Source organism: Pseudomonas sp. PS01303 (genome assembly GCF_029959385.1).
Lineage (GTDB): Bacteria > Pseudomonadota > Gammaproteobacteria > Pseudomonadales > Pseudomonadaceae > Aquipseudomonas > Aquipseudomonas rustica.
The window spans coordinates 1-52,654 of the sequence record NZ_JASCPK010000030.1 but is presented as its reverse complement, the minus strand read 5'-3'; the positions used below and the strand labels follow the sequence as shown (position 1 = coordinate 52,654).

The 52,654-nt window shown below is 59.3% G+C and carries 46 protein-coding genes; 27 read left to right on the top strand and 19 right to left on the bottom strand.

Annotated features, from left to right (window positions below):
• The first annotated feature begins 304 nt into the window (after window positions 1–304).
• The 5 genes from oscA (at window position 305) to QMX93_RS11770 (ending at window position 4,553) form a co-directional block, all read left to right on the top strand.
• Entirely contained in the window at window positions 305–487 is a 183-nt protein-coding gene (gene oscA / locus QMX93_RS11790) for a sulfur starvation response protein OscA (RefSeq protein ID WP_034151822.1), read from the top strand.
• 149 nt (window positions 488–636) lie between these two features.
• Window positions 637–1,650, top strand: coding sequence for a sulfate ABC transporter substrate-binding protein (locus QMX93_RS11785; protein WP_008080017.1), 1,014 nt, complete (start codon window positions 637–639; stop codon window positions 1,648–1,650).
• 205 nt (window positions 1,651–1,855) lie between these two features.
• Window positions 1,856–2,674, top strand: coding sequence for a sulfate ABC transporter permease subunit CysT (cysT, locus tag QMX93_RS11780; protein ID WP_008080019.1), 819 nt, complete (start codon window positions 1,856–1,858; stop codon window positions 2,672–2,674).
• Between the two features lie 13 nt (window positions 2,675–2,687).
• Window positions 2,688–3,560, top strand: coding sequence for a sulfate ABC transporter permease subunit CysW (gene cysW, locus QMX93_RS11775; RefSeq protein ID WP_034151824.1), 873 nt, complete (start codon window positions 2,688–2,690; stop codon window positions 3,558–3,560).
• Window positions 3,561–3,563: 3 nt separating this feature from the next.
• Window positions 3,564–4,553: a sulfate ABC transporter ATP-binding protein gene (locus tag QMX93_RS11770; protein WP_053116472.1), complete on the top strand. Its 990-nt coding sequence runs from the start codon at window positions 3,564–3,566 to the stop codon at window positions 4,551–4,553.
• Between the two features lie 153 nt (window positions 4,554–4,706).
• On the opposite strand, the gene QMX93_RS11765 is transcribed toward QMX93_RS11770, so the two are convergent.
• On the bottom strand, window positions 4,707–5,231 hold the full coding sequence (locus tag QMX93_RS11765; protein WP_282355936.1) for an Mpo1-like protein: 525 nt from the start codon (window positions 5,229–5,231) through the stop codon (window positions 4,707–4,709).
• 84 nt (window positions 5,232–5,315) lie between these two features.
• Between QMX93_RS11765 and QMX93_RS11760 the strand changes: the two genes are divergently transcribed.
• A complete protein-coding gene (locus QMX93_RS11760; RefSeq protein WP_282355934.1) occupies window positions 5,316–5,993 on the top strand; it encodes a Crp/Fnr family transcriptional regulator in 678 nt (225 codons plus the stop codon).
• Window positions 5,994–6,148: 155 nt separating this feature from the next.
• Here QMX93_RS11760 and uraH read toward each other — a convergent pair whose 3' ends face one another.
• Both uraH and QMX93_RS11750 read right to left on the bottom strand, forming a co-directional pair.
• The gene (gene uraH / locus QMX93_RS11755; protein ID WP_016987599.1) at window positions 6,149–6,559 is read right to left on the bottom strand and encodes a hydroxyisourate hydrolase; all 411 of its coding nucleotides are present in this window, start codon (window positions 6,557–6,559) and stop codon (window positions 6,149–6,151) included.
• A 12-nt stretch (window positions 6,560–6,571) separates the two neighbouring features.
• On the bottom strand, window positions 6,572–7,057 hold the full coding sequence (locus QMX93_RS11750) for a heme-binding protein (protein ID WP_282355926.1): 486 nt from the start codon (window positions 7,055–7,057) through the stop codon (window positions 6,572–6,574).
• A gap of 135 nt (window positions 7,058–7,192) precedes the next feature.
• On the opposite strand from QMX93_RS11750, the gene QMX93_RS11745 reads away from it, so the two are divergent.
• The gene (locus tag QMX93_RS11745; protein ID WP_053116476.1) at window positions 7,193–7,873 is read left to right on the top strand and encodes a heavy metal response regulator transcription factor; all 681 of its coding nucleotides are present in this window, start codon (window positions 7,193–7,195) and stop codon (window positions 7,871–7,873) included.
• The gene (locus tag QMX93_RS11740) at window positions 7,863–9,248 is read left to right on the top strand and encodes a heavy metal sensor histidine kinase (protein WP_282355925.1); all 1,386 of its coding nucleotides are present in this window, start codon (window positions 7,863–7,865) and stop codon (window positions 9,246–9,248) included. Before QMX93_RS11745 ends, QMX93_RS11740 begins: the two co-directional genes overlap by 11 nt.
• A 103-nt stretch (window positions 9,249–9,351) precedes the next feature.
• On the opposite strand, the gene QMX93_RS11735 is transcribed toward QMX93_RS11740, so the two are convergent.
• Window positions 9,352–10,356, bottom strand: a complete 1,005-nt coding sequence (locus QMX93_RS11735; RefSeq protein ID WP_053116479.1) for an AraC family transcriptional regulator — start codon at window positions 10,354–10,356, stop codon at window positions 9,352–9,354.
• Window positions 10,357–10,456: 100 nt separating this feature from the next.
• Between QMX93_RS11735 and QMX93_RS11730 the strand changes: the two genes are divergently transcribed.
• Window positions 10,457–11,530 carry a fatty acid desaturase gene (locus QMX93_RS11730; protein ID WP_282355922.1) on the top strand — a complete coding sequence of 358 codons (1,074 nt, stop codon included), beginning with the start codon at window positions 10,457–10,459 and terminating at the stop codon, window positions 11,528–11,530.
• A gap of 104 nt (window positions 11,531–11,634) precedes the next feature.
• On the opposite strand, the gene QMX93_RS11725 is transcribed toward QMX93_RS11730, so the two are convergent.
• From QMX93_RS11725 to QMX93_RS11715, 3 genes are read right to left on the bottom strand one after another with little or no spacing between them, the layout of a single operon-like run.
• The gene (locus tag QMX93_RS11725; protein ID WP_282355920.1) at window positions 11,635–13,245 is read right to left on the bottom strand and encodes an arylsulfatase; all 1,611 of its coding nucleotides are present in this window, start codon (window positions 13,243–13,245) and stop codon (window positions 11,635–11,637) included.
• A 14-nt stretch (window positions 13,246–13,259) separates the two neighbouring features.
• On the bottom strand, window positions 13,260–14,075 hold the full coding sequence (locus tag QMX93_RS11720; RefSeq protein WP_053116482.1) for an ABC transporter ATP-binding protein: 816 nt from the start codon (window positions 14,073–14,075) through the stop codon (window positions 13,260–13,262).
• Window positions 14,072–15,670 (bottom strand): ABC transporter permease subunit, encoded by a 1,599-nt coding sequence (locus tag QMX93_RS11715; protein WP_053116483.1) that lies wholly within the window; start codon window positions 15,668–15,670, stop codon window positions 14,072–14,074. Before QMX93_RS11715 ends, QMX93_RS11720 begins: the two co-directional genes overlap by 4 nt.
• Before the next feature lie 405 nt (window positions 15,671–16,075).
• Here QMX93_RS11715 and QMX93_RS11710 point away from each other — a divergent pair, with 405 nt between their 5' ends.
• The gene (locus tag QMX93_RS11710) at window positions 16,076–17,089 is read left to right on the top strand and encodes an ABC transporter substrate-binding protein (RefSeq protein ID WP_282355913.1); all 1,014 of its coding nucleotides are present in this window, start codon (window positions 16,076–16,078) and stop codon (window positions 17,087–17,089) included.
• Window positions 17,090–17,241: 152 nt separating this feature from the next.
• Here QMX93_RS11710 and QMX93_RS11705 read toward each other — a convergent pair whose 3' ends face one another.
• On the bottom strand, window positions 17,242–18,162 hold the full coding sequence (locus QMX93_RS11705; RefSeq protein ID WP_053116485.1) for a LysR family transcriptional regulator: 921 nt from the start codon (window positions 18,160–18,162) through the stop codon (window positions 17,242–17,244).
• A gap of 181 nt (window positions 18,163–18,343) precedes the next feature.
• Here QMX93_RS11705 and QMX93_RS11700 point away from each other — a divergent pair, with 181 nt between their 5' ends.
• The gene (locus tag QMX93_RS11700) at window positions 18,344–19,264 is read left to right on the top strand and encodes a TauD/TfdA family dioxygenase (RefSeq protein WP_053116486.1); all 921 of its coding nucleotides are present in this window, start codon (window positions 18,344–18,346) and stop codon (window positions 19,262–19,264) included.
• A gap of 104 nt (window positions 19,265–19,368) precedes the next feature.
• On the opposite strand, the gene QMX93_RS11695 is transcribed toward QMX93_RS11700, so the two are convergent.
• Together QMX93_RS11695 and QMX93_RS11690 are read right to left on the bottom strand one after the other, a co-directional pair.
• The gene (locus QMX93_RS11695) at window positions 19,369–20,985 is read right to left on the bottom strand and encodes an alkaline phosphatase family protein (protein WP_282355907.1); all 1,617 of its coding nucleotides are present in this window, start codon (window positions 20,983–20,985) and stop codon (window positions 19,369–19,371) included.
• Between the two features lie 215 nt (window positions 20,986–21,200).
• Window positions 21,201–22,145: a LysR family transcriptional regulator gene (locus QMX93_RS11690; protein WP_282355905.1), complete on the bottom strand. Its 945-nt coding sequence runs from the start codon at window positions 22,143–22,145 to the stop codon at window positions 21,201–21,203.
• A gap of 165 nt (window positions 22,146–22,310) precedes the next feature.
• Between QMX93_RS11690 and QMX93_RS11685 the strand changes: the two genes are divergently transcribed.
• The 8 genes from QMX93_RS11685 (at window position 22,311) to QMX93_RS11650 (ending at window position 31,200) form a co-directional block, all read left to right on the top strand.
• Window positions 22,311–24,671, top strand: a complete 2,361-nt coding sequence (locus QMX93_RS11685; RefSeq protein ID WP_282355904.1) for a TonB-dependent receptor — start codon at window positions 22,311–22,313, stop codon at window positions 24,669–24,671.
• 23 nt (window positions 24,672–24,694) lie between these two features.
• The gene (locus QMX93_RS11680) at window positions 24,695–26,038 is read left to right on the top strand and encodes an aryl-sulfate sulfotransferase (protein WP_053116490.1); all 1,344 of its coding nucleotides are present in this window, start codon (window positions 24,695–24,697) and stop codon (window positions 26,036–26,038) included.
• Window positions 26,039–26,321: 283 nt separating this feature from the next.
• A complete protein-coding gene (locus QMX93_RS11675; RefSeq protein ID WP_159811974.1) occupies window positions 26,322–27,131 on the top strand; it encodes an energy transducer TonB in 810 nt (269 codons plus the stop codon).
• A gap of 45 nt (window positions 27,132–27,176) precedes the next feature.
• A complete protein-coding gene (locus QMX93_RS11670) occupies window positions 27,177–27,902 on the top strand; it encodes a MotA/TolQ/ExbB proton channel family protein (RefSeq protein WP_053116492.1) in 726 nt (241 codons plus the stop codon).
• 1 nt (window position 27,903) lies between these two features.
• Window positions 27,904–28,305, top strand: coding sequence for a biopolymer transporter ExbD (locus QMX93_RS11665; RefSeq protein WP_003220570.1), 402 nt, complete (start codon window positions 27,904–27,906; stop codon window positions 28,303–28,305).
• 362 nt (window positions 28,306–28,667) lie between these two features.
• The gene (locus tag QMX93_RS11660; protein ID WP_053116493.1) at window positions 28,668–29,249 is read left to right on the top strand and encodes an alpha/beta hydrolase; all 582 of its coding nucleotides are present in this window, start codon (window positions 28,668–28,670) and stop codon (window positions 29,247–29,249) included.
• Window positions 29,250–29,304: 55 nt separating this feature from the next.
• Window positions 29,305–30,237: a sigma 54-interacting transcriptional regulator gene (locus QMX93_RS11655; protein WP_282355896.1), complete on the top strand. Its 933-nt coding sequence runs from the start codon at window positions 29,305–29,307 to the stop codon at window positions 30,235–30,237.
• Between the two features lie 165 nt (window positions 30,238–30,402).
• Entirely contained in the window at window positions 30,403–31,200 is a 798-nt protein-coding gene (locus QMX93_RS11650; protein WP_007918708.1) for a MetQ/NlpA family ABC transporter substrate-binding protein, read from the top strand.
• A gap of 565 nt (window positions 31,201–31,765) precedes the next feature.
• Here QMX93_RS11650 and QMX93_RS11645 read toward each other — a convergent pair.
• Window positions 31,766–31,933 (bottom strand): hypothetical protein, encoded by a 168-nt coding sequence (locus QMX93_RS11645; RefSeq protein WP_156316120.1) that lies wholly within the window; start codon window positions 31,931–31,933, stop codon window positions 31,766–31,768.
• Between the two features lie 208 nt (window positions 31,934–32,141).
• On the opposite strand from QMX93_RS11645, the gene QMX93_RS11640 reads away from it, so the two are divergent.
• From QMX93_RS11640 to QMX93_RS11625, 4 genes are read left to right on the top strand one after another with little or no spacing between them, the layout of a single operon-like run.
• Entirely contained in the window at window positions 32,142–32,807 is a 666-nt protein-coding gene (locus tag QMX93_RS11640) for an amino acid ABC transporter permease (RefSeq protein ID WP_053116495.1), read from the top strand.
• On the top strand, window positions 32,788–33,447 hold the full coding sequence (locus tag QMX93_RS11635; protein ID WP_007918714.1) for an amino acid ABC transporter permease: 660 nt from the start codon (window positions 32,788–32,790) through the stop codon (window positions 33,445–33,447). The genes QMX93_RS11640 and QMX93_RS11635 overlap by 20 nt, the downstream gene beginning before the upstream one ends.
• Window positions 33,444–34,226: an amino acid ABC transporter ATP-binding protein gene (locus QMX93_RS11630; RefSeq protein ID WP_212550004.1), complete on the top strand. Its 783-nt coding sequence runs from the start codon at window positions 33,444–33,446 to the stop codon at window positions 34,224–34,226. The genes QMX93_RS11635 and QMX93_RS11630 overlap by 4 nt, the downstream gene beginning before the upstream one ends.
• Window positions 34,223–35,095, top strand: coding sequence for a transporter substrate-binding domain-containing protein (locus tag QMX93_RS11625; protein ID WP_053116498.1), 873 nt, complete (start codon window positions 34,223–34,225; stop codon window positions 35,093–35,095). Before QMX93_RS11630 ends, QMX93_RS11625 begins: the two co-directional genes overlap by 4 nt.
• 222 nt (window positions 35,096–35,317) lie before the next feature.
• On the opposite strand, the gene QMX93_RS11620 is transcribed toward QMX93_RS11625, so the two are convergent.
• Window positions 35,318–36,514 (bottom strand): AAA family ATPase, encoded by a 1,197-nt coding sequence (locus QMX93_RS11620; protein ID WP_282355885.1) that lies wholly within the window; start codon window positions 36,512–36,514, stop codon window positions 35,318–35,320.
• A gap of 212 nt (window positions 36,515–36,726) precedes the next feature.
• Here QMX93_RS11620 and QMX93_RS11615 point away from each other — a divergent pair, with 212 nt between their 5' ends.
• Genes QMX93_RS11615 through QMX93_RS11605 form a run of 3 tightly spaced genes read left to right on the top strand, consistent with a single transcriptional unit; the run spans window position 36,727 to window position 41,998 of the window.
• On the top strand, window positions 36,727–37,830 hold the full coding sequence (locus QMX93_RS11615) for an efflux RND transporter periplasmic adaptor subunit (protein WP_053116500.1): 1,104 nt from the start codon (window positions 36,727–36,729) through the stop codon (window positions 37,828–37,830).
• Window positions 37,827–38,891, top strand: coding sequence for an efflux RND transporter periplasmic adaptor subunit (locus tag QMX93_RS11610; protein WP_159811981.1), 1,065 nt, complete (start codon window positions 37,827–37,829; stop codon window positions 38,889–38,891). The genes QMX93_RS11615 and QMX93_RS11610 overlap by 4 nt, the downstream gene beginning before the upstream one ends.
• Window positions 38,888–41,998: an efflux RND transporter permease subunit gene (locus tag QMX93_RS11605; RefSeq protein WP_212546431.1), complete on the top strand. Its 3,111-nt coding sequence runs from the start codon at window positions 38,888–38,890 to the stop codon at window positions 41,996–41,998. Before QMX93_RS11610 ends, QMX93_RS11605 begins: the two co-directional genes overlap by 4 nt.
• Before the next feature lie 141 nt (window positions 41,999–42,139).
• On the opposite strand, the gene QMX93_RS11600 is transcribed toward QMX93_RS11605, so the two are convergent.
• A complete protein-coding gene (locus tag QMX93_RS11600; protein WP_282355877.1) occupies window positions 42,140–42,766 on the bottom strand; it encodes a class I SAM-dependent methyltransferase in 627 nt (208 codons plus the stop codon).
• A gap of 225 nt (window positions 42,767–42,991) precedes the next feature.
• On the opposite strand from QMX93_RS11600, the gene QMX93_RS11595 reads away from it, so the two are divergent.
• Window positions 42,992–45,730, top strand: coding sequence for an RHS repeat-associated core domain-containing protein (locus QMX93_RS11595; RefSeq protein ID WP_282355875.1), 2,739 nt, complete (start codon window positions 42,992–42,994; stop codon window positions 45,728–45,730).
• A gap of 65 nt (window positions 45,731–45,795) precedes the next feature.
• Here the strand turns inward: QMX93_RS11595 and QMX93_RS11590 are convergent, their stop codons facing one another.
• The 6 genes from QMX93_RS11590 to QMX93_RS11565 all read right to left on the bottom strand — a co-directional run bounded on the left by QMX93_RS11590 (window position 45,796) and on the right by QMX93_RS11565 (window position 52,311).
• Window positions 45,796–46,440, bottom strand: a complete 645-nt coding sequence (locus QMX93_RS11590) for a methionine ABC transporter permease (RefSeq protein ID WP_282355873.1) — start codon at window positions 46,438–46,440, stop codon at window positions 45,796–45,798.
• Entirely contained in the window at window positions 46,430–47,551 is a 1,122-nt protein-coding gene (locus tag QMX93_RS11585; protein WP_282355870.1) for an ATP-binding cassette domain-containing protein, read from the bottom strand. The genes QMX93_RS11590 and QMX93_RS11585 overlap by 11 nt, the downstream gene beginning before the upstream one ends.
• 2 nt (window positions 47,552–47,553) lie before the next feature.
• On the bottom strand, window positions 47,554–48,363 hold the full coding sequence (locus tag QMX93_RS11580; RefSeq protein WP_159811987.1) for a MetQ/NlpA family ABC transporter substrate-binding protein: 810 nt from the start codon (window positions 48,361–48,363) through the stop codon (window positions 47,554–47,556).
• Window positions 48,364–48,481: 118 nt separating this feature from the next.
• Window positions 48,482–49,840: an LLM class flavin-dependent oxidoreductase gene (locus QMX93_RS11575; protein WP_282355863.1), complete on the bottom strand. Its 1,359-nt coding sequence runs from the start codon at window positions 49,838–49,840 to the stop codon at window positions 48,482–48,484.
• Window positions 49,840–51,033 (bottom strand): SfnB family sulfur acquisition oxidoreductase, encoded by a 1,194-nt coding sequence (locus QMX93_RS11570; protein WP_159811989.1) that lies wholly within the window; start codon window positions 51,031–51,033, stop codon window positions 49,840–49,842. Before QMX93_RS11570 ends, QMX93_RS11575 begins: the two co-directional genes overlap by 1 nt.
• 36 nt (window positions 51,034–51,069) lie before the next feature.
• Complete coding sequence (locus QMX93_RS11565) at window positions 51,070–52,311, bottom strand: SfnB family sulfur acquisition oxidoreductase (protein ID WP_282355860.1); 1,242 nt, start codon at window positions 52,309–52,311, stop codon at window positions 51,070–51,072.
• Between the last annotated feature and the right edge of the window lie 343 nt (window positions 52,312–52,654).

Genomic DNA, 52,654 nt, shown 5'->3' with positions numbered 1-52,654 from the left:
GTGCACACAAACACTGCGGTGTGAACAAAACCTGTGGCGAGGGGATTTATCCCCGTTGGACTGCGCAGCAGTCCCCAAATTTTCAGGGTCGCTTCGCAACCCAACGGGGATAAATCCCCTCGCCACAGGGTTATCTGTCGCTCACAGATCGGCGCAAACCCTTGCCCCGCCACATAATGTTTTTCAGTTATATAAACATTCTTAAATAGTCTTTTTAAGAATATCCGCGCCTCTCTTATATTGCTCCCACGCCGAACGCAGTGCCGCCCACTGCCAGGCATATCCCATTCAAAGGAGCAGCACCATGAGCGCATCCCTTCGCAGCGTTGACGGTCAGGACGAAACCACCATTTTGCGTGAAATCCAGAGCGCTCTGCGCGATCTGCGATTTGGCGCGGTGGAGATCACTGTGCACAACGCGCAAGTCGTGCAGATCGAACGCAAAGAGAAATTCCGTTTGCAGCAACCGGGTAAGCAACCGGGCTGAGTGAAGATCAAAAGATCGCAGCCTGCGGCAGCTCCTACAGGGGGCTGTGTGTGTAGGAGCTGCCGAAGGCTGCGATCTTTGAACCGGCACCACGATTTGCGAAATACATAAGAAAAAAGCCACCACCCAGAATTCCAGGAGCTTTCACCATGTCGTCGATTCGCCGTTACGCTTTGGCCGCCCTGGCCAGTGCTGTGTTTGCCGGTTCTGCCGTTGCCAAGGATTACGAGCTGCTCAACGTGTCGTATGACCCGACGCGCGAGCTGTATCAGGACTACAACGCTGAGTTCATCAAGTTCTGGCAAAAAGATCATGCCGGCGACACCGTGAAAATCCAGCAATCCCACGGTGGTTCGGGCAAGCAGGGTCGTGCGGTGATCGACGGTCTGCGCGCTGACGTGGTGACCCTGGCTCTGGCCGGCGACATCGACGAAATCGCCAAACTCGGCAAGACCCTGCCGGCCGATTGGCAGAAGCGTCTGCCGGAAGCGAGCACGCCGTACACCTCGACCATCGTCTTCCTGGTACGTAAGGGCAACCCGAAAGGCATCAAGGACTGGGGCGATCTGGTCAAGAACGACGTCTCGGTGATCACCCCGAACCCGAAAACCTCCGGCGGCGCACGCTGGAACTTCCTCGCCGCGTGGGCCTACGGCCTGAAAGCCAATGGCGGTGACGAAGCCAAAGCTAAAGAATACGTACAGACCCTGTTCAAGCACGTGCCGATCCTCGACACCGGTGCGCGCGGTTCGACCATTACTTTCGTCAACAACGGTCAGGGCGACGTGTTGCTGGCCTGGGAAAACGAAGCGTTTCTGGCCCTGAAAGAAGATGGCGGCGCCGACAAGTTCGACATCGTCGTGCCTTCGCTGTCGATCCTCGCCGAGCCACCAGTGGCCGTGGTCGACAAGAATGCCGAGAAAAAAGGCAACGAGCAGATCGCCGAAGCGTATCTGAAACACCTGTACAGCCCGGCCGGTCAGGAAATCGCCGCGAAAAACTTCTACCGTCCGCGTGACAAAGAAGTCGCCGCCAAATACGCCCAGCAGTTCCCGAAACTGGATCTGGTGACCATCGACAAAGACTTCGGCGGCTGGAAAACTGCGCAACCGAAATTCTTCAACGACGGTGGCGTGTTCGACCAGATTTATCAGGCGCAGTAATCTGACTACAAAACTGTGGGAGCGGGCTTTTGTGGCGAGGGGATTTATCCCCGTTGGGCTACGCAGTAGCCCCAAAATCGGCAAATGCGGAAAACCAGATACACCGCATGTGATGGTTTTGGGGCAGCTTCGCTGCCCAACGGGGATAAATCCCCTCGCCACAGGGCTCACTCCCACATTGATGCGTTTTTAACCAAGGACTTTTATGTCGCGTCGTATCTCCCCCGTCATACCCGGCTTCGGGCTGACGCTGGGTTACACCTTGGTGTACCTCAGCCTGATTGTGCTTATCCCGCTAGCGGCGATGTTCGTCCACGCCGCTCAACTCACCTGGGATCAGTTCTGGGCGATCATCTCCGCACCGCGCGTGCTGGCGGCATTGAAGCTGAGCTTCGGCACCGCGCTGTGTGCCGCGATCATCAACGGCATCATCGGCACGCTGCTGGCTTGGGTGCTGGTGCGTTACACGTTCCCGGGGCGCAAGGTGATCGACGCGATGATCGATCTGCCGTTCGCGCTGCCGACCGCCGTAGCCGGTATCGCGCTGACCGCGCTGTATGCGCCGGCCGGCCTGGTCGGGCAATTCGCCGCTGACCTCGGTTTCAAAATCGCTTATACCCCGCTCGGTATCACCCTCGCGCTGACCTTCGTCACACTGCCATTCGTGGTGCGCACGGTGCAGCCGGTGCTGGCCGACATCCCTCGTGAAGTCGAAGAAGCCGCCGCGTGCCTCGGTGCGAAACCCTTGCAGGTGTTCCGCCACATCCTCGTCCCCGCGCTGCTGCCCGCCTGGCTCACCGGTTTTGCCTTGGCGTTCGCGCGTGGCGTTGGCGAATACGGTTCGGTGATTTTTATCGCCGGCAACATGCCGATGAAAACCGAGATTCTGCCGCTGCTGATCATGGTCAAACTCGACCAATATGATTACACCGGCGCCACCGCTATCGGCGTGTTGATGCTGGTGGTTTCCTTCGTCCTGTTGCTGCTGATCAACTTGCTGCAGCGGCGCATCGAAACCCCATAAGGAGGCGCGAACAATGTCCCAATCGTCTATTGCGGCCGCCTCTTCGGCCAACGCTGCACGCCGTGGCAGTGCCACTTCGCGCAGAGTCCTGATCGGCCTTGGCTGGCTGGTCTTTTTCCTGTTTCTGCTGTTGCCGTTGTTCATCGTTGTATCGCAGGGTTTGAAGAATGGCCTCGGTGCATTTTTCACCGCGATTTTTGAACCGGATGCACTGTCGGCACTGAAACTCACCGTGTTCGCCGTGCTGATTTCGGTGCCGCTGAACCTGGTGTTCGGCGTCAGCGCCGCATGGTGCGTGAGCAAGTACTCGTTCCGTGGCAAGAGCATGCTGGTGACGCTGATCGACCTGCCGTTCTCGGTGTCGCCGGTGATCGCCGGTCTGGTCTACGTGCTGATGTTCGGCGCGCAGGGACTGTTCGGGCCATGGCTGCAGGATCACGACATCCAGATCGTCTTCGCCTTGCCGGGCATCGTACTGGCGACGATTTTTGTCACCGTGCCGTTCGTGGCCCGTGAGCTGATTCCGCTGATGCAGGAACAAGGCACGCAGGAAGAGGAAGCCGCGCGCCTGCTCGGCGCCAACGGCTGGCAGATGTTCTGGCATGTCACCGTGCCGAACATCAAGTGGGGCCTGATCTATGGCGTGGTGCTGTGTACCGCGCGGGCCATGGGTGAATTCGGTGCGGTGTCGGTGGTTTCCGGGCACATTCGCGGGGTGACCAACACCTTGCCGCTGCACGTCGAGATCCTCTACAACGAATACAACCACGTGGCCGCGTTCGCCGTGGCGAGCCTGTTGCTGATCCTGGCGCTCTTCATCCTGCTGGCCAAGCAGTGGAGCGAAAACCGTATCAACCGCCTGCGCGCCAGCGCCGCGGAGGAATAATTCATGTCGATCGAAGTGCGTAACGTCAGCAAGAATTTCAATGCGTTCAAGGCGCTGGACAACATCAGCCTGGACATTCACAGCGGTGAACTGGTCGCGCTGCTCGGCCCCTCGGGCTGCGGCAAGACCACGCTGCTGCGGATTATCGCCGGTCTGGAAACCCCGGATAACGGCAACATCGTTTTCCACGGTGAAGACGTTTCCGGCCACGACGTGCGTGATCGCAATGTCGGTTTTGTGTTCCAGCATTACGCGTTGTTCCGTCACATGACCGTGTTCGACAACGTCGCGTTCGGTCTGCGCATGAAACCGAAAAACCAGCGCCCGAGCGAAAGCCAGATCGCGGTCAAGGTTCATGAGTTGCTGAACATGGTGCAGCTGGATTGGTTGTCGGATCGTTATCCGGAGCAGTTGTCCGGTGGTCAGCGTCAGCGTATCGCCCTGGCCCGCGCCTTGGCGGTGGAGCCGAAAGTGTTGCTGCTGGATGAGCCGTTCGGCGCCCTTGATGCCAAGGTGCGTAAGGAATTGCGCCGCTGGTTGGCGCGTCTGCACGAAGACATCAACCTGACGTCGGTGTTCGTGACCCACGACCAGGAAGAGGCGATGGAGGTTGCTGACCGTATCGTGGTGATGAACAAGGGTGTGATCGAACAGATCGGCTCACCGGGCGACGTCTACGAAAACCCGGCCAGCGATTTCGTTTATCACTTCCTCGGCGATTCGAACCGCTTGCTGCTGAGCGACGACAATCACGTGCTGTTCCGCCCGCACGAAGTGTCGTTGTCGAGGCATGAGCTGGAGGATCATCACGCGGCAGAGGTGCGCGATATCCGGCCGTTGGGTGCGACCACGCGGGTGACGTTGAAGGTTGAGGGGCAGACGGATTTGATCGAGGCTGAAGTGGTGAAAGACCACGACAGCCTGATCGGCTTGGCCAAGGGTGAAACCCTGTTCTTCAAGCCGAAGGTCTGGCAGAAAGTCGCCAGCCTTTAACTGATCGTTCCCACGCTCTGCGTGGGAACGCATCCCGTGACGCTCCGCGTCACAGTGGACGCGGAGCGTCCATGGCGGCATTCCCACGCAGAGCGTGGGAACGATCGGAACAACCAAAATCCCTGTGGGAGCGAGCTTGCTCGCGAATGCGGTCTAGACAGCCGCACGATTCGGATTAACTCGCACAACCCCCGCCCGCGCCTCGATCTGCTCTTTCAACTCATGCCGCATCCCGAGCATGAACGCGAACTCGGCCACCACAAACAACGGCCCGACAATCAGCCCCGACACGTCATCGACAAACGCCGGTTTGCGCCCTTCATAGTGATGCCCGACAAACTGGATCACCCAGCCCACCACAAACATCGCCAGCCCGCTGCTCAGCCAGACCATGGTGCTCTGCTGCGCCAAGACGTGCCCGGCCCAGACCGACAGGCCCATCAGCGCGGTCATTAATACGCCGAGCTTCACTTCCAGTCTCAGGTAAAACCACGCCGAGGCCAGCGCCACGATAACGGCTGGAGATATCCACAAGCCGCCAAGCGACCATTCCGGCCGCGACAACAAAACCGCCACAGCCACCACAATCAGCGGAATGCCGATAAAGTGGCTGGCGATGTTGCGCGGATCACGGTGGTAGGCGGCGTATTGACTGAGATGGTCGACGAGGCTTTTCATTGTTGTTCCTCCGGTAGGGTTGATCGCATCATCCCTCGGGATCAGGGTTCGCTCTGTCAGGCAGGCGACAATCCAGGAGTGTTTATGCAAATTCGTTCACGGCTGATGAGCGGCCAGTGGTTCAGTCATCTGCCGGTGTCCTTTCAGGATAGCTTGCTGGCGGCGGCCCGGGAGCGGCGGCTGACGGCAGGGCAGCGCTTGTTTCAGCGTGGTGATGCGCCTTGCGGTTTGTACGCGGTGCTTGAGGGCGCGGTGCGCATTGGTGCGGTGAGTGAGCAGGGCAAAGAGGCGCTGTTGAGTCTGGTGGAGGCGCCGCACTGGTTTGGCGAAATCTGCCTGTTCGACGGGCAGCCGCGTACCCATGATGCGTATGCAGTCGGGCCGTGCCTGCTGCTGAATATTCCGCAGGCGACGTTGCTGAAGTTGCTGGATGAGAACCCGGTGAACTGGCGACATCTGGCGCTGTTGATGAGCCACAAACTGCGCCTGACCTTTATCAACCTGGAACAACTGAGCCTGCTGCCGGCCCCGGCGCGTCTGGCGCATCGCTTGCTGATGATTGCCGAAGGTTACGGCGAACTCGACGCGCCGCGCCGAGTGCTGCAGCTGCCGCAGGAGCAACTGGCGTCGATGCTGTCGCTGTCGCGGCAGACCACTAACCAGATCCTCAAGGATTTGCAGGGGCAGGGGATTATCGGTCTTGGATACGGCGAGATCGAAATCCTCGATGCCACGCGATTGCGCACCCTGGCCACGATCTAACGGCGCCACATTATCCGCAGTGGAAACCCATACTTGTGGCGAGGGGATTTATCCCCGCTGGGGCGCGCAGCGGCCCTAAAAATGGGACTGCTGCGCAGTCCATCGGGGATAAATCCCCTCGCCACAGAGGCCTGTTCCGAGGATCTGTGTTTATTTTACGAGCCGCGATAGGTCGAGAAACCGTACGGGCTCAGCAGCAGCGGGATGTGGTAGTGCTGATCGGTCTGCTTCACTTCAAAAATCACCGGAATCTCCGGGAAGAACGTGTCGTGCTTGACCTTCTTGAAGTACTCGCCAGTCTTGAACACCACGCGGTATTCACCCGCCTCAAAAGGCTGCTTGGCCGGGAACAGCTCGGCGATGCGTCCTTGTTCATTGGTGGTGCCCTGAGCCAGCGGCTGCCAGTCCTGACCAACGTGCTTCTCCAAAGTCACGTTGATGCCCGGCGACGGCAGGCCGTTTTCCAGATTGAGCACGTGCACGCTCAACGGGTTGCCAGCGGCCAGCGCCAGGCTTGAGAAAGCGCTCAGGCCGAGCGCTGCGAAAGTCATGCGCAAAGTATTCATCGATGCATCTCCTTATTGGGAACGGGTGGTGGCCAGGCCGGTTTTCTCGGCCGCCTTGATTGCACAGTTTTCGTCTTGCTCACCGCCGCCGGAACCGGCCACGCCCATTGCGCCCACTAGTTCAGTGCCGAGGAACAGCGGAATACCGCCGCCGAGCAACAACAATTCGTCGAGGGTGTTGAGGTTGGCGGTTTCCGGATTGCTGCGAGCGCGCTCGGCGAACAGTCGGGTGGCGGTTTTGGTCGACAGCGCGGTGTACGCCTTGCGCTGGCTGGCGGCGGTGTTATGCGGGCCGACGCCGTCGCCGCGCAAGGTCACCAGCAAGTTGCCGCCGCGATCGAGCACCGACACCGTGCCGGTGCAATTGGTCATGGCGGTGTCGGCGAGCAGACGTGCGGTTTTCAGGTCGAGGTCAGCGTGACGCGGCAGTTCCGGGCTGGCGTAAACCCCGGCGCTGAGGCCGAGGGTCAGGCTGGCGAGCAAGAATTTCAGGGTCATGGACAAGCTCCAGAAGCGAAGGTCGTCACCTTAATCGGCGGTCTTCGTCAGAACCTCGTCAGTTGGATTACAAGTTTGTAATGGGCAACGTCGCCGAAGGCGCCTAGCCTGTGTGCCTATCAATCGAGGTGTGCCATGCGTTTGCTGGTCGTAGAAGATGAAGCCAAAACCGCAAATTTCCTCGCCAAAGGCCTGGGCGAGTCGGGTTTTGCCGTGGACGTGGCGCTCAATGGCCTCGATGGGCGCTACTTTATCGAGCAGCAGGAATATGACCTGATCATCCTCGACGTGATGCTGCCCGGCCTCAACGGCTGGCAATTGCTGCAACTGATTCGCCAGCGCGGCGCCACGCCGGTGCTGTTCCTCACCGCCAAGGACGCCATTGAAGACCGTGTGCGCGGCCTCGAACTGGGCGCCGACGATTACTTGCTGAAACCCTTTGCCTTCGCCGAACTGCTCGCGCGCGTGCGCACCTTGCTGCGCCGCGGGCCGATGCGCGAAGCCGAGTCGTACAGCATCGCCGATCTGGAAATCGATGTGCTGCGCCGCCGCGTCAGCCGCAATGGCCAGCGCATCGCCCTGACCAACAAGGAGTTCGCCCTGCTGCAACTGCTCGCCAGTCGCCAGGGCGAAGTGCTGTCGCGCACGCTGATCGCCTCACAGGTGTGGAACCTGAATTTTGACAGCGACACCAACATGGTCGAAGTCGCCGTGCGGCGTTTGCGTTCGAAAGTCGATGATCCGTACATGCCGAAACTCATCCACACCGTGCGCGGTGTCGGTTATCAACTGGAAGCGCCGGACGATGCGCTCTAAGTCGATCGCCTGGCGACTGGCGCTGGCGTTCGCGATTGTTTGCGCCTTGGTGCTGAGCGCGATTGGCGTGTTTCTCTACCGCTCGCTGGCCTCGGAAATCGCCTACCGCGACGACCTCGCGTTACTCGGTCGACTGGAGCAAGTGCGCGCCTTGCTCGCCGACAGCGACAGCCTCGGCGCTTTGCAGGCGCGGCCTCGGCTGTATCAGAACATGCTCGGCAATCTCGACAGCCTGTTGCTGGTGCGGCGTGCCGACGGATCAAGCGTGATCGCGATCAATCCACGGCAGCGCGAGTTGCCCGCACTGAACGCCATCCCCCGCGAGCAAACGCCGCAGCGTCCCGATGTGCTGACCTGGCAAGCGCCGGACGGTGCTGAACTGGCGCTGTTGTCCGGCGAAGCGCAGGGGCCGAACGGCGAGCCGCTGACGGTCATTGCCGGCAAAGTGCTGAGCGAGCGTGAGCAGATGCTCGGCAGTTATCGCATGCGCTTGTACCTGTCGGTTGGCCTCGGTGCGTTGCTCGCTTTTGCCTTGGGCTTGCTCTTGCTGCGCCGGGGCCTGCAACCGTTGCGGCAGTTGAGCGAAGCGGTGCGCGGCATCGATCTGCGTAGCCTTGATCAACGCCTGCCTGCCAATGGCACGCCGGCAGAATTGCTTGAACCGGTGCAAGCGCTCAACGGCATGCTCGCGCGACTGGACGACAGCGTGCAGCGCCTGTCGCAGTTCTCCGCCGACCTCGCCCACGAAATCCGCACGCCGTTGCACACCTTGCTGGCGAGCAACGGCCAGGCGCTGAATCACCCGCGCAGCACCGAGGAATATCAGGAAGTGCTGGCCTCGAACATGGAAGAGTTCGAACGGCTCAAACGCATGGCGGAAAACCTGATGTTCCTCGCCCGGGCAGAACAGGCCGAACGCGCGCTGAATCTGCAAACCCTGGATTTGCCCAGCGTTGGCGGTGAGCTGTGTGATTACTTTGAAGCCTTGGCGGATGACCGTGACGTGCGGCTCGACAATCAATTGCACGGTGAACTGCTTGCCGATCAGCAATTGTTGCAACGGGCGCTCGGCAATCTGCTGGCCAATGCCGTGCGTCATGCCGATCAAGGATCGGTGATCAGTCTGCGTCGCCGCGACGAGTCGGGTGAATGCTGGTTGCAAGTGCACAACCATGGCCCGGCGATTGCGCAGGCGCATCTGAGCAAACTGTTCGACCGCTTCTACCGCGTCGATCCTTCACGGGCAGAACCGGGGGATTCGGGTGGCTTGGGGCTAGCGATTGTGCAGTCGATCATGCAGTTGCATGGGGGACAGGTGCGGGTGAGTAGTGATGCTGACGGCACTGTTTTTGAGCTGGGTTTTGCGTTGAATTAAAGGACGCTATCGCGAGCAGGCTCACTCCTACAGTTGGAATGCGTTCCTACTGTAGGAGTGAGCCTGCTCGCGATGGCGCCAGATCAGACACCCTGATTCTGGATCAGCGCAACCCATCCCGAAACTGCCCCGGCGTCATCCCCGTCCAGCGCTTGAACGCGCGGCTGAAGCTGCTGGTATCGGCGAACCCGAGCAAATAACTCACCTCACTCAACGAACACTGCGGATCGCGCAGGTGCAGCAGCGCCAGGTTCTCGCGGCTCTCGTTGAGCAGTGTGTCGAAGCGACAACCCTCATCCGCCAGATGCCGTTGCAAGCTGCGCAAACTCAAATGCAACGCTTGAGCAATTCGCTCAGCGCTCGGCTCACCTTCCGGCAATTGTTCTTCGATGGCATCGCGCACCTTGCGCTCCCATGTCAGCGGCTGGAGCTGAGCCATCGTGCGTTTGAGCACCGCTTCATTGTGTTCGGCAAGTTCCGGGTTGGCGTCGTCGAGGTGGCTGTCGAAGTCGACGAGGGCGAACTCCAGACGATCCTCGGCACAACCAAAATGCACCGGGGCGCGGAAGACTTTGTGCCATTGGTGCGCGTCGGTTGGTTCCGGACGGCGCAGGTAAACGGCGAGTGGCGCGTAGTCGCGGCCGAGGCGATTGCGGCAGGTGCGCACGTAGATCGCGGTGAACGCGTCGATGGCTTCGAAGGCTGGCGCCGGATTGCCTGACGGAATTTTCAGACGGAATTGATAGCGGTCGTCGCTGCGGCTCAGTTCCAGTTCCAGCGCATCGCTGACCACCGGGTGATAGCGCACGATGCGTTCAAACACTTCACGCAAACTGCCGCTGGCGACCAGCGCATAACCGAGCGCATGGAACGTGGTCGGGCTGACGAACCGCGACACGCGCAAACCAATCGCCGGGTCGCCGCTGACCTGCACGGCGATTTCCCAGAGGCGCGTGGTGCCGGACAGTGGATAGCGCGCGTTGGGGTCGTCCATCAAATTCGGATCGAGCCCGGCCTGTTGGCACAGGGCAATGCTGTCCAGCCCCAGCGCATCAAGTTGTTTGCGCAAGGCACGGGTCCAACTGGCGAGGGAGGTCGGTTCCTTCATGCTGATTGGCGCTTCCGGTCAACAGGTTGGCGTTCTCGGCTACCGCAATTGAAGCACTGGCGAGGCACGATGCGAACATCATAAACCCGAGGATGGAAGCATGGACGGTACTTCTGCAAGTCCCCAGCGACACAATGCGGCCCAGCGATCAGCACATATTCGCGAAGTGGTGCTGGCCAAAGGCGTCGAATTGCGCGAGCGCTACCCGATTCTCAAGCATCAGGATGCGCTTGGGGCGGGGATTCTGGCCTTTGCCCTGATCGGGATGATCGGCTCGGCGACGCTGTACATCACCGGCCATATGGCGTGGTGGGCATGCCTGTTGCTCAATGCTTTTTTTGCTTCGCTGACCCATGAGCTGGAGCACGACCTGATCCACAGCATGTATTTCCGCAAGCAGCGCGTGCCGCACAATTTGATGATGGGCCTGGTGTGGCTGGCGCGGCCGAGCACGATCAACCCGTGGATTCGTCGGCATCTGCACCTCAATCACCACAAGGTCTCCGGCACTGAAACTGACATGGAGGAGCGCGCGATCACCAACGGCGAGCCGTGGGGTTTTGCGCGTTTGCTGATGGTCGGCGACAACGTGATGTCGGCGTTTATCCGCATGCTGCGAGCCAAGACCTGGGCGCACAAGTTCAGCATCATCAAGCGCACGTTGAAGGTCTACGCGCCGCTGGCGCTGGTGCATTGGGGGGCGTGGTATGTGTTTCTCGGTTTTCATGCGGCCAATGGCATTGCGTATCTGCTGGGTGCGCCGATTGAATGGTCAGCGACGACGTTGTCGGTGATGCAGGTGATCGATATCGCCGCCGTGGTGATCATCGGCCCGAATGTTTTGCGTACGTTTTGCCTGCACTTCATCAGCTCGAACATGCATTACTACGGCGATGTTGAACTGGGTAACGTGCTGCAGCAGTGTCAGGTGCTCAACCCTTGGTGGCTGTGGCCGTTGCAGGCGTTCTGCTTCAACTTTGGCAGCAGTCACGGGATTCATCATTTTGTGGTGAAGGAACCGTTTTATATCCGCCAGATGACCGTGCCGGTGGCGCATAAGGTGATGCGTGAGATGGGGGTGAGGTTTAATGATTTCGGGACGTTTGGGCGGGCGAACCGGTTTGTTCGCAAAGATGCGGTTGCGCAGGAAGAGGTGCGTATCGCTCAGGCATAACGGTTGACTGCAAAGGCCTCTTCGCGAGCAGGCTCGCTCCCACATTTGGAATACGGTTCCCTGTGGGAGCGAGCCTGCTCGCGAATGCGGTATTTCAGGCAGCATCAATCCGGCTGAAACGGCGACTCGCTGAGAATCACCCCGGTCTCCTCGACATACTGCTGCCAATGCCCGATCAACGCGCTGAGCTTCACCGGCTGACTCAACGCCAGATCATGAATCTCCCCCGGATCGCTGCTCAAATCATAAAGCTGCCAGGTCGCCGGCCCCACTGGCCCGGGGATCCACACCGCTTTCCACGATCCCTGCCGAATCGCCCTTCGCCCAAATAATTCCCAACCCGTCACCGTGTGCTCGTCGTGCACCTGCGCGGTCTCGCCCGACAAGAATCCCAGCCACGATTTGCCACGCAATGGCGCCACCGGTTTACCGTGCCACAGCTTGCCCGGATGACGCACGCCGGCCAGATCGAGAATCGTCGGCGTGATGTCCATCACCGTGCCGAAGCCATGGCTGATCTGTCCTTTGATCGCCAGCTGCGGATAGTGCAGCAGCGCCGGCACGCGAATCCCGCCTTCGGTGGTAAACGCTTTGAACAGCCGTGACGGCGCGGTCGCCACCTGCGCCCAGTTCGGCCCGTACCAGACGTAAGAGTTGGCCCGACCAATGTTGTCGAGGCTGTTGTCGTAGTGCTGGCTGAGATACGTCACCAGTTCCGGGCCGAATTTCGGGAACGCTTCGAGCAGTGCGCCTCCGGCACCGTTGTCGGACATGAACAGGATGAACGTGTTGTCGAGTTGCCCCTGCTGGCGCAGGTAATCGACGACCCGGCCAATGTTCCAGTCCATGCGCTCGACCATCGCCGCGTAGACCTCCATCGCCCGCGCGGAAATCTGCTTTTGCTCGTCGCTTAACACGTCCCACTGTTTGGTCAACTGAATCAGTGGATGCGGCTCGACGTCTGGCTCAATCAGGCCGAGGGCTTTGAGTTTTTCCAGCCTTTCAACGCGCAACACTTCCGGGCCGGCGTCATAGCGGCCACGGTATTTCTCGACGATGTCAGCGGGCGCCTGCAACGGCCAGTGCGGTGCGGAGAATGGCAGGTAAGCGAAGAACGGCCGAGTTTGATCACGCTCCTTGAGGTATTGCAGCAACTTGTCGCCGAAGGCATCGGAGGAATAGAAATCCTTCGGCAATTCGTCGAGAAACTGGTCATCTTCGATGTACAGCGCCGGGGTCGATTTCAGCAGGCCCGGCGTTTGCTCATCGTAGGTCGGCTCGAAACCATAGTGGTTGGCCGCGCCCGGTAGTAGCGAAAACGAGCGCTCGAAACCGCGCGCATGCGGCGCCAGTTCAGCTTTCAAACCGAGGTGCCATTTGCCGCTCATCAACGTTTGATAACCGGCCTCGCGCAGCAACTCGGGCAGCGCGACGACGCGGTCGTTGAGGTAACCCTCGTAACCCGGTTTGCCGATCAGATCCGGGGTCAGCGTTTCGGCCATGGTGCCGATGCCGGCGATGTGGTGGTCGGTGCCGGTGAGCAGCATCGAACGGGTCGGCGAGCAGGTCGGTGCGGTATGAAAATCGGTCAGGCGCAGGCCATTGTTGGCCAGGGCATCAAGGTGCGGCGTGGCGATTTCGCCGCCGAACGCACCGATGTCGGAGAAGCCGAGATCGTCGGCCAGAATCACCAAAAAGTTGGGACGTTGCGGCATTGCGAAACTCCTGTTCAGCAGGCAATGAACGTCAGCGGCAGATCGCGGATCTGCACCGGCACGCTCGGTTGGTAATGGTCATCACTGGTCAGTTCGTGCAGCAGTTCTTCACGCAACTGATGGAAGTCGAAACTGCTGCGCTGGCGCGGATGGGGCAGGGCGATGTCGACCACTTGCTTGATCCGCCCCGGACGCGGCTCCATCACCACCACGCGGTCGGCGAGGAAGATCGCTTCTTCGACGTCGTGGGTGACGAGGATGGTGGTGATTTTCGCGCGGTTGCGGATCGCCAACAGCTCGTCCTGCATCTGCTGGCGGGTCAGCGCGTCGAGGGCGCCGAAGGGCTCGTCGAGCAGCAGAATTCGTGGGCTCGCTACGAGGCCACGAGCAATCGCCACGCGCTGCGCCATGCCGCCGGAGAGTTGGTGCGGATAGGCGCGGGTGAAGTCGCGCAGGCCGACCAGATCGATGAAATCGTCGATGCGTTTTTGCTTTTGCGCAGCGCTCAACGGCTCGTTGACCAGGCCGAGGCCGATGTTGTCGGCGACGGTCAGCCACGGGAATAACCGGTGTTCCTGGAAGACAATGCCGCGCTCGCCGCCGATGCCGCTGACGGCTTTGCCATCGACGGTGATCTGCCCGCGAAATTGCGTATCAAGACCCACCAACAAACGCAGCAAGGTGGATTTGCCGCAGCCGCTGGAACCGACGATGGCGACGAATTCGCCCTCGGCGATGTCCAGGTTGAATTCGCGAATCGCCTCCAGTTCGAAACCGTCGACGTCGAAGGATTTGCCTACGTGGGTGAAGCTGACAATGGGTGCGTTCATGCGTGTCTCCAGCGGGTCGCGCGAATTTCCAGGCGTTGGCCAATAAGGTTGAGCAGGGCGCCGGTGAGGCCGACGAAGAGCATGCACGCCATGATCAGATCCATGCGCAGCAGTTGTTGCGCGCCGATCATCTGGCTGCCGATGCCGCCGTTGGACGGCATGAAATATTCGGCGCCGATGGTGCCGAGCCAGGCGTAGATCAGGCTCAGGCGCAGACCGGCGAAAATTCCCGGCGCGGCACCGGGGAGCACCAGTCGACGCAGGCGCTGACCAAGGCTCAGGCGCAGCACTTGTGCGGCTTCGTTGAGTTGCGGCGAAAGGTTGGCGACGCTGCGTTGCGTGGCGATAAACAGCGGAAAGAATGCGGCGAGGGCGACGAACACCCATTTCGCCAGTTCACCCAAACCGAACCACGCGGTGAGCAGCGGCACCCAGGCGAAAATCGCGATCTGGCGCAGCGCGGCGAGTGTCGGGCCGAGCACACGTTCGCTGGTGCGTGACAAGCCCAGCAGCAAGCCGAGGGCCAAACCGAGTCCGCCGCCCAGCAACAAACCGCCGAGGGTGCGACCCAGGCTCAGGGCCATGCCGTTGATCAACGTGCCATCGAGCAGACCGTCCCACGCCGTAATCAGCACGGCCAGCGGGCTCACCAGAATATTCGGATCGACCCACTGTTGATCGTTCGCCAGTTGCCAAAGCGCGAGCAAGCCCAGCGGCAGCAGCCACGGTTGCAAACGCTGCCAGCCTTCATAGCGCGGGCCGCGACGAATTTCCGCAGTGGCCGGGTGCGGCCAGTGCACCAGTTTTTTATCCAGCAGACCGATGCCGCGATCCATCGCCACGCCGATCAAACCGATCACCACGATGCACACGAAAACGATGTCGAGCATAAACAGCTGGCGCGCCCAGACCATGAGGTAACCGATGCCTTCGCTGGAGGCGAGCAACTCGACTGCGAGCAACGATGTCCAGCCAGCGGCCAGCGCCAAACGCACACCGGCCATGAACGCGGGCAGGGCGGCGGGCAGCACCAATCGCCGGATCAGCAGGCGCGGTGGCAATCGCAACACGGCAGCGGCTTCGCGCAGTTTCGGCTGAGCGTCACGCACGCCGACCAGCGTGTGCAAGGTCACCGGGACGACGATAGCTTTGATCAGCACCACCAGTTTCAACACTTCGCCGATGCCGAAAAACACCATGAACAGCGGAATCCACGCCAGCGTCGGCACCTGCGCCAGACCGGCGAACGTCGGGAAAATCAGACGCTCCAGACGGCGGCTGAAACCCAGCGCGGCACCCAGCACTGCACCGGCGGAAATCCCTGCAAGCAATCCCCAGAACAGCCGTTGCAGGCTGATCCACAAATGGCTCCACAGCTCACCCTGCGACAGCTCGACGGCGCTGTTCCACACCAACGATGGCGCCGGCAGGATCTGCTCGCTCATCCATTGATTGCGCGCGGCCAGCCACCATAGAGCGAACAGACTGATGGGCAGCAGCCATGGCAACAGGCGTTGGTTGATGCTGGGCCAGGAGCGTCGGCTTTTCAGCGGTGGCGCTGGCAGCGGCAAACTGAGCAGAGATTGACGGGCCATGGGTGACCTCCGTTGTCGGGTTGCATGGCAAACCACCGCTCTTGTAGGAGCAGAGCTTGCTCGCGAAGGCGTTAAATCAGTCGACTGTTGCGTTGACTGACACGGCCCCTTCGCGAGCAAGCTCTGCTCCTACAAGTTGCGTGGCGCATGCAAAAATGATCTAACAATATTCAAATCAATACTATTTGGAGATAAGCCAGACCATTTAAGGCTTCCAGCCCACACGCATCCAATGCATTCGAAGAATATTTTCGATGCTGTTAATGCATACGCCGCTGCAAGCCCCGGCGTTGTTCGCTTAGCGTTAAAAGCTATAAAAATGTGCTTTTATAGTATTTAAGCGTAGGTGCTGCTTCGGCCTACTTTCGGCTCCTTAACGCCTGTATTGATCAAGGAGCCGCACCCATGAACCTTCCTTTCAAACGTGTCATCAGTCTGTTTGCCGCCCCGGCGCTGGCGGGTTTTCTCACGCTGACGGCGCAGGCCGATGAGCTGAAGGAAATCCGCATCGCCGTGCCCGACCTGAGCGCCGGCACTCAACACAGCGGCGGCGGTGTGGTCGACGTGCTGCGTGATCAGCAGATCTTCGAAAAGGCGTTCGCCGATCAGGGCATCAAGATTCAGTGGAATTTCTTCAAGGGTGCGGGGCCAGTGATCAATGAGGCGTTTGCCAACGGTCAGGTTGATCTGGCGTATCTCGGGGATCTGGCGGCGATCATTGGCAAGTCCAACGGCCTCGATACGCGGCTGCTAAATGCCGGTGCACGTGGGGTGAAGCAGTATCTCGGCGTGGTGCCGGGTTCCGGGATCAAGACCTTGCAGGATCTGAAGGGTAAGCGTGTGGCGATCTTCAAGGGCACCGCGACGCAGTTGTCGTTTGACGCGGCGCTGGCCAGTCAGGGCTTGAGCGAGAAGGATCTGAAGGTCATTAACCTCGACTTCACCGGCGCGACCGCCGCACTGGCGGCGAAGCAAATTGATGCGTCGTGGGGCAGTTCCGGGTTGGCGGCATTGCAAATCAAGGGCTTGGCCGAGTTGCCGTTGAACACCAAGGATTTGGGCGGGGCCGGCAGTGTGCAGTCGGTGTTGGTGGGCAGCGGCAAGTTTGTTGATGGGCATCCGGAGGCGGTGGCGAAGTTGTTAAAGGCGCAGCAGCAGGCCGTGGAATGGCTGACGCAGGACAGCAACAAGGATGCGTACGTGCAGTTGGTGTCAGGACTGGCGAGTTATCCGCCGGTGATCCTCACTGAAGATTTGAAAGATCAGAAACTGAGCGAAGTATTCCCGTCGACGCTGGATCCGGCGTTCCTGGCTAGCTTGCAGGACAAGGTCGATCTGGCAGCGCAGCAGAGACTGATTCGCAAGCCGTTCAAGGTCAATGAATGGGTGGCGCCGGAGTTGGCAGCGGCCAAGCTCTAAAAGCAAAAGATCGCAGCCTGCGGCAGCTCCTACAGGGGTACCGATCGTTCCCACGCTCTGCGTGGGAATGCATCAATGGACGCTCTGCGTCCGCTTTGGGACGCGGAGCGTCCCGGGCTACATTCCCACGCAGAGCGTGGGAACGATCCTCTTTAAACAGCGACGCGATGTTCCTCTCGATCCACCGCCACCAGCGTCTCAATCATCGCCCGCGCCGCCGGTGACAGCCGAAACCCGGTACGGCTGACGATCCCGCAACGCGCATTCATGCTCTCCAGGTTCTGCGGCAAATTACGCCAGTGCAGCAGCACCAGCGAACCCTTGGCAATGTCCTCGACAAACGCCTCTTCCGTACCGACGCCAATCGCATTCGATTGCAGCACCACTTTCACCAGCGCCGGAAAATGCTCGGTCTCGATGGTCGGCGAAAAATCGATCCTGCCGCTGAGATTCGCCAGCAATTTACGAATGCCCGGCGGGATCCGCGTGGTCGCCAGCGGGTAGTCGAACATGTCGTTGGTCGACAGGCTTTCCTTGGCCAATAGCGGATGTCCCGGACGGCAAAAAAACACTCCGCGCTTGGGCGTCAGTGCTTGCGTCTGAAAGTTCGGATCCGCCTCGAAATGACGAATGTCGGCGATGAAGAATTCGATCTCTTCACGGCTCAGCGCGCGGCTGAGTTTTTCCCAGTTATCCACCTGAAAACAGGTGCGCACTTTCGGGTGCGCATTGATGAATTGCGCCACTGCATCCGGCACCAGTTTCACCGCCGGCGCCGGGCCGCAACCGAAGTGCACTTCGCCGGCATCAAGCTTGGTCATCTGCGTCACTTCCGCGCTGAGCATCGCCGCGCCTTGTACCAGGCTCAGGGCGTGTTGCAGCACCACTTGGCCTTCGGGGGTGGGGCGTAAATCCTTGTTGCCGCGATCCACCAGCACGCAGCCGAATTCTTGCTCCAGCCCTTGAATGCTGCGGCTGAACGCCGGTTGAGTGATGCCCATCGCGTCCGCCGCACGGACAAAACTGCGGTGTTCGTTGAGGGCGATGAAGTAGCGCAACTGGCGAAGATCCATATGCTTTTCCGGCATCCTAAAAATAGCTCGAAGGCATTTGCGACGAGGGTTGCTAGAGGTTTTAAATGCAAGCTCTTATTCCGTCAACGAAGCATGTGAATATCTATTAGATGTAAATGGAATATAGATAGAGCAATGTTTCGCTGCCACCCAACCGTAAGCAGTCGATGAGGGTCTACCCATGAGCAATGCCGCACTCGCAGTAAAACCCGCTGTCCACGCGCTGGAAATTCACCCGGTGGCCGGTCGTATCGGCGCCGAGATTCGTGGCGTGCACTTGTCCGGTGAACTGGACGCCGCCACCGTCGAAGCCATTCAACAGGCACTGGTTCAGTACAAAGTCGTGTTCTTCCGCGAACAGACTCAGCTCGACGATCAGCGTCAGGAAGCCTTTGCTCATTTGCTCGGCGAACCAGTGGCGCATCCGACCGTGCCGTCCCGTGAAGGCACGCGTTATCTGCTCGAACTGGACGGCGCTGAAGGTCAGCGCGCCAACTCCTGGCACACCGACGTGACCTTCGTCGACGCCTATCCGAAAGCCTCGATCCTGCGCTCAGTGGTGGCCCCGGCATTCGGTGGCGACACCCTGTGGGCCAACACCGCGACGGCGTACAACGGCCTTCCGACCGAACTGCGTGAACTGGCCGATAAACTGGTCGCCGTGCACAGCAACGAGTACGACTACGCCAGTGCGAAACCGGACGTGTCGGCAGAGAAGCTGGAGCGCTATCGCAAGGTTTTCACATCGACTGTTTACGAGACTGAGCACCCGGTGGTGCGCGTGCACCCGATCAGCGGCGAGAAGAGCTTGTTGTTGGGGCATTTCGTTAAACGCATCAAAGGCTACTCGCAGGCTGATTCGGCGCATTTGTTTGGGCTTTTGCAGAGCCATGTGATCCGTCAGGAAAACACAGTGCGCTGGCGCTGGAAGGCGGGTGATGTGGCGATCTGGGATAACCGTTCGACGCAGCATTATGCGATTGATGATTACGGGACTCAGGATCGGGTGGTGCGTCGGGTGACGTTGAAGGGTGAGGTGCCGGTGGGGGCGAACGGGCAGCGTAGCCAGACTATCAAAGGCGCGGACATCGTCGGCGTCTGATCGAGCTCGATACCTGTAGGAGCTGTCGAGTGAAACGAGGCTGCGATCTTTTGATTTGAAGATCAGGATCAAAAGATCGCAGCGTGCCGTAGCTCCTACCGGAATCACCAAACCCCGATCTGAACGACTTTCTCGGATTCCGGCTCACCGTAGCGAAACCGCTGGCCACGCCCATCAATCTCCTGATGGCTAATCGTCGTGCGCCGCTTCAACCCCCGCACCCACTCAAACAGATACCCCGCATGCTCCTCGCGCACCGCCGCGAATTCCGGATCGTCGCCCAAATCACGCAGCTCCTGCGGATCATTCAGCAAATCAAACAACTGCGGCCGAAAGCCGTCGTACGCCAGGTATTTCCAGCGTTCGCTGCGCACCATGGTCATGCGGCAACGATCGATCGGCTGGCCCAGACGCTCACGTGCCGGCGCCTGAAACGCGTAGTCGTATTCGCTGATCGCATAGCGGCGCCAGTCCGGATTCTCTCCGTGCAGAAGCGGGATCAACGAACGACCCTCAAGTCGATGCTCCGCCGCCGGCAATCCCAGCGCTTGAAGAAACGTCGGCAACGCATCAATGGTTTCCGCCAACCGATCATCCACCGTGCCGCGCGTGACATCCGCCGCCGCCCGAGGGTCGCGCACGATCAATGGCACGCCCACCGCTTGCTCCAGCAAAAACTCCTTCTCGCCAAGCCAGTGATCGCCCAGAAAGTCGCCGTGATCGCTGGTGAACACGATCAACGTGTCATCCCAACGGCCATTGCTCTGCAGAAAATCGAACAGACGCCCGAGTTGATCATCGACTTGCTTGACCAGGCCCATGTACGTGGGGATTACAGTCAATCGTACTGAATCGCGGGAGAAGTTGAGGCTTTCCTCATGCTGGCGAAAGGCAGTGTATACGGGGTGTTTGCTGGCTTCGGAGGGCGTCGCGCGGATCGGTTCGAGAATCGATTTCGTACTGTACAAGGCGTGGTACGGTGCTGGTACGATATATGGCCAGTGCGGTTTGATATAGGAAAGGTGTAAACACCACGATTTCTCGCCTTGCTCGGTGATGAAGTCGATGGCTCGATTTGTAGTGTAGACAGTCTCTGAGTGTTGCTCGGGAATTCGTGCTGGCAATTTCGAATGACGCATTTGCCAGCCGCTGAGGATTTCGCCGTTGTCGCCTTCGGCGGCGTTGGCCCAGTCGTGCCAGGGATTTTTGCCGTCGAAGCCCTGTTCACGCAGGTAATGGGTGTAGGGCGCGGATTCGCGTTTGTCATCGAACAGCGGATCGTCGGGATAGATGCCGTCGTGGCGCATGTACGGTTCGAAACCGACCTCGTTGAGGATCTCGGCTTGCTCGCTCTCGGGGTTGATCGCGAGACGCTGCAAGGCATCCACGTTCGCCGTTGCGTGAGTCTTGCCAACCAGTGCAGTGCGGATGCCGTGCGGGCGCAGGTAATCGCCGATCGTCAGTTCTTCCAGCGGCAGCGGCACGGCGTTCCAGGCGACTTGATGGCTGCTGACGTAACGCCCGGTGTAGGCCGACATCCGCGACGGGCCGCAGATCGTGCCTTGGGTGTAGGCGCGGCTGAAACGTACGCCGGCGGCGGCCAGGCGATCGATGTTCGGCGTGTGCAAATGTGGGTGGCCGTAGCAGGACAGGTAATCGCGGCGCAGTTGATCGCACATGATGTACAGCACGTTGCGCACGGGGTTTGGCGGGGTGGGCATGGGGTTCACCGGTCAGTGGGACAGGCGAGGGTTTTCGCTTTCGGTGGGGGTGTTCGGCAAGTGCATTTGGGGAATGGGGTTTATGCAGGGAGTGCATCAGAGACTGCACTGGCCCCTTCGCGAGCAGGCTCGCTCCCACAGGTTCGGTGCTGTGCACAAATTCTGCATTCACCACAACCCATAGTGGGAGTGAGCTTGCTCGCGAAGAGGCCCGATCAGACGGCGAGATTCTGCAGCGAACACACCTCCTCATCCACCGCATCAATCACCTTAATCTGCTCAATCATCGCCTCCGCCAACGGCGACAACCGATACCCCGCGCGGCTGACAATCCCATAGCGCGTATACAGCTCCTCCAGATCATCCGCCAAACCCTCAACCCGCAAACACACCAGCTCACCCTTGGCCTGATGCAGGGCGTCCGAATACGCGCCGACAATCCCGATCGCCTCCGAACGCAGCACCACACTGAGCAGACTCGAGCTGTTTTCGCACTCCACATTCGGGGTGAAATCCGGGAGGCCGCTGAGGTCGACAATCACCTTGCGCAGGTTCGGCGGGCGGATGCTCACCGCCAGCGGATAACTCATCAATTGCTCGGCGGTGACTCGATCAAATGCCGCCAACGGATGCCCCGCGCGGCAGCAGAAATGCCATTTACGCGGGCGCAACCGATGCGTCAGATAATCCGGATCCGCCTCGAAATGCCGAGTGTCCGCAACGAAGAATTCAAACTCTTCGCTCAATAAGCGTTTGCTCAAACTCTGCCAATCATCGACCTGAAACTGCACCCGCGCTTTCGGGTAGCGACCGATGAAGCTGCCAATTGCGCGCGGGATCAAACCCGCCGCTGGCGCCGGCCCGCAACCGAAGCGCAATTCCCCTGCCTCCAGCCCATTGAACTGGCTGATCTCGTTGGCCATTTGCTGCGCACCACTGACCAGCCGCCGCGCGTGTTCGAGCAGCACCTGGCCCTGTTTGGTCGGCGGTAATTCCTTGCGCCCGCGATCGACCAACTGGCAGCCGACGCTGTGCTCCAGCGCCTGAATGCTACGGCTGAAAGCCGACTGCGACAGGTTCACCGCCTGCGCGCCGGCGACGAAGCTGCGTTGTTCAGCCAAGGCGATGAAGTGACGAAGTTGTCGCAAGTCGATATGCATTTTTCACATAAAAAATATCCGGGAAATGCATTGGATATGCATTAGGTCGACTCCTTATAAAGGCAATCTCTTATGCAGTAAATATTTGTAAATCCATAAATAAATAACTTAAAAGAATATGCAGCACTGAAGATGTCTGTGTGTTTTTTGACCAGGAGCCGCGCCATGAGTCCGTTGAACCTAGCGTCACCCTTAACACCACGACGGCTCAAACGCCTGCCTCTGGCCTTGTTGCTGGCAGGGAGCGCCAGTTGGACTCACAGCTACGCCGCCGAAACGGAAACCCCTACGCCGGTACCCGCAGGCAAACCGGCGGCCAACAGTTCGCAGCTGGAAACCGTGACCGTGACCACTCGCCGCCGCGAAGAAAGTTCGCAGGATGTACCGACGCCAATGAGCGTGGTCAGCGGCCAGAATCTGGAGACGCAACGGGTTTACCGGATTCAGGATTTGCAGCAACTGGTACCGAGCGTCAACGTCGCCTACATGCATGCGCGGCAGTCCAGCGTGTCGATCCGAGGCCTGGGCAACAACCCGGCGAGCGATGGTCTGGAAGGCAGCGTCGGGCTGTACATCGACAACGTGTATCTGGGTCGTCCGGGCATGGCGGTGTTCGATCTGATGGACATCGAACAGCTCGAAGTTTTGCGTGGGCCGCAGGGCACGCTGTTCGGCAAAAACACCACCGCCGGGGTGATCAACATCAGCACCCGCGCGCCGACCTTCACGCCTGAGCGCAGTATTGAAACCTCGGTCGGCGAAGACGGTTATTTCCAAACCAAAGGCACGATTTCCGGGCCGCTCAACGATGAGCTGGCCGGACGTTTTTCCGCCTATCGCACACGCAGTGACGGCGACATCAAGAACGAATACAACGGCCATGATTTGAACGGCGGCTCGCGCGATGGCTTCCGCGCCCAGTTGCTGTTCAAGCCCAACGAAGACTTCAATCTGCGCTGGATCGGCGACTACAACGAAGAGGATTCCAGCGCCGGTACCCGCGTGCTGTACGACACCGGCCCGACCATCAACGGCGTCAATCTTTACTCGGTGCGGGCAGCGGCGGCCGGGGCAACGTTGGTCAACGGCTCGCACCGCAAGGTCAATCTGGACAGCGATCAACACGTCACCGTGCATCAGGGCGGCACCTCGGTTGAAGCCAATTGGGCACTGCCGAGCGATTTCACCCTGACCTCGATCAGCTCGTATCGCTTCTGGAATTTCACCCCGAAAAATGACGATGGTCTCAACGTCGCGTCGACTTACAACGCTGGTGTTTCGGTAGAAGACAAACAGTACTCACAGGAATTTCGCCTGGCGTCGCCCAAGGGCGAGTTCTTCGATTACGTCGTCGGCGCCTACTACTTCGGCAACGATCTGGACAACAAATCCTTCGCCTATTACGGCCCGCAAGCGGACATCTGGAACGGCACGCCGGCCGGTGCGCTGGCCAACATTGGCAGCGTCGGCAACGGCCATATCAAAACCGACAGTTTTGCGTTGTTTGCCCAAGGCACCTGGCATCTGACCGAGCGCCTGGATTTCACCGCTGGTGTGCGCGGCACTTATGAAGAGAAGAACGCCTGGGTCACTCGCGATGCGCCGGTCGGTGGCGCGGCGGTGACGGGTGCAGCGGCAACGGCGCGGCGCGGTCGTGCCGGCGCCTACGATTCCGGCGATTTGAATCAGTACAGTTCCAGCCCGTCCGGTTTGCTCAACCTCAGCTATCGCATCACCGACGATGTGCTCGGTTACGCGACCGTGTCCCACGGTGAAAAATCCGGTGGCGTTAACCTATCGGTCGGCTCTGCACCCGCCGCCGGCGCCGACTCGTTGTTGATCGGCACCGAACGCGCAAACAACGCCGAACTCGGTTTCAAAAGTACGCTGTGGGATCGTCGTTTGCAGCTCAACGCCAACGTCTTCTGGACGCAGGTCAACGCCTATCAGACCAACGCTTACGACGACGTCAACCGCGTGCAATACCTGACCAACGCCGGCTCCGTGCGCTCGCGCGGCGTCGAGTTTGAAAGCACGGTGATCCCGCTGCGTGGCTTGACCCTTAACTTCAACGGCTCCTTCAACGACGTCAGCTACCTCTCCTACAAAGACGCGCCGTGCCCGCCGGAAATCAGCCAGGCACCGGGTGCCCCAGCCTCTTGCGACCTCAGCGGTCACCAAGTGGTCGGCGCTTCGAAATGGATCGGCAACGCCAACGGCGAATACAAATGGAATCTCGATAACGGCTTCGAACCGTACGTCACCGGCAGCTATGCCTTCCGCTCGAAAGCCGTCGGCACGGTCGAGGATTCCGACTACGGGCAAATCCCGAGTTACGCGGTGGTCAACCTTTCCACCGGCCTGCGCGGCGACTTCAACCAAGGGCAGTGGGACATCTCGCTGTGGCTGAAAAACGCTTTCGACAAAACCTACTACACGACCCTGTGGACGGGCGGCAACGGCGGCTATGAAGGCCTGCTCGGCACACCGCGAACCCTCGGCGTCACCGGTCGCTACGACTTCTGATAAGTCATTCAAGGAGCTGCATCATGTTGCGCATCAAAACGGCTTTTCCGCTGTTGTTGTCCGGCGCGGTGTTTAGCGCTGGCGCCTTCGCCGCGCCGAGCGTTTACCCGACCGGCGTCACCCGTTACGACCCGGACAAAGCGTTCAATCAGTACGTGATTTTCAGCGGCGCCGACAAGCAGACGCACCTGATCGACATGAACGGCAACGAGGTCAAGAACTGGCCGCAGGCAGGTTTCCCTTCCGCGATCATCGACCCGAAACTGGTCGGCGGCGAGCGCGGGCATGTCCTGCTGCAACTCAGTGACAAGGATCCCGGCAAACTCGGTTCAGCCGGCAATGGCCTGGGCAATCAGAGCGTCGGCGAACTGGACTGGAATGGCAAAGTCGTCTGGCAGTGGGGCGACAAGGCGCCCGGTGGCGCGGCGCAGCAGCATCACGATCAACGCCGGTTGAGCAACGGCAACACCGTGGTGCTGGCGAACAAAGTGCACCCGATCAAAGGCTTCAAAGTCCCCGAGGTGATCGACGATGCGATCTATGAAGTCAGCCCCGACGGTGCGGTGAAATGGCAGTGGCTGGCGTCGGAGCATCTCAACGAATTCGGCTTCACCCCAGAGCAATTGAAACTGGTGCGCGGCAGCGAGGATGCGGATTACCTGCACATCAATAACCTCAGCGTAGTCGGGCCGAACAAGTGGTTCGATGCCGGTGACAAGCGTTTCAATCCGGACAATCTGCTGTTCGATTCGCGCAACGCCAACTTCATCGCAATCATCGAAAAAAGCAGCGGCAAAGTGGTCTGGCGTCTGGGGCCGAATCTGCCCTTGGCCAGCCCGAAAACCGCGCGGACGCTGCCACGTCCGGTCGATCAATTTGTCGGTCAGCATGACGCTCACATCATTCCGGCCGGGCTACCGGGCGCGGGCAATGTGCTGGTGTTCGACAACCAGGGTTCGGCGGGTTATCCGAACGTCACCCTCGGGCTGATTTCCGGCTCGCGAGTGCTGGAAATTGATCCGGTAAAAAACGAAATCGTCTGGCAGTACAGCGCCGCCAATTCGAAGCAGCCGGGGTGGGCGTTTTACAGCTCGTTCATTAGCAGTGCGCGGCGTTTGCCCAACGGCAATACGTTGATCGATGAAGGCATGAACGGACGGTTTTTCCAGGTCACGGCCAGCGGCGAAAACGTCTGGGAATACGTCAGCCCGTATCTGGGCAAAGCCCCGGGCAGCGATGCCGTCAGCAACTGGGTGTATCGCGCGTTACCTGTGAGTTACGACTGGGTGCCGCAGGGTACGCCGCGCTCCGAAACCGCTGTGATTGCACCGGTGGTGGGCGTGCAGCAGACCAACGCCAGTCGCTAGTCGAGGCGCGCATCGGGTCTTTGTTGATGCGTTGCGCGAATACTTTCAATGCCTGAAAAGCATGCTGTTTTCACCACATGGCTACAGCCCTTATGGGCCGTGGCTTTGGTGAAAGTGATCAGCTCGTATATTCCATAAAAGCCTATGGATAACGTTAAAGATTACTTTCGGAGATAAGCGTCTAAGCCAATGATTCACCCATCGATCGCGGTGGGGGCTTCAACAAACGGCGAATCGACTGCTTGGTAAAGAGAACGCAAAAAAGACCGCAGGGAGTGAATCAATGGGCAATGTCCAGACCGCCGCCAGCGCAGAGGAATTGCTGTGGCGTCAGACGCCGAGTGGCGAACTGGTCGATCTCGGCCGGCCGCACCGTGTGCCGTTGGGGCAGCAAAGTTTGCAGCGTGCCCCCAAAGGCATCTTGAGTCGGCGCGAGGCAATCCTGCTGGGTGTGTTGGCGCTGTTGGCGCATGGCGCGGTGATCTACTGGATCAACCAGCAGCCGACGCCGACGCTGCCAATCGTGCCGCCGGAAATTCCACCAATGACCATCGAATTTTCGCGCCCGGCTCCGCCAGCGCCACCGGTTGTCGAGCCGCCACCTCCAGCGCCTGTGGTCGAACCACCGCCGCCGGTTGAGGACGAGCTTGCCGTAAAACCACCGCCGCCGAAGCCGATTCCAAAGCCGAAACCGGTGGTTAAACAGCCACCGAAACCGGCGCCGAAAGCCGTCGAGCAACCACCGGCGCCGCCAAAACCGGCCGCCCCGGTCGCTGCGCCAGCGCCACCTGCACCACCGGCTCCGGCTCCGGTAACCCCGGCCTCGGCCAACGCCGCGTACTTGAAAAACCCGGCGCCGGAATACCCGTCGCTGGCTCAGCGTCGCGGTTGGGAGGGCACGGTGTTGCTGCGCGTGCATGTGTTGGCCAGCGGCAAACCGGGTGAGATCCAGATAGCAAAAAGCAGTGGTCGGCAACAGCTCGACGACGCGGCGCTGAACGCCGTGAAACGTTGGAGTTTCGTCCCGGCCAAGCAGGGTGATGTCGCCCAGGACGGCTGGGTCAGCGTGCCCATCGATTTCAAGATTCATTAAACCGAAACCAAATTCGCGCGAAATGTTTACACGAGGGAATACATCATGACGTTACTGGCATCTCCACTGGAATCCATCGAAAGCGCGGTGATCTGGCTGCTGGTGGTTTTTTCCGTCGCCACTTGGGGCCTGGCATTGCTCAAGGCTGTGCAGTTCGGTCGTTTGAAGGCGCAGGATCGCCGTTTCCATAAACGCTTCTGGGCGGCGTCGAGTCTGGATTCCGCTGCTGAATTGAGCGAGACCCAACCCGGTGCTGCAGCGCGAGTAGCGCAGGCTGGTTACGCAGCGATTCAAGTGGGTGAGGCGCCACAGGCCACGGATTTGAGCCAGGCGATCAACCATCAGGATCGACTGGAGCGCGCCTTGCGTCAGCAGATCGTCCGCGAACGCCGTTCGCTGGAAACTGGCTTGGCGGTGGTCGCCAGTATTGGCAGTACGTCGCCGTTCATTGGTTTGTTCGGCACGGTGTGGGGAATCATGGAAGCGTTGAAAGGCATCAGCGCGGCCGGCTCGGCGAGCCTGGAAACAGTCGCCGGCCCGATCGGTGCGGCACTGGTTGCAACCGGCGTGGGTATTGCCGTCGCGGTACCGGCGGTGCTGGTTTACAACTACTTTTTGCGTCGGTTGAAACTGACGGCGGCGGATCTCGATGACTTCGCCCACGACTTCTACAGCCTGGCGCAGAAGAGCTCGTTCCGCGTGTTGATCCACCCCACCGCGCACAAGGTTGCAGCGCAGGGCAACGCGGCAAAAGTGAAGGAGGCGTCCTGATATGGCCTTCTCCACGCAAGACAGTGATGAGGTACTCAGCGAGATCAACGTGACCCCGCTGGTGGACGTAATGCTGGTGCTGCTGGTGGTGTTTATCGTCACCGCGCCGCTGCTGACCAACGCGATACCGATCAACCTGCCGAAGACTGAGGCGGTGGCGCCGGTCGAGCAGAAAGATCCGCTGGTGGTGAGCATTGATGGCGCCGGCAAATTGTTTATCAACAAGGATGAGATTCAGCCGGACTTGCTGGAATTCAACCTCAAGTCGGCCAAGGCCAAGGATCCGGAAGTGCGCGTGCAATTGCAGGCGGATGACGGAGTAAATTACGGCGAAGTGGCGCGAGCGATGGCTTCGATTGAGCGGGCAGGGATTACCAAGTTGTCGGTGATCACGGCGCGGTAACAGGCTTTACGTTTTTCCGGGGCCGTCTCCTTGGCAGGGTGCGGCCCTTTTTTTATTTCTAACTGAGGGAAGAGCCCCTCACCCTAGCCCTCTCCCGGAGGGAGAGGGGACTGATCGAAGTGTTTGGTAGACATACGCCGACGTGGGATATCGAGTCGAACTCAGAATATGAACGGCATGAAGATCGGCTCCCTTTCCCCTCGCCCCCTTGGGGGAGAGGGCTGGGGTGAGGGGGAAAAGATTTCAAGCCATGCACAAATCTCATATTCAATTCAGGTCTTAATAAATAGCTTCTTATTCCTTAACGAATATAAATCCCCTCCCTATACTCCTTCAGGAACAGACACGCAGGAGAGCTCCCCATGCGCAACGAATCAATTCGCTATCTGATTGTGCCGGGCTGGCAAGGATCGCCGGAAGATCATTGGCAAAGCCACTGGCAGAACAGCCTGCCGAACAGCGCGCGGGTCGAGCAGGCCGATTGGCTGACGCCGCGTCGTGAAGATTGGGTCGCTGCGCTGGCCGAGGCAATTGCCGCTGACAGCACGCCCGTCATCCTCATCGCCCACAGCCTCGGCTGCGTCACCGTTGCCCATTGGGCTGCCACTGCGCCCGTGCAATACCTGCGTCAGGTGCGCGGCGCCTTGCTGGTCGCGCCGGCGGATGTCGAACGTCCGGCCTGCGCACCCGCGCTGCGCAATTTCGCACCGATTCCGACGGATCTGCTGCCGTTTCCAAGCCAGGTGGTCAGCTCCGACAACGATGCGGCCGTGAGTGCACCGCGTGCCATGGAACTGGCGCGCAACTGGGGCGCCGAGGCGGGGATTCTCGCCGGTGCCGGGCACATCAACGTCAAGTCCGGGCATCAGCGTTGGGAGCAGGGTTTTGCTTATCTCTATCGCCTGCAAAACCGTATGGAACACCACGCTCGCCGTCGCGCCTGATTTGTTTTTTCTTTGATCGCCCCCGTCTCCCGGCGGTTTTGGGCGGGAGTCTGCCATGAGTTTCGACACTTTCGGTCAGCCGTTGCTGACCTTTCCCGATGCAGAAAAAAGCCCCCTGAGCATCCGCGCCAAAGCGCTGGTGTTCGTCGATCCGCGCTCACGCCAGTTGCGCGAAGAGCTGGAGCAATTGGCCCCGCGCTCGATCTCGGTATTGATCCGTGGCGAGACCGGCACCGGTAAAGAATTGCTCGCCCGCCATATCCATCGCGCCAGTGATCGCAGCGGTTTATTCGTCTCGGTCAATTGCGGCGCGATCAGCCCGACCTACGCCGATGCCGAATTGTTCGGCTATGCCGCCGGCACGTTCAGCGGTTCGGCCAGCAGCCGCGCGGGGTGGTTCGGTTCGGCCAATGGCGGGACGTTGTACCTGGATGAAATCGGCGATCTGCCGCTGCCGATTCAGATCAAATTGCTCGCGGCTCTGGAAAACCACGAGGTCACTCGCGTCGGTGCGCATCAACCGAGTCCGGTGGACGTGCGCCTGGTCGCGGCCACCAGCATCGATCTGGCGCAAGCAGTGGACGCCGGAAAATTCCACGAGCGGCTCTATCACTATCTCAGCGAAGGTCATCTCGAGTTACCGGCGTTGCGCGCGCGGATCGGCGATATCTTGTCGCTGGCCGAGTATTTCCTCGGCATCTATAGCCAGCGCCTCGACCTGCCGGTGCCGCTGATCAGCGAAGCGGCGCAGCACGTGCTCGAACAGCACAGCTGGCCGGGCAACACCCGCGAACTGGAAAACGTCATTCATTTTGCGTTGCTGGTGAGCACTGGTGACGAGATTCTGCCGGAGCATCTGAATCTGCCCGAGGTGTCTGGCCCGCAGCTTCAAATCGAGAAACTGGTGGCGCAGATCAATGTCGGCGGCAGCGTTGCCGAGCGTAAGGCCTTGAAAGATTTATTGATTGGCTTGAGCCAAGGCTTGTAGTCATTTTGTTCTGTATGAACAAAATGGAATATCAACGTGAATAAACGTTATTGTCCGGGAATATAAAATCCCGGTATTGTCCGACCCACGCCAGCGATATCACTTCACTGGCACTCGTATTAGATGCCGTCGTCGATGACGACCGATTTTCGATAAGGACACTGCATGAAAAAGGTTCTGTTGTTTACCGCATTGGCGGCTGCTCTGACGGCTTCCTTGGCCAACGCTGGCGAGAAGCTGGTGGTTGCCGCAACGCCGGTGCCGCACGCTGAAATTCTTGAGCTGATCAAACCGACCCTCGCCAAAGAAGGCGTGGATCTGGAAATCAAAGTCTTCACCGACTACGTTCAGCCGAACGTGCAAGTGGGCGAGAAGCGTCTGGACGCCAACTACTTCCAGACCCTGCCGTACCTGAACAGCTTCAACCAGGGTAAATACAAGGACGACAAATCCAAGTACCTGGTGACTGTGCAAGGCGTGCACGTTGAACCGTTCGGTGGTTACTCGAGCAAGTACAAAACCCTGGCTGAACTGCCAGACGGCGCGACCATTGCTATCCCGAACGAAGGCAGCAACAGCGGCCGCGCGCTGATCCTGCTGCAGAAGGCTGGCCTGATCGAGCTGAAAGACCCGAAAAACGCTCTGGCAACGCCGAAAGACATCGCCAAGAACCCGCACAACTTCAAGTTCAAGGAACTGGAATCGGCCCTGCTGCCACGCGTTCTGAAGGAAGTTGATCTGGACATGATCAACACCAACTACGCGCTGGAAGCCAAGCTGAACCCGCAGAAAGATGCGTTGGTGATTGAGGGCGCTGACTCGCCGTACGTGAACTTCCTGGTGGCCCGTGAGGACAACAAGAACAGCGACGCGATCCAGAAACTGGCCAAAGCCTTGACCAGCCCGGAAGTGAAAGCGTTCATCGAGAAGAAGTACAACGGCGCGGTACTGCCGGCGTTCTGATCTGACGCTTGAGTGAACACCCCCTTCAAGGTGTGAAAACGCCGATGGCCAGTGATGGGCATCGGCGTTTTTGTGTGTGCGATAGAAAAGCCCCTCACCCTAGCCCTCTCCCGGAGGGAGAGGGGACTGATTGGGGGATGCTGTAGAGGTACGCCGACCTGATATGGCTGTACCGAATCCATAATCGACTTGATCTTTCAGGTCGATGTTGGACGAAAGAAACCTCGGTCAGCCCCCTCTCCCTCCGGGAGAGGGCTGTGGTGAGGGGACTGATTGGGGGATGCTGTAGAGGTACGCAGACCTGATATGGCTGTACCGAATCTATAATCGACTCAATCTCTCAGGTCGGCGCATAACGCGAGACACCTCGGTCAGCCCCCTCTCCCTCCGGGAGAGGGCTGTGGTGAGGGGACTGATTGGGGGATGCTGTAGAGGTACGCAGCCCTGATATGGCTGTACCGAATCCATAATCGACTCGATCTCTCAGGTCGGCGCATAACGCGAGACAACTCGGTCAGCCCCCTCGCCCTCCGGGAGAGGGCTGGGGTGAGGGTGCTCTTGATTCTCAGGCCACTTGAGCCTTCAACGCCCGCCTCAACGCCACCAACAATTTCAAAATCTCCTGCGGATCCAGCCGCTGCGGCGCTTTTACGTCCATGTTTTCTTCCTTGTAATTGGTTTCGGCCGGAGGAGTCTGACCAAAAGCTGTGCGTCCTTGGAGGGCCTGAATCAAAAAAAGATCCGTCCTACAGCGCAAGGAAAAATAGCCTTCTTATTCCTTCCCGGCAAACCGACAGGATAGTTTTTTGAGTGATATCAATATGCTTTAACGGTATTTAAATTCTTGTTTTTATACCTATAAAGTCAGTGCCTGCCGGACAGCCACCCGCTGTCCATGGACTGCACGACCGTCGCTTACCGAGCGATGTCCAGGACGCTTCATGACCTTCGATTACGCTTTTATTCTCAGCACGCTGCCCGCGTTTCTCAAAGCCGTGGGTGTGACGCTGCAGGTCGGTTTCATCGCCATTGGCACCTCGCTGGTGGTGGCGCTGCTCAACGCGACGATTCTGGTGTTCCGCACGCCGTACCTGCAAAAACTGGTCGGCCTGTACGTAGAACTGGCGCGCAACACGCCGCTGCTGATCCAGTTGTTTTTCGTCTACTTCGCTTTGCCGGCAGTTGGGATTCAGGTGTCCGGTTTCACCGCCGCGATCATCACCATGACTTTCCTCGGCGGCGCCTATCTGACTGAAGTGCTGCGCGCCGGCGTCGATGCGGTGCCGCAGGCGCAACTGGAATCCGGACGCTCCATCGGCCTGTCGCACGGGCAGTTGCTGCGCTATGTGATCCTGCCGCAAGCGGGGATCCTCAGCCTGCCGTCGCTGTTCGCCAATTTCATTTTCCTGCTTAAGGAAACCACCGTGGTTTCGGCGGTAGCAGTGCCGGAAATTCTCTACACCACCAAGAGCTACATCGCGCTCTATTACAAAACCTACGAAATGCTCGCCGTGCTGACGCTGATCTGCGTGCTGCTGTTCTTGCCGCTGTCGCTGTTGCTCAGCCGTCTGGAAAGGAGGCTCCAGCATGGCCAGTTCGGGTCTTGAATTACTCTGGGTATCGTTGCCGCAACTGGCAAAAGGCGCCGGGCAAACCTTGTCGATCTCGTTTCTGAGCATCGCCATCAGCACCGTCGGCGGCGTGCTGTACGGTGTATTGCGCACGTTGAACGTGACGTGGTTGAACGCGATTCTGCGGGTGTATCTGGAGCTGTTCCGGGCGATCCCGGTGCTGGTCTGGCTGTATCTGTTGTTCTTCGGCTTGCCGATTTTCTTTGGCCTGAGCATTCCGAGTTTCTGGTGCGCAGTGCTGGTTCTATCGCTGTGGGGCGCGAGCGAGGTCGGCGAAGTGGCGCGCGGCGCATTGCATTCGTTGCCGCGCGGGCAGCGTGAAGCGGGGCTATCGATTGGTCTGAACGCCGCGCAACTCTATGGCTACGTGTTGCTGCCGCAAGCGCTGAAACGCATGACGCCGCCGACTATCAACGTCTACACGCGAATCATCAAGACCAGTTCGCTGGCGGTGCTGATCGGTGTGGTCGATGTGATCAAGGTCGGCCAGCAGATCATCGAACGCACCTACGAATCCGTGCTGATCTACGGCGCGCTGTTCCTGTTTTTCTTCTTCATCTGCTACCCGCTCTCGGCCGCCTCGCGCGTGCTGGAGCGGCGCTGGACGCAAGCATGAGTGCATTGATCGAGTTTCACGGTTTCAACAAATTCTATGGCGAGCAGCAGGTGCTCAACGGCATCGACCTGCAAGTGCAGAGCGGTGAAGTGATCGTCATCCTCGGCCCCAGCGGCTGCGGCAAAAGTACGCTGCTGCGTTGCCTCAATGGCCTCGAAGTCGCCCACAGCGGCAGCCTGAAATTTCTCGACCGCGAGTTGCTCGACAAGGCCACCGACTGGCGCGATATCCGCCAGCAGATCGGCATGGTGTTTCAGAGTTATCACCTGTTTCCGCACATGAGCGTGCTCGATAATTTGCTGCTCGGCCCGCTCAAAGTGCAGAAGCGCCAGCGCCGTGAAGCGCAACAACAAGCCGAAGCCTTGCTTGAACGCGTGGGACTTCTGGACAAGCGCGATGCGTTTCCGCGTCAGCTGTCCGGTGGCCAGCAGCAACGCATCGCCATCGTCCGTTCGCTGTGCATGAACCCAAGGGTGATGCTCTTCGACGAAGTCACCGCCGCCCTTGATCCGGAGATGGTCAAGGAAGTTTTGCAGGTCATTCAGGGCCTGGCCCGTGAGGGCATGACCTTGCTGATCGTCACCCACGAAATGGCCTTCGCCCGCGCGGTGGCCGACCGCATCGTGTTCATGGATGCCGGGCGCATCCTTGAACAGACCCCGCCCGAGATTTTCTTTACGAACCCGCAAACCGCACGCGCGCAGCAGTTTCTGGAGAAGTTCTCCTTCGTTGCAACACTGCCAAAAACGAATCCGACAAAGGAACTGGAACTGTTATGAAAACTGCCGCTTTTTTACTGCCCCTATTGAGCCTCGCCTTGCTTGCCGGTTGCAGCAAAACCGAAGAACCGCCAAAGCCGAAAGTCGCCAGCGAAAGCACCGCGCCGGCCGGTTATCTGGACAAGATCAAGGCCCGCGACAAGCTGATCGTGGGCGTGTTTACCGATAAGCCGCCATTCGGTTTCGTCGATGAAGCCGGGCGCTATGTTGGCTTCGATACCGACATCGGCCGCCGTTTCGCCAAGGATCTGCTCGGCGATGAAAACAAGGTCGAATTCGTTGCCGTCGAACCGGCGAGCCGCATTCCGTTTCTGCAAAGCGACAAGGTCGACCTGATCCTCGCCAACATGACCGTCACGCCTGAGCGCAAGGAAGCGGTGGAATTCACCAACCCGAACCTCAAGGTTGCTGTGCAAGCGCTGGTGCCGCAAAGCAGCTCGGTGAAAAACCTCGATGATCTCGCAACCCGCACGACCATCGTCACCACTGGCACTACAGCGGATATCTGGCTGACCAAGAATCACCCGGACTGGAAACTGCTGAAGTTCGAGAAAAACTCTGAGTCGCTGCAAGCCCTGGCAAATGGTCGCGGCGATGCTTATGCGCAGGACAATCTGGTGCTGTTCAGCTGGGCCAAGCAGAACCCGGGCTACCGCGTGCTGGAGGACAAACTCGGTGCCGAAGCGCCGATTGCACCGGCGGTGAAGAAGGGCAATATCGAACTGCGTGACTGGGTGAATACCGAGCTGACGAAGTTGGGTGAAGAGAAATATCTGCTCAAACTGTACGACCAATACGTGCGTAAAGAACTGAGCGATGACACCAAGCCTGAGAGCGTGATTGTTGAAGGGGGCAAGTGGCAGGGGTGATTGCCTGTTGGGTCGGTGGTGAGGCTTGCCCCTCACCCCAGCCCTCTCCCGGAGGGAGAGGGGGCCGACCGAGGTGTCCTGCGTCACACATCGACCTGAAAAACCGAGTCGATTATGGATTCAACACAGCAAGATCAGGTCGGCGCACCTTGAATATTCAACTCGGTCAGTCCCCTCTCCCCCCGGGAGAGGGCTAGGGTGAGGGGCTTTTGACCGAAGCACTCAATCCGGCCAATACCACGCCGGCGTCTCCAGCACTTTCTGCCCGACAATCCCGGTTTCCCCCAGCGTCTTCTCCAGCACAATGCAATTGCACTCCGGATCCTCCTGCAACGCCGAAATCAACCGCCGCGCATGCGACACCACCCACACCTGACATTGCTCCGACGCACGAATGATCAACCGTGCCAACGCCGGCAGCAGATCCGGGTGCAGGCTGGTTTCCGGCTCGTTCAGCACCATCAGCGACGGCGGCCTCGGTGTCAGCAACGCCGCGACCAACAACAAATAACGCAACGTCCCGTCCGACAACTCCGCCGCCGACAGTGGCCGCAGCAAACCTTCCTGATAGAACTCGATGGCAAAGCGTCCACCCGCCTGAGCTTCGATATGCAAGCGCGCCCCCGGAAAGGCATCAGTAATCGCCGCACGCATCGCGTCGCCGTCACCGATTTCAATAATGGTCTGCAACGCCGCCGCCAGATCGCGGCCGTCGTGGTGCAGCACCGGCGTGCGCGTGCCCAATTGCGGTTGGCGCACCGGTGCGTCGGCGTCGCTGCGAAAGTGATCATAAAAACGCCAGCGACGAATGAACTCGCGCATCTGGAACACTTCCGGCGAGCTGCGCAGACTGCCGACCTGATCGAACAGGCTGTCGAAGTTCGGCGTGTGCTGCGCCAGCACATCCCATTGGCGCTCGTTGCGCGCGCGAATCATCGGGCCGTCACGATCGACCAACAGGCTGGCAGGGCGGTAATGCGGGCCGCCCCAGATGCATTCGCGCTTGATCTGCGGGTCGAGGCTGAAGCGCGAAGGGATTGGTCGCGAGTGCTCGGGCAGCATGAAATGGCCGTTGGAATCGGGCAGGCCGAGGCTGATCGAATAACTGAAATCTTCCCCGGCAAAGCCCAGGCGCAGACGCTTCACGCCTTGGCGCACCGTCGACTGGATTGGCACCTCGCCGTTGCGCATGCGCCGGCTGATGGTTTCCGGTCCGGCCCAGAACGTCGAATCCAGTCCGCCTTCACGCGCCAGTGCATTGACCACACCGCCCTGCGCGGTTTCCGCCAGCAGGCGCAAGGCCCGATAGAGGTTGGACTTGCCACTGCCATTGGGGCCGGTGATCAGGTTGAGCCGGCCCAGCGGAATCACCAATTTGTTGATCGAGCGGTAATTGGCCACCGCCAGGGTGTTGAGCATGAATGAGATCCTCCGAATCCGTCGCAGAATACCCCCTGTAGGAGCTGCCGAAGGCTGCGATCTTTTGATCTTTTCCGCAAAAAAGCAAAAGATCGCAGCCTTCGGCAGCTCCTTCGGTGTTTAATCTGTTATTCGCATGAGCAATGGTTGAACCCTGTTCTAAGCTCTGAAGTCGTATCGTCCTGATCGTCTAAAAATGCCAAGGAGTCTGCATGGCGGGTCCCGGAATTAAAGTGGTAATGGCTTTGAGCGCCATTGCCTTGCTGACCGCTTGCGGCGAAAAGAAGGCTCCCCAGGAGTACCTGCCGAGAGTCTTTGTTCAAGAGGTGAAACCCGCGGATTACGCGGCCTCGGTGACACTGACCGGTGATGTGCAGGCGCGCGTGCAGACAGAATTGTCGTTCCGCGTCGGCGGCAAAATCATCCAGCGTTCAGTAGATGTCGGCGACCGTGTCACGGCCAAGCAAGTGCTGGCCAAACTCGATCCCAAGGATTTGCAGACCAACGTCGATTCCGCTCAGGCTCAGGTCGTCGCCGAACAGGCGCGGGTCAAGCAGAGCGCGGCGGCGTTTGTGCGTCAGCAAAAACTGCTGCCCAAGGGCTACACCAGCCAAAGCGAATTCGATACCGCGCAAGCCGCGTTGCGCAGTAGCCAAAGCGCCTTGAGCGCGGCTCAGGCGCAACTGGCCAATGCCAAGGATCAGCTCAGCTACACCTCGCTGATTGCCGATGCGCCGGGTGTCATCACTGAGCGTCAGGCCGAAGTTGGCCAGGTCGTGCAAGCCACGGCGCCGATTTTCAGTCTGGCCCGCGACGGCGATCGCGATGCGGTATTCAACGTCTACGAGTCGCTGCTGGCCGAGCGGCCGACGGATAACAAGATCACCGTCAGCCTGCTCGACAATCCCGAGATCAAAACTACCGGCACCGTGCGCGAAATCACCCCGTCGGTGTCCGCGCAGTCCGGCACCGTGCAAGTCAAAGTCACCCTCGACAAACTGCCGCCGGGCATGCAACTCGGTTCGGTAGTGAGCGCGACGGCCAAGGGCACCGGCAAATCGGCGGTGGCTTTGCCGTGGTCGGCGCTGACCAAAAATGTCAGCGACCCCGCTGTGTGGCTGGTCGACGACAAGGGCGAAGCGCAATTGCACACGGTCACGGTCGGCCGTTACCTGACCGGCAAAGTGATCATCAGCGAAGGTCTCAATGGCGGCGAAAAAGTCATCATCGCCGGCGGCCAGTTATTGCACCCGGGCATGAAAGTAGAGATTGCCGAGAACACCTACAAGGATCTGGAAATGGGAGCGCAGCCATGAAGCGTTTCGGGCTGTTGGCCGTCGGGCTGTTGCTCGCGGCATGCTCCAAGAAGGAGCCGCCTCCGGAGCCGGTGCGCCCGGTGTTGTCGGTCAAGGTAGAGGCCTTGAACGAAGAAACCCTCGGCCGCTTTGCCGGCAGCATTCAGGCGCGTTACGAGAGCAACACCGGTTTCCGTGTCGGCGGGCGCATTGCCAGCCGTAACGTCGATGTCGGCACCGAAGTGGAGAAGGGCACGCTGCTCGCCACCCTCGACCCGTCCGATCAACAAAATCAGCTGCGTTCGGCGCAGGGCGATCTGGCAAAAATCGAAGCGCAACTGATCAACGCACAAGCCAATGCGCGACGTCAGCAAGCGCTGTTTGATCGCGGCGTCGGCGCGCAGGCGCAACTCGACGAGGCCACCACTAACCTGAAAACCACTCAGGCCTCACTCGATCAGGCGCGGGCGGCGGTCAATCAGAGCAAGGATCAACTCGGCTACACCGAACTGCGTTCCGACCACAAAGCCGTGGTCACCGCGTGGAACGCCGAGGCCGGGCAAGTGGTGACGGCAGGTCAACAAGTGGTGACGCTGGCGCAACCGGACATCAAAGAAGCGGTGATCGATCTGCCAGACACTTTGGTCGATCAGATTCCCAAGGACGTGGTGTTTCTGGTCGCTGCGCAACTCGATCCCAGCATCAAAACCACCGCGGTCATCCGCGAAATCGAACCGCAGGCACAGAGCGCCACGCGCACCCGCCGCGCTCGTCTGACCCTGACTGATACGCCGGAAGGTTTCCGTCTCGGCACCGCGATCAGCGTGACCCTCAGCTCAGCGATCAAACCGCGCATCGAACTGCCGGCAACCACGTTGCAGGAAGTCGATGGCAAAACACGGATCTGGGTGATCGACACCCAAAACAAAACCGTCAGCCCCCGCGATGTCACCGTCGTCAGCCGCACCGACAGCACCGTGGTGCTGGCCGGTGGCGTGAAGAACGGCGAGCAAGTGGTCAGTGCCGGCGTCAACAGTCTCAAACCCGGACAATCAGTGAAACTTGACGAGGACAGTCAATGAAAGGCTCTTTCAACCTCTCCGAATGGGCCCTGAAACACCAGTCCTTCGTCTGGTACCTGATGTTCGTCGCGTTGCTGATGGGGGTGTTTTCCTACTTCAATCTGGGCCGCGAAGAAGACCCGTCGTTCACCATCAAAACCATGGTGATCCAGACCAAATGGCCGGGCGCGACCCAAGAGGAAACGCTCAAGCAGGTCACCGACCGCATCGAGAAAAAACTCGAAGAGCTCGACTCCCTCGACTACGTGAAAAGCTACACGCGCCCCGGCGAATCGACGGTGTACGTGTACCTGCGCGATACCACCAGTGCCAAGGACATTCCGGAAATCTGGTACCAGGTGCGCAAGAAGATCAACGATATTCGCGGGCAGTTTCCCCAAGGCATTCAAGGCCCGGGGTTTAACGACGAGTTCGGTGATGTGTTCGGTTCGGTCTACGCGTTTACCGCCGACGGCCTGACCATGCGCCAGTTGCGCGACTACGTGGAGCAGGCGCGGGCGGAGATTCGCAACGTGCCGGGGCTGGGCAAGATCGAAATGGTCGGCCAGCAGGACGAAGTGATTTACCTGAACTTCTCCACGCGCAAACTCGCCGCGCTGGGCATCGATCAGCGTCAAGTCGTAGAGAGCCTGCAATCGCAGAACGCGGTGACCCCGGCAGGTGTGATCGAGGCCGGGCCGGAGCGGATTTCCGTGCGCACGTCGGGGCAATTCGCCTCGGAGAAAGATCTGGCCGAGGTCAACCTCAAGCTCAACGATCGCTTCTATCGTCTGGCCGACATCGCCGAGATCAGTCGCGGTTACGTCGACCCGGCCACCCCGGAATTCCGTTTCGACGGCAAACCGGCAATCGGTCTGGCGATCGCCATGCAGAAGGGCGGCAACGTCCAGGCGTTCGGCAAGGCGTTGCATGAGCGCATCGATCAAGTCACCGCAGACCTGCCGGTAGGCGTTGGCATCCACACCGTTTCCGATCAGGCCGTGGTGGTGGAAGAAGCTGTTGGCGGCTTCACCAGCGCGCTGTTCGAAGCGGTGATCATCGTCTTGGTGGTGAGCTTTATCAGTCTCGGCGTGCGCGCCGGTCTGGTGGTGGCGTGCTCGATTCCGCTGGTGCTGGCGATGGTCTTCGTCTTCATGGAATACAGCGGCATCACCATGCAGCGGATTTCCCTCGGTGCGTTGATCATCGCCCTCGGCCTGTTGGTGGACGACGCGATGATCACGGTGGAGATGATGGTCACGCGCCTGGAAATGGGCGAGACCAAGGAGCAGGCCGCGACCTACGCCTACACCTCGACCGCGTTCCCGATGCTCACCGGTACGCTGGTGACCGTCGCCGGTTTCGTGCCGATCGGCCTCAACGCCAGCTCCGCTGGTGAGTACACCTACACGCTGTTTGCGGTGATCGCGGTGGCGATGATCGTCTCGTGGATCGTCGCGGTATTCTTCGCACCGGTGATCGGCGTGCACATCCTCAGCGCCAACGTGAAACCCCATGCCGCAGAACCAGGGCGCATTGGCCGCGCATTCAACGGCGGTTTGCTGTGGAGCATGCGCAACCGTTGGTGGGCGATCGGTATCACCGTGCTGCTGTTTGCACTGTCGATTTTCTGCATGCGTTTCGTGCAGAACCAGTTCTTCCCGGCCTCGGATCGTCCGGAAATTCTCGTCGACCTGAACCTGCCGCAAAACGCCTCGATCGACGAAACCCGCAAGGCCGTCGACAAACTCGAAGAAACCCTCAAGGGCGACCCGGACATCGTGCGCTGGAGCACCTACATCGGTCAGGGCGCGATCCGTTTCTACCTGCCACTCGACCAGCAATTGCAAAACCCGTACTACGCGCAACTGGTGATCGTCAGCAAAGGCTTCGAGTCTCGCGAGGCTCTGAGCGCACGGCTGCGTGAACGTCTGCGCAAAGAGTTCGTCGGCATCGGCAGCTACGTGCAGGCACTGGAAATGGGCCCGCCGGTAGGGCGTCCGATTCAGTACCGGGTCAGCGGCAAGGACATCGATCAAGTGCGCAAGCACGCCATCGACCTCGCCACCGAACTGGATAAAAACTCGCACATCGGCGAGATCATTTACGACTGGAACGAGCCGGGCAAAGTCCTGCGCATCGACATCGCACAGGACAAGGCGCGCCAGCTTGGGTTGTCGTCCGAAGACGTCGCCAACCTGATGAACAGCATCGTCAGTGGCTCGCCGTTGACCCAGGTCGATGACGATATCTACCTGATCAACGTGGTCGGTCGTGCGGTGGATTCCGAACGCGGCACTCCGGAAACCCTGCAGAACCTGCAGATTGTCACGCCGAGCGGCACCTCGATTCCATTGCTCGCCTTCGCCACGGTTCGTTATGAACTGGAGCAACCGCTGGTGTGGCGTCGCGATCGTTTGCCGACCATCACCATCAAGGCTTCGGTGCGAGACGAGATTCAGCCGACCGACCTGGTGAAAATCCTCAAGCCATCGATTGATGCCTTCGCTGAAAAACTGCCGGTCGGCTACAAAGTCGCCACCGGCGGTACGGTCGAGGAAAGCGGCAAGGCCCAAGGGCCAATCGCCAAGGTGTTGCCATTGATGCTGTTCTTGATGGCGACGTTCCTGATGATCCAGTTGCACAGCGTGCAGAAGATGTTCCTGGTGGCGAGTGTCGCGCCGCTGGGGCTGATCGGCGTGGTGCTGGCGCTGGTGCCGACCGGTACGCCGATGGGCTTCGTGGCGATTCTGGGGATTCTCGCGCTGATCGGCATCATCATCCGCAACTCGGTGATTCTGGTCACGCAGATCGATGAATTCGAACGCAAAGGCTATGAGCCGTGGGATGCGGTGGTGGAAGCGACCGAGCATCGACGCCGGCCTATCCTGCTGACCGCTGCGGCGGCGAGCATGGGCATGATCCCGATTGCCCGCGAAGTGTTCTGGGGGCCGATGGCCTACGCGATGATCGGCGGGATTGTCGTGGCGACGCTGCTGACGCTGCTGTTCCTGCCGGCGCTGTATGTGGCGTGGTACAAGATTCGCGAGCCGAAAAAAGATCAAGTCAACAACGGCCCTCACCCTAACCCTCTCCCGGGGGGAGAGGGGACTGACCGTGGCGTCTGAAGATATTCATCGACCTGAAGGATCGGGTCGATTATGGATTCAGTGAAGTTGGATCAAGTCGGTATACGTCTTCAATATCACCCAATCTGCCCCCTCTCCCCTCGGGAGAGGGCTGGGGTGAGGGGCTTTCCCTGACCCGACTCAACCCTTACGCCAAACGCTGGCCAACCAAGGCTGCTGCTCACGCGGCAGCCCCGCCGGCCGGAAGTAATGCTCCAGCTCGACAAAACCCGCCGCCGTCAACAACCCGCGCCACGCCGCCAGATCGTGATACGAGCCATAACGCGGCCCGTTCCAGCCCTCACGGTTATCCCCGCGCGGATTGGAACTGAACAACACCCCACCGGGTTTTAAAGCGCCATGCAATTGCTTGAGCACCCGCGGCAATTCCTGCAACGGCACATGAAACAGCACCGCATTGGCAAAAATCCCGTCAAAGCGTTCAGCCGGGAGATCCAGCTTCAGAAAATCCTGCTGCAATACCTCACAGCCACTGTCCTCACGCGCCATCCGCGCAAATTCCTCAGAGCCATCCAGCCCCACCGCAACGTGACCCATACGCGTAAACGTCTGCAAATCCCGCCCCGGCCCGCAGCCGAAATCCAGAACGGTGAACGGCGCTGAACCCTGAATATGCCGCAATAGTGCATCAATATTCTGGCTGACATCGTGATCGCGGGTGCCTTCACGGAAATCTTCGGCTACCGAGTTGTAGTGGCCGAGGGTGGTGGCGGTGATCTGTTCGAGGTCGGTGGGAGTCTGCTTCATGGTCGGGTGCATGTTCAGGGAGAGATGTGCCGACTATAAGCGAAAAGATCGCAGCCTGCGGCAGCTCCTATAGGCGTTCATGCAACGGTCGACCTCGATCCTGTAGGAGCTGCCGCAGACTGCGATCTTTTGATCTTGCCTCAATACCGACCTGTTACTTCTTACAGTATCGACCCGATGAAAAAACCTTCAGGCTACCCCTAAGTCTGGAGGACGTTCACAGCCATGAAGGCGACTCAGCACTCACCTCATCCCACCCTGTCCGTCGTCGACCCGCGAGCACTGGCGATTCGCAGCGTTGCCTACTGCCAGCACCCGGACAAACCCGACGTCGAACCGCGCATCACCCGGCAGATGTTCGATGAGGCGGGGCGCGAAGTAGCGGCGTGGGATCCCCGGTTGTGGGGAGCCGCGCCGAAACCGAATCTGAGCACCGTTTACGCCTTGAGCGGTCAGGTGTTGCTCACGGACAGCGTGGATGCCGGTTGGCAGTTGAATCTGTGCAATGACGCAGGTTCGCAGCGTTCTTTTTGGGATGCACGGGGTAGCCAATGTCGTCGTGAGTTTGATGAATTGCAGCGTCCGGTAGCGCTGACGGAGCAGGCTTATGGCGAGCAGCCTCAGGTGGTTGAGCGCTGGACTTATGCCGACGCCACGGAGAGTTTTGCCCAGCACAATCAGTGTGGGCAACTGATCCGGCATGACGACCCGGGCGGTGGCCAGTTCCTCGGCGATTATGGTTTGTCGGGTGCAGTGCTGGAGGAGTCTCGACGGTTTCTCATTGAGCTGGATGCGCCGGACTGGCCGCTTCTACTGGACGCCCGAGACGAACTTCTCGAAGAAAAAGCCTACGTCACCCGATACGCTTTCTATCCAACGGGCGAGGTGCAGCGTCAGATCGATGCAGCGCGTAATACACAAATTTTCCATTTCAACGTGGCGGGAAAATCCTCTGCGACATGGCTTTTGCAATCCGGTGAAGGCCAGCATCCACAGTGCGTTATCAGCGAAATTCGTTACAACGCCCAAGATCAGATCGAAAGTGAAATGGCCGGCAACGGCGTAGTCTCAAGCGTAGATTACAGCCTTGAGGATGGTCGCCTGCTGAGGCTTTTCGCAGGTGTCGTAGGGCAACAGCCTTTGCAAGATTTGAATTACGCCTACGATCCGGTGGGCAATATTGTCGAGCTCGAAGACAAGTGCCAAACCGTGAGCCACTTCAACGGCCAGCGCATCGAGCCGGTCAGCCGATATCGCTATGACAGCCTGTACCAATTGGTCGAAGCCAAAGGCTGGGAGGTCAGCAAACCGAGCCATGGCCCGGCGCTACCCGATCTGCTGCCTTTGCCGCTGGATCCCGCTCAGCGGCGCAACTACACCCAGACGTTTGCTTACGACGCGGCAGGCAACCTGATCACGCGGCATCACAGTGGCGCGCCTGGGTTTTCGATGTTCACCTCCGCGCGCAGCAATCGGAGTCTGGCGCAGCTTGACGATGGATCCCTGCCGGGAGAGGCGCAGATAACGCTTGGATTTGATGCGGCGGGTAATCAGCTGGAATTGCAGCGTGGGCAGGCCATGGCGTGGAATGTGCGCAATGAGTTGCGCCGGGTGACGTTGGTACAGCGTGGGGCTGAGGCGGATGACTCTGAGTGTTATATCTACGATCAGCCGGGGCATCGGTTGCGTAAGACGCAAATCAGTCGGGCATCCGGGCAAACCCTGATTGCAGAATTGCGTTATCTACCGGGTCTTGAGATTCATCGCGAAGTCGACGGTATAGAGCGGCATGTAGTCAGTGTCGACGCTGGGCGGAACCACGCGCGATTACTGCATTGGCCCGAAGGTGCTGAAAGCGATCAATGGGGTTACAGCCTCGGTGATCATCTTGGTTCCAGCTCGATGGAGTTGAATGAGAACGCGGGGATATTGAGTCTGGAACACTACTACCCGTTTGGCCGTACGGCGTGTTGGGCGAGCAACAATGCGTTGGGCGCGAAATACAAAAGCATTCGTTTTTCGGGGAAGGAACGGGATGTGACCGGGTTTTATTATTATGGGTTTCGGTATTATGCGCCGTGGCTGCAAAGATGGATTAGTGCGGACCCGGCGGGTGACATCGATGGGTTGAACCTGTACGCAATGGTCAGGAACAATCCCGGCACAAGACGGGACGCTAATGGGTTGTTGTCGGAAAGCGAAGGCCGAATAATTCTTAATGCATTGACATCAGGCAGAGATACTGTAGCCCGAGCTCGTTATCTTCTTGACTCAATGCCCCAAGTGGCGAACAAAATCATGCAAACATACTTTGGTGATAGCCATGATGATGTTCATGATTCAGTGATCCAAGCCTGGTCTCAAACAGAAAACATTCTTGGTCAATACGCTGGAATGATGATTGATAGCGCACAAGGTAAAATCGTTAAAGAGCCAGTTAGAAGAACAGCTACGGTAGCTCACTGGAAAGAAAGTACCCAAAAAATCAGTGTGTTTGAAAATTTTTTTGATGATGATTTTAAACCGCGATACCAGGCGGCGACATTGATCCACGAGGTCACCCATATTGGGGCGGATCTCCAAATCGGGCGACAAGGAGCGGGATCTAAAGATTTTTTCTATCTTGAAGAAGATAATCCGGCGCTGGATTCTAAACAAATTCTAAGCGGTACGGGCCTGAAAGCAGGTGATATTGATGATGCGGAGGCTATGTTCAAAGCAATCGCAGGTCTTAAAAACTATTCAGTTCATTACATTGAAACGGTAGAAGGAGATAACTCGATAGAGGACGTGATGCTGTATGGGAAAAGCGAGCTTATGCGACTCGACGATGCGGCCCATATTTTCAATAGTGACAGGCGCCTCCAAGCGCAGATTTCGGCGAAAAATGCGGACTCTTTGGCTTATGCTGCTATGGATCTCGGAGAAAAGTTCGATTCAATAATGGCAAGGGCGGGGCGCTAATTCGAATATGGATCGTCCATGGCTAAGGAACTTCCCCCTAGCCACAGTCATTATTCACAGTTTTATTAGCGCTTATTCAACCCCCGAGCCAACCGATCCCCACCCAACTGAATCACCGCCACCAACGCCACCAGCAACACAATCACCGTCAGCATGATCTGGCTATCAAACCGCTGATACCCGTAGCGATAAGCAATATCCCCCAGCCCGCCCGCACCAATCGCCCCGGCCATGGCGGATGAGTTGATCATCGTCACCACTGTAATCGTGAACCCACCGACAATTCCCGGCAGCGCTTCCGGCAACAGCACATGCCAGACAATGTGCCAACGCCGGCACCCCATCGCCTGCGCCGCCTCGATCAGACCATGATCAACCTCACGCAAACTCACTTCAGCAATCCGCGCAAAGAAGGGCGTCGCCGCGATCGTCAGCGGCACAACCGCCGCCCAGACTCCGTATGTAGTGCCGACAATCAACCGGGTAAACGGAATCAGCGCGACCATCAGAATCAGAAACGGGATCGAGCGGAACAGGTTCACGAACGCGCCCAACGCACGGTTCAACAGCGGTGCTTCGTAGATACCGCCCTTGTCGCTGGTGACTAGAATCACCGCCATGGGAATCCCCACCAGCAGCGCGATCAGCGACGACACGCCGACCATCAGAAACGTGTCGATAAACCCCTGCAACAAGCGATCAAACCACATAACCCAACACCTCCACTCGTTGCGCCCACGGTGCGGCGCGTTCGCGCAATTGTTCGGCGCTGAATGCTGAGCCGCTAACGGCCAATAACAGTTGCCCCAGTGCATGCCCCTGAATCCGTTCGACGCCGCCCTGCAGCAGCTTCACCCGGCCACCGAGGGCTGTAAAAAGTGCCGCCAGATCCGGTTCGTCGCTGGCACTGCCGGTGAACTGCAAACGCAGCACCACCGCTGCGTCGGGGGAAGGCGCTTGCCGGTGCAAACGGCTCTGCAATTCTTCCGGCAAGGCGTGTTGCAGCGGCGCGAGCAAGGTCTGGCTGACCTCGTGTTGCGGATTGCCGAACACTTCCCACACCGGGCCTTGTTCGACGACGCGGCCATGCTCAAGCACGACGACGCGGTCGCAGATTTCGCGGATGACTGCCATCTCGTGAGTGATCAGCACGATGGTCAGGCCCAGGCGTTGGTTGATCTCGCGCAGCAGGCCGAGGATCGACTGGGTGGTCTCCGGATCGAGTGCCGAAGTCGCCTCGTCGCAGAGCAAAATATCCGGGTCATGCACCAGCGCGCGGGCGATGCCGACGCGCTGTTTCTGGCCACCGGAAAGCTGCGCCGGATAGGCCTTGTGCTTTTCTTGCAGGCCGACCAGTTCGAGCAATTCGCGCACCTTTTTCTCGCGCTGCTCTTTCGGTACGCCAGCCACTTTCAGCGGCAGTTCGACGTTCTGCCAAACGGTCTTGGCCGACATCAGATTGAAGTGCTGGAAGATCATGCCGATGCGTCGGCGCAGCGCCACGAGGCGGTCTTCATCGAACTCGCCGATGTCGACCTGATCGATCAACACGCGCCCCGACGTTGGTTGTTCCAGACGATTGATGGTGCGGATCAGCGACGACTTGCCGGCGCCGCTGCGACCGATGATGCCGAACACTTCACCGCGCTGAATCGCCAGATCAATGCCTTGCAACGCGGCGACCGGGCCTTGTCGACCGTTGTAGGTTTTGCCCAGACCGATGAAGCGCACATGAGCGCGATTCAGTTCCGGATGCAGTTCGGTTTTTTCAGCATTGTGTGGCTCTGGAATTTCCAGTCGCCGTTGGATCGCGGCCGTCATGCTCAGCTTTCCCAACCGGCTTGATACAGCTTGCCGTGGGCCTTATCCAGCGCCGCTCGAACGGCTGGCGAATGCTGGTAGATGTCGACGAATTTGATCAGGCGCGGATCGGTTTTGCTCTTCGGCTGGATGACGAACTGGATCACGTATTCCTTGTGGTCGAGGCCGTCGAACAGCAGCGCGGAACCGGCATCGAAGGTCTTCGCTAAACGAATGTAGGCCGGGTAGCCCTGCACCAGATCGGCGTCGTCATAAGCGCGCACCAGTTGCACCGCTTCGACTTGCAGGATTTTGATTTTCTTCGGGTTGGCGACGATGTCGTCTTCGGTGGCTTTGTAGCCGACGCCCGGTTTCAGGGTGATCAAACCGGCCTTGGCCAGCAGCTGCAAACCGCGACCGCTGTTGATCGGATCGTTGGCGATGGCGACGCTGGCGCCTTCTGGCAGCTCATCGAAGCTTTTGTATTTTTTCGAGTAGAGGCCGACGTTGTTGATGATCCCCGGGGCGAACGGCACCAGGTCAAAACCGGCGGCGGCCTTGGCGTTTTCAAGGAACGGGATGTGCTGGAAGTAGTTCACGTCGATGTCGCCGGCGGCGAGGCTGACGTTGGGTGCGATCCAGTCAGTGAACTCGACCAGCTCGACTTTGAGGCCTTGTTTGGAGGCTTCTTCGACGGCGGCTTCCAGCGGGATGGCGAAGGCGGCGGTAGTGCCGACTTTTAGCGGGGCGTCGGCGGCGAAGAGTGTCGAGCTGAACAGGCCGAGGGCCAGGGCCAGTGCTTTGACTGGGTGGGACAGGAGTTTTTTGGTCATGATGGTTTTTCCAGTCAGTGCATAAATTTGGGGTGTCTGGTCGGGCCTCTTCGCGAGCAAGCTCAGCTCCTACAGGGATCGTGGTGCCTTGTAGGAGCAAAGCTTGCTCGCGAAGCTTTTAATGCCGGTACGAAGAGCCGGTGTGTTGCTCAGGCAGTTGCGCCGCACCGTGAAACAGCTTCTCGCGCAAGCTGCCGCTGTCGTACGCGGTCTTGTACGACCCACGCCGCTGCAACTCGGGAATCACCAGCTCAATAAAATCGACATAGCTTTCCGGCGTGACAATCCGCGTCAGGTTGAAACCATCCAGGCCGGTTTCAGCGATCCACGATTCCAGCTCATCCGCGACTTGCTCCGGCGAACCGACCACGGTGATGTAGCGGCCACCGAGCGCGTGCTGGTCGAGCAATTTGCGTCGCGTCCAGTCGTTGTTCTGCAGGTTTTTCGTCGCCGATTGAATGGCGTTGCTCTTTACGTACTGGATCGGTTCGTCGATTTCGTACTGAGAAAAGTCGATGCCGGTCGACGCGGAAAAATGCGCCACGCCGGCCTCGGCACTGGCGTAACTCAGGTACTCGGCATGCTTGGCCCACGCCGCTTCTTCGGTCGCGCCGACGATCACGTTGAGGCCCATGAACACCTTGATGTCCTCGGGATTGCGCCCGGCTTCAACGGCGCTGGCGCGCACCTTGTCGACCTGAACCTTGGTCGATGGCTTGTTCTGACCGCTGATGAACACGCACTCGGCGTGACGCCCGGCAAAGAGCAAACCGCGATCGGAACTGCCGGCCTGAAACAACACCGGCGTGCGCTGCGGTGACGGCTCGCAGAGGTGATAACCCTCGACCTGATAGAACTCGCCCTTGTGCTCGACCTTGTGCACTTTCTCCGGCTGCGCGTAGATCCGCTGCTCGCGATCGTTGAGCACTGCGCCGTTTTCCCAGCTGCCTTCCCAGAGTTTGTAGAGCACTTCCAGGTACTCATCGGCCTGATCGTAACGACGGTCATGCTCGACTTGTTCGCTGAGGCCCATGGCTTTGGCAGCGCTGTCGAGGTAGCCGGTGACGATGTTCCAGCCGACACGGCCGCGACTCAAATGATCGAGCGTCGACATGCGCCGGGCGAACAGATAGGGCGGCTCGTAGGTGAGATTCGCGGTGAGACCGAAGCCAAGGTTCTTGGTCACGGCGGCCATCGCTGAAACCAGCAGCAGCGGGTCGTTGACCGGCAACTGGATCGACTCTTTCAACGGCACATCGACCGAGTTCTGATAGACGTCGTACACACCAACGATGTCAGCGATGAACAGTCCGTCGAACAGCCCGCGCTCCAGCAATTGCGCCAGTTCCGTCCAATACTCAATGGTGTTGTAGCGCGTCGAGGTGTCGCGTGGATGCGTCCACAAGCCGTGGTTGATGTGGCCGATGCAGTTCATGTTGAACGCGTTGAGCAAGATCTTCTTTTTCGCCGCGCTCATCAGATCGTCCCTCGCAGTGGAGGGTTTTCATCGTTGAGGTAGTAGTTGCCGACGGCGTGATATTTCCAGCGCACCGGGTCGTGGAGGGTGTGCACGCGGGCGTTGCGCCAGTGACGGTCGAGGCCGTGCTCAATCAGCGTGGCCTGGCTGCCGGCCAGTTCGAACAATGTGCTGCCGGCGGCTAGGGAAATTTCAGTGCTGATCGCGCGGGCTTCGGCGACGGCAATCGATGCCGCAGCGACGGTTTCGGCGTTGCTCTCGGCTTGTGCAGCGTCGAGAAATTCGCCGGCGCGTTCGAGCAAGGCTTCGGTGGCGTGCAGACGAATGCTCAAGTGGCCGAAGCTTTTCAGGGTCAGCGGATCTTCGGTGGCTTTGTCGTTGCCGGAATCGATCCATGGCCGGGTTTTGCTGCGCACAAAGTGCAGCGCGTCTTCGTACGCGGCGCGGGCGATGCCGGTGTCGATGGCGGCGTGAAGGATCTGTGCCAACGGGCCAACCGTGGTCGGACGTTCGAACGCGCTTTGGAATGGCAACACGTCTTCAGCTGCGACATAGACGTCTTCAAACACCACCGAACCGCTGCCGGTGGTGCGCTGGCCGAAGCCGCTCCAGTCGTCGATCACGCTCAGCCCTTGGCTGTCACGCGGGACGAACGCCAGTTGCTGCACACCGTTTTCATCGACGACCGAGGTCGGGATGCGCTGCGCGTAAATCGCGCCGGTCGCATAGAACTTGCGGCCGTTGATGCGATAACCGTCGCCGTCGCGTTTGAGGCTGGTGACGCGATCGTGGGCGGTTTTGGTGCCCAGTTCCGCCAATGCATTACCGAAGCGCTGGCCGGCGAGTACTTCGGCGTACAGCCGTTGTTTTTGCGCGTGGCTGCCGTTTACCCGCAGCACTTCCAGTGCATAAAAATGGTTCTGTGGAATCTGCCCGAGCGAGCCGTCAGCCTGAGCGATCAGGGCGATGACTTTGGCCAGGGTGACGTTGGACACGCCAGCGCCGCCGTATTCCTTCGGCACGCTGATGCCCCACAGACCGGAGCGTGAAAATACATCGAGCTCCGGCAGTGGCAAGCGTCGTTCGCGGTCGCGCACGGCGCTGTCGCGTTTGAAGTCTTCGGCCAGGTCGCTGGCGACGATCAGGGCTTGTTCATCGCTGGTGATGACCGCGACGTGATGGGAAAAAGTCATAGGTTTCTCCATTGCACTTGAGAAAGTGTGCGGTCGTCAGATCCAGGAATGGCGAGCCGGTAGAGTGCCGTTGAGGCGATAGGCGCCGACCGCGTGATATTTCCAGCGCACCGGGTCGTGTAGCGTGTGCACGCGGGCGTTGCGCCAGTGACGGTCGAGGTTGAATTCGGCGAGGGTCGCGCGGCTGCCCGCGAGTTCGAACAGCTTTTCGCTGGCTTGCAGGGAGATCTCGGTGGTCAGCACTTTCGCTTCGGCCACGGCAATCGAAGCGCGCGCGGCGGATTCGGCGGTGAGCGGTGCTGCGTGCACCTGATCGAGCACTTTGCCGGCCTTGCGCAACAGCGCTTCGGCGGCATGCAGTTCGATTTTCAGTTTGCCGATGTCGGCGATCACGTAGAGGTCATCGCTGGCGCGTTCGACTTTGGCGTCGATCCATGGCCGTGCACGGGTTTTGACGAAATCGATGGCGTCGTCGATGGCGCCACGGGCGATACCGGCGTCGATCGCTGCTTGAATCAGCTGCGACACCGCGCCTTGGGTGTTGGGGATTTCGTTGATCTTCCAGTTGTCGACGACCAGGCTCGATTCGACGCGAACATTGTTCAGCAAAATCGTGCCGCTGGCGGTGGTGCGCTGACCGAAACCCGACCAGTCATCGACGATGCGCAAACCCGGGGTGCCGCGACGGACGAAGGCCAGCACTTGCTTGCCGTCATCGTTGAGCGCTTTGACTGCGACCCAGTGAGCGAACAGTGCGCCGGTGGAATAGAATTTTTGGCCGTTGATCACGTAATCGTCGCCGTCGGCGGTGATGCGCGCTTTCAATTCCAGGGTGTTTTTGGTGCCGCGTTCCGGGCCGGCATTGCCGATCCGCCAGCCTTCCAGAACGCTCTGGAACAGCTGTTTTTTCTGCGCTTCGGTGGCGCTGCCGAGCACCAGATTGATGATGCCGAACTGGTTCTGCGGAATCTGTCCCAACGCCGGGTCGGCGGCGGAAATGATCGCGAACACCTCGGCCAGGGTGACGAATGAAACCTGCGGGCCACCGTATTCGCGCGGGATGGCGATGCTGCCTAAACCACTGCGGGTGAACTGCTCGATTTCCGACCACGGCAGCTTGCGCTGCCGGTCGCGTTTGGCGGCCTGCAGGCGGGCAACTTGCGCCAGCTCATGGGCGGCCTTGATGGCTTGTGCGTCGTTGCGCAAAACCTGCGCGGGCAACAACAACGGGGCGATGTCCAGATCCGACTGGACGTTTGCGTCTGCCAGACTGGACATCAGTGCCGCTCCTTGGCTGCACGCAATGCCCTGGCGATCTGCACTGGGGTGATTGTGTTCCGGACCATACTACCTACCTCACATCTTATGAAAAACGCCGCAAAAGTGCGGCGAACGAAAGAATGTCCGGTGGTCCGGTTCATATACCCTAAGCGTGTATAAATATTAAATAAACTAACTTTTAGGAATATGCATAGAAGGGGTGATGGTCGGGTTGGTTAACAATATTTCTTTACCGACACGCGCTCTGTGGTGATTGGATTTTGTGGTGAGGGGATTCATCCCCGATGGGGCGCGCAGCGGCCCCGCTTCTAATGGGGCTGCTGCGCAGCCCATCGGGGAT

Coding starts and splice junctions, on each gene's coding strand:
- oscA (WP_034151822.1), top strand. CDS start 305: ATGAGCGCATCCCTTCGCAGCGTTGACGGTCAGGACGAAACCACCATT.
- QMX93_RS11640 (WP_053116495.1), top strand. CDS start 32,142: ATGACCTTCGATTACGCTTTTATTCTCAGCACGCTGCCCGCGTTTCTC.
- QMX93_RS11715 (WP_053116483.1), bottom strand. CDS start 15,670: ATGGCCCGTCAATCTCTGCTCAGTTTGCCGCTGCCAGCGCCACCGCTG.
- cysT (WP_008080019.1), top strand. CDS start 1,856: ATGTCGCGTCGTATCTCCCCCGTCATACCCGGCTTCGGGCTGACGCTG.
- QMX93_RS11760 (WP_282355934.1), top strand. CDS start 5,316: ATGCAAATTCGTTCACGGCTGATGAGCGGCCAGTGGTTCAGTCATCTG.
- QMX93_RS11705 (WP_053116485.1), bottom strand. CDS start 18,162: ATGGATCTTCGCCAGTTGCGCTACTTCATCGCCCTCAACGAACACCGC.
- QMX93_RS11690 (WP_282355905.1), bottom strand. CDS start 22,145: ATGCATATCGACTTGCGACAACTTCGTCACTTCATCGCCTTGGCTGAA.
- QMX93_RS11575 (WP_282355863.1), bottom strand. CDS start 49,840: ATGAGCGCGGCGAAAAAGAAGATCTTGCTCAACGCGTTCAACATGAAC.
- QMX93_RS11730 (WP_282355922.1), top strand. CDS start 10,457: ATGGACGGTACTTCTGCAAGTCCCCAGCGACACAATGCGGCCCAGCGA.
- QMX93_RS11685 (WP_282355904.1), top strand. CDS start 22,311: ATGAGTCCGTTGAACCTAGCGTCACCCTTAACACCACGACGGCTCAAA.
- QMX93_RS11635 (WP_007918714.1), top strand. CDS start 32,788: ATGGCCAGTTCGGGTCTTGAATTACTCTGGGTATCGTTGCCGCAACTG.
- QMX93_RS11605 (WP_212546431.1), top strand. CDS start 38,888: ATGAAAGGCTCTTTCAACCTCTCCGAATGGGCCCTGAAACACCAGTCC.
- QMX93_RS11670 (WP_053116492.1), top strand. CDS start 27,177: ATGACGTTACTGGCATCTCCACTGGAATCCATCGAAAGCGCGGTGATC.
- QMX93_RS11665 (WP_003220570.1), top strand. CDS start 27,904: ATGGCCTTCTCCACGCAAGACAGTGATGAGGTACTCAGCGAGATCAAC.
- cysW (WP_034151824.1), top strand. CDS start 2,688: ATGTCCCAATCGTCTATTGCGGCCGCCTCTTCGGCCAACGCTGCACGC.
- QMX93_RS11735 (WP_053116479.1), bottom strand. CDS start 10,356: ATGAAGGAACCGACCTCCCTCGCCAGTTGGACCCGTGCCTTGCGCAAA.
- QMX93_RS11660 (WP_053116493.1), top strand. CDS start 28,668: ATGCGCAACGAATCAATTCGCTATCTGATTGTGCCGGGCTGGCAAGGA.
- QMX93_RS11675 (WP_159811974.1), top strand. CDS start 26,322: ATGGGCAATGTCCAGACCGCCGCCAGCGCAGAGGAATTGCTGTGGCGT.
- QMX93_RS11740 (WP_282355925.1), top strand. CDS start 7,863: ATGCGCTCTAAGTCGATCGCCTGGCGACTGGCGCTGGCGTTCGCGATT.
- uraH (WP_016987599.1), bottom strand. CDS start 6,559: ATGAATACTTTGCGCATGACTTTCGCAGCGCTCGGCCTGAGCGCTTTC.
- QMX93_RS11625 (WP_053116498.1), top strand. CDS start 34,223: ATGAAAACTGCCGCTTTTTTACTGCCCCTATTGAGCCTCGCCTTGCTT.
- QMX93_RS11580 (WP_159811987.1), bottom strand. CDS start 48,363: ATGACCAAAAAACTCCTGTCCCACCCAGTCAAAGCACTGGCCCTGGCC.
- QMX93_RS11630 (WP_212550004.1), top strand. CDS start 33,444: ATGAGTGCATTGATCGAGTTTCACGGTTTCAACAAATTCTATGGCGAG.
- QMX93_RS11725 (WP_282355920.1), bottom strand. CDS start 13,245: ATGCCGCAACGTCCCAACTTTTTGGTGATTCTGGCCGACGATCTCGGC.
- QMX93_RS11620 (WP_282355885.1), bottom strand. CDS start 36,514: ATGCTCAACACCCTGGCGGTGGCCAATTACCGCTCGATCAACAAATTG.
- QMX93_RS11565 (WP_282355860.1), bottom strand. CDS start 52,311: ATGTCCAGTCTGGCAGACGCAAACGTCCAGTCGGATCTGGACATCGCC.
- QMX93_RS11590 (WP_282355873.1), bottom strand. CDS start 46,440: ATGTGGTTTGATCGCTTGTTGCAGGGGTTTATCGACACGTTTCTGATG.
- QMX93_RS11610 (WP_159811981.1), top strand. CDS start 37,827: ATGAAGCGTTTCGGGCTGTTGGCCGTCGGGCTGTTGCTCGCGGCATGC.
- QMX93_RS11570 (WP_159811989.1), bottom strand. CDS start 51,033: ATGACTTTTTCCCATCACGTCGCGGTCATCACCAGCGATGAACAAGCC.
- QMX93_RS11600 (WP_282355877.1), bottom strand. CDS start 42,766: ATGAAGCAGACTCCCACCGACCTCGAACAGATCACCGCCACCACCCTC.
- QMX93_RS11720 (WP_053116482.1), bottom strand. CDS start 14,075: ATGAACGCACCCATTGTCAGCTTCACCCACGTAGGCAAATCCTTCGAC.
- QMX93_RS11785 (WP_008080017.1), top strand. CDS start 637: ATGTCGTCGATTCGCCGTTACGCTTTGGCCGCCCTGGCCAGTGCTGTG.
- QMX93_RS11680 (WP_053116490.1), top strand. CDS start 24,695: ATGTTGCGCATCAAAACGGCTTTTCCGCTGTTGTTGTCCGGCGCGGTG.
- QMX93_RS11695 (WP_282355907.1), bottom strand. CDS start 20,985: ATGCCCACCCCGCCAAACCCCGTGCGCAACGTGCTGTACATCATGTGC.
- QMX93_RS11750 (WP_282355926.1), bottom strand. CDS start 7,057: ATGACCCTGAAATTCTTGCTCGCCAGCCTGACCCTCGGCCTCAGCGCC.
- QMX93_RS11585 (WP_282355870.1), bottom strand. CDS start 47,551: ATGACGGCCGCGATCCAACGGCGACTGGAAATTCCAGAGCCACACAAT.
- QMX93_RS11655 (WP_282355896.1), top strand. CDS start 29,305: ATGAGTTTCGACACTTTCGGTCAGCCGTTGCTGACCTTTCCCGATGCA.
- QMX93_RS11770 (WP_053116472.1), top strand. CDS start 3,564: ATGTCGATCGAAGTGCGTAACGTCAGCAAGAATTTCAATGCGTTCAAG.
- QMX93_RS11745 (WP_053116476.1), top strand. CDS start 7,193: ATGCGTTTGCTGGTCGTAGAAGATGAAGCCAAAACCGCAAATTTCCTC.
- QMX93_RS11650 (WP_007918708.1), top strand. CDS start 30,403: ATGAAAAAGGTTCTGTTGTTTACCGCATTGGCGGCTGCTCTGACGGCT.
- QMX93_RS11615 (WP_053116500.1), top strand. CDS start 36,727: ATGGCGGGTCCCGGAATTAAAGTGGTAATGGCTTTGAGCGCCATTGCC.
- QMX93_RS11700 (WP_053116486.1), top strand. CDS start 18,344: ATGAGCAATGCCGCACTCGCAGTAAAACCCGCTGTCCACGCGCTGGAA.
- QMX93_RS11765 (WP_282355936.1), bottom strand. CDS start 5,231: ATGAAAAGCCTCGTCGACCATCTCAGTCAATACGCCGCCTACCACCGT.
- QMX93_RS11595 (WP_282355875.1), top strand. CDS start 42,992: ATGAAGGCGACTCAGCACTCACCTCATCCCACCCTGTCCGTCGTCGAC.
- QMX93_RS11710 (WP_282355913.1), top strand. CDS start 16,076: ATGAACCTTCCTTTCAAACGTGTCATCAGTCTGTTTGCCGCCCCGGCG.